We start from the raw sequence: 56,406 nt of genomic DNA on the forward strand, positions 1-56,406 counted from the left end.
AGAAGCAGACGGTGCAACGGCGAATACTCCACGTCCTTCGGTTAGCCATGTAGGTGTAACTGAGACTTGGAACCTGCTTTTGCTAGGTAGCGAATATCCGATAAACCTAAGATTTTGATCTTTAAGCACCAGTTGTCCTGCCGCCGTTCATTCAACCGCCACGATCGATAGACTACCGGTCGTGGGGCTCCACCACGTGTGCTTCTGCCAAAAGGGCCTCGGCGTAACCTTCGAGGAAATCGAAAACCTCATCTGGGATATACCCGTTGTATTGCTCGCGCCGGTTTTTTGATACGACCCCATTCTGGTCTAAGCATTGGATAATCAGCTTACTCAACAGGCTGCCGCGCACGTCGTAGTTGTCATTAACCACCCTGAGCAGTGTGTCGTACCGTTGCAGGTACTCGGTTCCTTTCCTCAGTTCGATTTCCAATGCCCGTTTGGCCATTTCCAGCGTGAAGGCCACACATTCAGTCGCGTCCCAGAAACGATAGAGGCTGGAGTCGCCGGTGAAGTGAAGCGACATCTCGTCGGCATTGATCAACCTAACGTCCCAAAATTTCCGCACCGGTTTCGAGAAGCTCTGCAGTGCCTCATGATAGCGTTGCCCCTCTCTATTCATGGCCACCGAGACAGGGAGTAACAAACCGCTCTCCAGCGCACCGCTGCAGCACAATGCCTGGTGAATCAAAAAGCGCGACAGTCGCCCATTCCCATCCATGAAAGGATGCAAGAAGACGAATCCGAATGAGGCAATGCCGGCGGCAACCAGGGGATCAAGCTCCAAAGGTGCACGGTTTGCGAAGGCCATGAATTCGCCCATCAGATCCCGGCACAGATTTGGAGGAGGGGGAATATAGGTGACCCCAGCAGCTCCTCGAAAGGAGTTGGTCAGGTGGTTTTGTTCATCCCGGAAGGCCACCGCCCATTCAAGCGGTTGGGAAAGAGCATTGTTTTGCAGAGAGACCAAGTAGTCTTCGGTAAGCGGCTGACGGTCATGTGCCTGGCGCAGCAACTGAACAAAACGCTCTGACTTCTGCTGGCTTGATGATTCCTTTTCGATCGCAAATGAGGAATCCGTTTCGCTCAGGTACGCCCAGTCGATGGCGCGATCCATCATGACCTTTGGTAAAGAGGCAACGAACTCTTTCAAGCGCCCCAGAACGTCGCACTCAAGCAGGGCCTGGATCTCAGGTGTACGTTCTACCGTCGCGCAATATTGGAGCGTCCCCAGCCCATTAAAATCTACGCGCCAACGGTTGTTTCGCACCGACGCGCCCGTGATATAGCGTTCTGGATCAAACAGCAGTACGCCCGGCCCCCTAGGCTTGTCGGTGTAGTCCAGTAAATGGTCGGAAAAGGCTTCCCAGAGGAAGCAGACTTTGCGCAGATAGCCGCTGCTGGGGGATTGGGTTATGGCCTGGACAAGGATTCGATCTTCAATGCGAGGCAGAGCCTGAGCCAAGATAGCGAGGTTAACGCCCTCATGTTTGAGTGCAAAGATGATGTGGGCTAGAAAATCCCCGGCCTCTGGGGCGACCGCCTTTGGCACTGCAAGCGCGCCGTCGAGCCGCTCAATACGGGTAACCGGGTGAACACGTGCGGGCTTCTTTACCCCGATCACCTTCAGCCCCATGGCATCGATCAAATGGGCGTACCCCACCAGATTTCCCATTATTTCCCCGGTCGCTGGCCAGATTTTTTTAACCGGGCCAAGATTTTTTTAAAACACTGGCCGATCGTGCAGAAAATCTTAACGGAAAATGGCCACGCAACCGCTATTTTTAGGTTCACCACCGATGCGGGCGCCGGGATTCTGTGTGTAGTGGTAAACGTGTACCTGTAATTCCCCCCACTGGCAGCGATGGGTCGGAGGATGCCTGCCTTGCATCGTCGCCGGCAATGTTTGCTGTCTACAAGAATTCAGCTTCGGTAGCAGGGTTCTCTTCCGAGTATAAGCACCATGGCTCTTATCAACGGTGCGAGGAGCGGCACGCTGCACCAAAACGCGCTCCCTGCATCGTTCGGTAGGTACATGCTGTCAGGTACTGCTTGATTCAGACTCAGTGACAGACATGGCTACTTTCGACTCCGACAATGATTGCTACGTCGAAGCACGAGTGGCGCTCAGGCCACCAACGAGGTAGGTAGACATACATTTTAAGCGCCGCAGGCTGGGGGAGTGACGAAGCCGGTGCCGGCCGGCTTCACCGTCATGGGCAGCGTTTACTCGATCATTTGAGACTCAGACGCCTGAGGCCATGCGCGCTTTTTCACCTCATTTTTTGTCTCGAGCCATGCGTGGTAAAGGTCGGGAAAGTCTTCCTCGACTCCCCATCGCTGGCCGCAAGGAGGGAGGTTGAATTTTTTTCTCAGGTCATTAGCAAGCAGGAACGCTTCGTATCCGAAGTAACCGACGACCTCTGCTTTATGATCACTGGACTCAGTGGGATCGAAGGCTGCGTCATGGATCGCGTGAAGATGTTGGCTCGCAAGGGCTTTCTCCGTTGTAAGCCAAACCAACGCGCTCGCGTGTTGAGAGTCCAGGAACCTCAACTCATCTTGGTTGACGTTCAATTCAGGGTATGGGCAGCTTGGCCAATTTTGGTAATCGGCGTGCGAGTTCAGTGATGCGGTGTACTCTTGGTAGTCCCTTACGTTTCTGCGTGATTCAAGAGCGTAAAGATCGAGCTTTGCGATCACCGCGATAGCGGAAAACTTCGCATCCCGGGCCCTTTCGCGAACCTTGAACCACCAGTCCTTGATCCAGCCAATCAGTGCGGCGACAACACCGCTGGCCAAGACAATCTTAAGAATATCGCTCCAACCTAAAATCGAAGCTGCTGTCTCCGCTGTTCCCACGCGCCCTCCCGATCTGCTTTCACGATGAAGAATTGCGGCGCGCATGCCCGCCGGACTAAATTCGACTGACGAATCACTGGGGTCAAATACTACCAGCACGCCTGTTCTGTCATCAGTTGCTTTCGGAAGACTCGGTACCTGACTTTGGTGTTGGTCCGAGGAGCATGCGGTGGCGAGCAACGGGACGGGCATGTAGCACCCGCCGCGAAAGATTTTCGAGGCACAACGCCGGCGCCACTGCTTTCCGCGGGTCGTTAATCCAGGGGGCGGAATGCTTCTGAAGATAGAGCTTTAAGCGCTTGCCAATCGTACAAAGTTCTGTACTATGAAATCTGGATCGTACGGCGGTGCTGCGCGATCCAAATAGAACTGTACAAACCCAAGACGGGGGCGGCAGCAACCTATTCAGCCCAAACCAGGCGGTGCTTGGTACGAGGCTTGGCCAGTGGCCAAGAAGGACTCTATTAGATGCAAGTTTTATCATTCAGCCAGGCTCGTGCCGGCTTGAAGCAAGCAATGGACGATGTATGTCGGGATCACGAGCCCGCCGTCATCACACGCCAGCGCGGCGACCATGTGGTGATCCTTTCGCTGGATGACTACAACTCCATGGCGGAAACCATGTACCTCTTGGGTACTGAGAAGAATGCCAATCGCCTGCGCAGCTCCGTAGCGAAGCACAAGGCCGGGACAGTCTCTCTCAAGGAGCTATCCCTAAATGTCTCAGAAGAAGAAACAGAAGAATAAAGAATTAGCGCGCAGCGCAGTCACAATTGGATTCGTTGACGAAGGCTGGGAAGACTACCAGCACTGGAATGACAACGATCCGGTCATTAGGGAAACGATCGATAGCCTCTTGGCTGAGATCGTCCGCACGCCTTTCACCGGCACAGGCAAACCCGAACCTTTAAAAGGCGATCTGTCCGGGTACTGGTCACGCCGAATTACGAAAGAGCACCGCCTTGTTTATTTTTATGAGGCAGGGGCGCTCACCGTAATCGCCTGCCGACACCACTACTGAATACGCAGAAATCGTCGCCGCTGGTGAATTCCCGCGGCCGTACCATCAGTCATTCATACAGGCTGATGCACTGCTGAAACTGGTTTAACTTCACAGGGGCACTCATGGTAAAGGTGTGGTCGTTCATCAAGAGCGCGGAGTTCATGGCGATTCTCGCGCTTGTGGGTTTCCTGCTCTCGATTTATCTGGGCTTTTTTTACGAGAAAAAGCCACACCTTGTCTTCACGGCGTCTCAGCCAACAAAGGTCTTTGACGTTCATCAAGCCCTGGGAGGGCTTGAAATTTCATATGCTGGTGAAAGCCTTCGTGGCGGGCAGAAAAATCTGTGGGTGATGACCGTTGTCTTGAAAAACGAAGGGAATGCGGAGGTTCGGAAGGGGGACTATGACGACCGAGACCCACTCGGCGTATCCGTTCTGAACGGACAACTGCTGGAACAACCGACATTTCAGTCCGACAGCTCTTACATCGCTAAATACATAAATCCGTCCCGTGAGGCCAACAGTGTGCATTTTGCACCTGTGATTATCGAGCCTGGTGATTCGGTAACCCTTAACCTGCTCGTGCTGGGCAGTGAAACCATCAAGCCAGAACTCGTACCGACGGGGAAAATCTCTGGATCCTCGGGGCTGGAAATGCTCAACGCTGACGATCGGACTCAAACGGGTGTGATCAAGGATCTGGTCTACTCCGAGCGTTGGTGGATTCAGGGGCTGCGCGTCCCTGTATATACCCTGATTTTTCTTATTGCCTTGGCTTTAATGATTGCCGTCCCCCAGGCTTTTGCCTTTCCGTTCAATTCGCTTAGAGAGAAAAAGGACAAAGCCTCTCGCAGGACAGAGGTAGAGCAATATCGACCCGGCCAGCCACTGTCCGCAGCGGAGAGGCTGTTCACCAAGCTTTACGCTGAACAAGGTATTCGGCCACTTCAGTACGCTTACAAAGCCCTAAGGGAGGTCAGCAGGATTCGAGCGGATCGAGAAATTCTCGAGCCATCGATTAGCCCAGAGCAAATGAACCGACTGGACCGGTATTTCGCTCTCTCCGACGACGCTAGGTATGAAGTTGGTCGACTTGAGGATCGTGGTCTGGCGAACATCCGAACGATGACATTGGAGCAGATCACACCGATCCTTCAGGACATCGAAGGGTTTGCCGCTCACCTCAAGAGCTCATTAGAGATTAAGGGCAATCACAGAATCACAATGGAGGAGGTTGTGGAATCAGAGGGAGGTGAGGTTTTGGTACGCAGGCGCAGTATCGGAGCGCAAGATCTCGAGTAGTACTGTGAGGAACATCTGATTTTGGCCTCCATACCACACGCTTACGGCACGCCTAAGGGATGATCACCGCCCGAGTGGTGTCCTAGCGTGCCCTTTGAACAGTTCCGGCCATACTTGGCGGTGGCGAGCTGAACAGACCGGAGTTCAACATAGCGCAGGCATGCTGCTTCAAAAATGTGGCAGGTCCAGCTCAGAGTCCGCCTTTAGGCATTACATCGCTCAGCCGAGTAGGATCTGTGCCAGAGCGCTATCGGAGACAGTGCCCGTGAGTCGAATAGTCATGCATACCGGCCCTGTCGCACCGAGCCATGCAGCCCATTGCCCGAATCCCTCGAATAGCGTCTAGCCCAGGCAGTATTGCTTAAAATCGCCTCATCCGGAGGAGGAGCTACCGCTTGTCAAATCAAATGACTCTGCTATACAGTTCTTGTCAAAGGATTTGTCAAATAGTGTAGAATCCCGGCCCTCATTGAGGACGGCAGGAGGATGATCATGACTGAGCGTGAAGGGGTTTTAGCAGGGGCTCCACTCATCTACGCACTCAGCGCAGTTCGATTTGCTCCCATTCTCAAGCTTCCAAAACTCATTCCTGAGATACATCAAACCATTCGTAAGAGCCTTCCAGGCTTTTTCCAAATGGTGAAAGGTATGCCTGGAGTGATGCCCGGAGTGATGCATGGTGCTGAGCCCAACACTTGGGCGTTCCTAGATAGGGATGCTACCTATGCCTGTGTGTTAGGTACCGATCATCTATTCCTGCAAAGCACGAAATATCTTCATTTCGACAATCATCTTCAACTGTTCCGGGAATGCCTAGAGGCATTGGTGGCGCAAGTCGGTGAGCTGGATATCACCGGGATTGGGATGCGCTATCTCGATAGAATCGAGCCCATGGAAGGAGAGACCTTGGTCGATTACCTGCCAGAGGCCATGCTGCCGATGAAACCTGATGGCCTAATCTACGGCAAGAGGGATCCTCAGGGACTGCTAGGGGTTTCCACCACCACCTATCATCTAGATCCTGAGTTCCTGCACATCAGATGCTGGCGTCAGACTGGGATGTGGATTCCGGACGACCTAGCAGAGCCTGCGATGGTCTTCGAAATCGCACGGCAGACAAAGCAGACATCCAAATCGGCCCAGTCCATGCACAATGCGTTTGTTCCCGTCAGTGAAAATGGCGCACTTCTTGATATCGATGCTTATTGGCCAATGCCGCTTACGGAACGACTAGAGACTGGAGATATCTGCAAAAAGCTCGATGGCCTCCATAAAACTGCTAATTTTGCATTCAGAGCAGTAGCTAAGGACCATGCTTTTGATGTTTGGAGAAAAGCCAAATGAAAACGCCAATGAATGGCCTGTGGGTTGATCAAAGTGGTGTAGCGGTTGACACGCGTGGTTCGTGGGAACGCCCTGACATTGCTCCGCGCGTTGCCACCAGTACAGCGAGCCCTGGCATAGCGCTGGTTTTTGCTGCGTTGCTCGCAATCTCCACGGCAACTGCCACAAGCGGCGGCATTGAATACACCCCTCAGTTGATCGGCTCCGGCGGTGTAAGTTTTCAGCACGTAGTCGCGGGTGCTTGGACACAAGTCGATACTGCACACCCAGCAATCACGGATGAAGTGGCTCCTTATCTTATTGAGGAGCTTAGAAGCGAGTACAAACTGTCGGATAGCACCATCGCAGAGATGTTCGATGTGTCTCGACAGACAGTGTACAATTGGCGCACTGGCAAGACGGCGACCGGCCTACCAGAGCGGCTCGGCGCTTTGACTGAAGCTCTCAGGCAAGTTAAGCCTGAGGACGCTCCATATTTGCAACGCGTTCTTTTTTACCCTACTGCAGATGGCCGCCTCATTCAGGACGCGCTTTCTAACGAGGCGTGGGAACGAGATGGGGCTGCTGGTGTTATCGGAGTGGTTGCTGAGCTAGCCGGTAAGGCGCAGCAACTGCGTGAGAGGGACCTTAAGACCATCGCCAGGTTGGACAGACCGGGTGGTTCTAACTCGGTTTGATTTATGGCAGACACACCTGAGCAACAGGTAGTACATGCGATCAGCGATGCTGGCTGGTTGCAAGGCGATATCGTCTCAGGTGACGCGCTGGTGGAACATCTTCCTCCTGGCGTGCTGAAATCCTACTTCGACGACCAAGCACCCGCCTTCTGGGTGCTTGCGTCCCACTCCTGTACGGTACATGCGCGGACTTTCGAAGACGCGCCACTGGTAGAGTGGATTGCGGTCAAGGTAAAGAAGAAACCGTTTGCCAGACATCTCAATGCAATTAACCCCAGAGTACTTCAGCTACCTGTGGCGGAGCGACAGATTCTAGAGCTGAAAATACACCGACGGGTGTGGACCAGCAGAGCCGTACTGCCAACACTTCGTCGCAATTCGGATGTAGAGCTTACCGACGAGCTTCGTGGGATATTTTCCTATTGGCTTGCCCATGCCTACGACCGCATTGCGATGCCTGACGAACTCGTGAACCGTCTAAAGGCCGAGCAGGGCGATGACGGTATGAACGGTCTTGCCGTGTTGGTAAATGAGTTTGTGGAAAGAAACAACCACATGCTAGCGAGCGCCTGGGTCTCGTTCTATCCCAACTGGGAAGTGGAAAACGTAGATGAGCCGTACGAAGTCTCGTTCCGCTTTCTAACGAAGCGTGCGCATAATCGCCAAGTCGACGAGCTGAATGAAGAGTTGCACGGATTACTTGGGGTTGGCAGAACGCTAAGCCAAGGCATAATCTTTGGCGGAGCTTTGGTTACCGTGCTCCAGGACTTCACGATGCTCGATGCTGAAGAATACGTGCGGTATAATCTATACGACTGGCTAAGTGTGGGCGACTCAGATGACGATCCAGATGAAGCCGGCGAATGCGAGTCTTAGGCTAATATTCTTCAGCCGCTCTGCATGCCACATATAGTGGCTTGCCCCTAACGAATAAGCACTCTTTATCGAACGTTACCACGTGATTTAAAAGTGCACAAATCGATACCATCTCTATTGTTGAAGGGAATGAATCCCCCCCGCGCAGTTCTGGACTGACCAGCGGCCATGATCAGGGATTGCTATCACGGTCTGGCGAGCACCTCTCAATGAACAGATGAAGCGCGCTGGCAGAAAAACTCATGCGCACGCTTCGATTACGCATAGCATTCTAAGGTGCTGTTTTTAAGTGCAATATTTCTGTAAATCCCTAGCGTAATGAGTCAGTGCGAACAGCGGATGATTGCTGGCCTGCCTGGGGGCTCAATGGCCATTAAGCCAGAGCCCTTAGCATAGATGATCTCATACCAATCCAAGCTCGTAGAATTTCTAGGATCGATCATTACGCGGTCTTGAGACGTTCCCAGAAATACACCATCACCAGGCAAGTCGAATCCGGGACAGTTAATATTCTTGTAAAAGTCCAAGGATCGAGCTAGCAAATAGGCCTTCTTATCTAAAGTTGTCGCATCCAAGCATGCCGGAATGATAAACAACCCCATCCCTCCAACCACTACTCCTGACATGGAAAAAAAGAAACCGAGCAAAGCGCGCCATCCCTTGCCTCCATAGTCAGACTTAAACATATACAATACGAAATTTACGCCACCCACAATGGTAAAAACAAAAAACATCGGCTTAAACAGAACAAAAACATTCATGAGCGTCAAAATTTTAAACGCATTTGGAAACGCAGCCTCACTTACTCCAAATGCTCTATTAAGCTGGCCTGCCGCTTCAACTGAGCTAGAGAGAAGTACAGCCGCTAGCAGTGAGGCAATGGCGATATTAATCGCAAACTCACCACCCAACACCTTCGCAACCTTTGAGTTCGTCACAAACATGATTGAATAAAGAAGCAGCAAGACCACCCCAATCATCAATGTGAGCGGAGCAAAGGATCTAATAGATGGGCTTTCTACATCCACTAGCATGGAGGTAACTATAAAGAGAAACAAGTATCCGAGAATTCCTACTCCAAGAATCCACAAATCCTTCTCAGCATTCGAATCTTGACTAGTAACTTTTGTATTATTGGCCACTCTCACCTCATTCGTTCAATCAGAAAGAATTTGTAGTGCGCCTAGCGCATCCGCTACCACACCTAGTTGTATGAACAGAACGATATCGGCGCTTATTTGAAAACCATGAGAGGCTAAGATTGGCGATCGACCAACGAGCAATACTGTGCGCTATTCCCTTGGGGCCGGATCAAACGCGATCAAGGCAGGTTGATCCGCGTTGCCAGATCCGTCGGCAAGCGTACCGAGAAACCGAGGTGCCCCTAGTGCCCCCCTCTGAGGCTCATTTTTGACAAGATTTTTGTGATCTTGGTCTCAGAAAGTAAAATGCCGGAGTTCGATCGGCGGGTGCTTGAGGTGCTGAGGGAGCCGCTGGAGTCGGGCCATATCGTGATTTCCCGCGCTCGCGATCGGGTTCGCTTCCCCGCGCGCTTCCAGCTGGTTGCCGCGATGAACCCCTGCCCGTGCGGCTATTACGGCGAACCCACCGGCCGCTGTCGTTGCTCGACCGATCAGATTCAGCGCTACCGCAACAAGCTCTCCGGCCCGCTGCTCGACCGCATCGACCTGCACCTGACCGTCGCGCGCGAAGCCACCTCGCTTAACGCCACTGCACAAGGTGGAGAAACCAGCGCCAGCGCCGCGCAGTGGGTGTCCGAAGCCCGCGAGCTTCAGCAAAAACGCCAGGGCTGCGCCAATGCCTTCCTCGACCTTCCCGCCCTGCGCCAACACTGTGTGCTGCAGGCCGAGGACGAAGCCTGGCTGGAAACCGCCTGCGAGCGGCTGAACCTGTCGCTGCGCGCCGCGCACCGCCTGTTGAAGGTGGCGCGCACCCTGGCGGATCTTGAGCGGGTGGAGGCGATATCCAGAAGTCATATCGCCGAGGCGTTGCAGTATCGGCCTTCGTCGGGTTGATAAAAATGAAACGTTGTCCGTATCTCAATTGAGATACATAGTGAGCCTTTTGGAGGAATACGCCATGGCAACTCAAAGCTCGATGCTGCACGTGAGAATCGATGATGAACTCAAGGCTCAAGCGGCAGAAACACTTGCCAAATTCGGGCTTACGGTATCCGACGCGGTGCGGATTCTCTTGACCCGGGTCGCCCGGGAAGGCGCCTTGCCTGCGGGCTTTACCAGCGATGCCGAGGCTTACGACAAATGGTTCAGGGCCAAGGTGCGCGAAGCCATGGAAGACAACAGCCCGACCCTGTCCCATGAAAGCGTGATGGCAGAGGCGACGGCGCTACTGGAAAGGAAGCGTGGTGCTGACAGTTGAATGGAGCAAGTTTGCCAAGGCCGACCTGCTGGCTATCCTGGCCTACATATCGGATAGCGATCCGGCCGCCGCATTGAGGTTGAAGGAAGAAATCGATGTGCGCATCGGGCATCTTCCCCGGCACCCGCGCCTCTACAGGGCAGGGCGTGAACCCGGCATGAGAGAAATGGTGGTGATGCCCAATTATCTGGTGATTTACACCGAAGGCGCTGGCGCGATCACCATACTTCGAGTTCTGCACGCAGCCCAACAATGGCCACCGGCTTAAGCACCGGTGGCCACCCGCAGATTACCGAAACCGATCCACTTCCTTGCGCAGATCCGCCGCCAGTGCATTGAGCTCCTGCGCGGTCACGGCCAGGTTCGACACCACTTCACGCTGTTCGCTGTTGGCCAGCGCGATGCTTTGCAAATTGGCACTGAGTAGCGTCGCAGTGTTGCTCTGCTCTTGCGTTGCCGTGGTGATCGATGCGAATTGCTCGCCGGCCGAGCGGCTCTGTTCGTCGATCTGGGCCAGGGCCGCAGCGACCTTGGCGTTGCGCGACAGGCCTTCCTGCATCAGTGCGTTGCCCTGCTCCATGGTGCTGATGGCATTGCCGGTTTCCTGCTGGATGCTGGCGATCATGCCGGAAATTTCGTCGGTGGCCTGGCGGGTGCGCGACGCCAGATTGCGCACTTCGTCGGCGACCACAGCGAAGCCACGGCCCTGCTCGCCCGCCCGCGCCGCTTCAATGGCGGCGTTGAGGGCCAGCAGATTGGTCTGCTCGGCGATAGAGGTGATCACGCTGACAATGCCGCCGATTTCCTGAGAACGCTGGCCCAGGGTGTCGATGACCGCAGCCGTGCTGCCCAACGATCCGGCGATCTGCTCAAGCGATGCAGAAGCCTCTTCCATCGAAGCGCGCCCAATACGGGTCTGCTGGGCGTTGCCCTGAGCCAGACGCTCGGTATTGCCCATGTTGTCGGCGATGGTCAGAGCAGTTGCGCTGAACTCCTCGACAGCGCCGGCCATGCTGGTGATTTCGCCGGATTGCTGCTCCATGCCCTCATACGCACCACCGGACATGCCGGACAGCGCATGGGCGCGGCCACTGACTTCCTGGGCGGCGGTGCGGATATGCGAAACCATGGTTTCCAGCGCCTGGCCCATCTTGTTGAAACTGCCCGCCAGCTGGCCGATTTCGTCGTGGCTGGCGATGTTCAGGCGCACGCTCAGGTCGCCGGCGCCCAGCGCCTCAGCCTGCTTGACCAGATCCGACAGCGGTTGCAGCTTGCTGCGCAGCAGCCAGATCGCGGCGCCGACGGCGATCAGCATCGCCAGCAGGCTGCCAATGGCCAGTTGCGTGCCGACGCTCCAGGTCACGGCGCTGATTTCGGCCTTGGGCATGACCGCCAGAATCGACCACGGCCCGCCCTTGAACGGCTCGGCGATGGTGTAGAAATCGTTGCCTGTGTCCTGCCAGAAGCGGCCTTTACCCGGGGCCTTGGCGAGCTCGGACAAGGTAATGCTGGCCTGATCCAGATCCTTCACGCCCGCAGGCGGTACCAGCCATTTGTTCTGCTCATCCAGCAGCGCCAGCGAGCCGGTCTGGCCGATGCGGAAGCTCTTGAGGTTGTCGAACTGCGCCTTTTGCGCGTCGGTGTAATCGAAGCCCACAAACAGCACGGCTATCACCTTGCCGCTGCTGTCGCGCACCGGGCTGTATTGGGTCATGTAGAGCCGATCAAACAGCGTTGCCCGCCCGACATAGCCCTGGCCACCCAAGAGTTTGTCGTAAGCCGGGTGCTTGTGATCCAGCACTGTACCAATGGCCCGCGAACCATCCTGCTTGGTCAGCGAGGTGCTGATGCGGATGAAGTCGTCGCCGCTGCGCACGAAAACGGTCGCCACACCGGCGGTCATTTTCTTGAAGTCGTCGACTTCGGTGAAGTCGTTGTTCAGTGGTGTTGCGCCCAGCAACAGCGCAGGGGTCTGCACACCTGCCACCGCGATCTGCTGGTCGTTCTGCACGCTCAAGTTGTTGAAGCGTTTTTCGAACAGTCCGCTAAGGCGCTGGGTGCTGTCGCGCAGGGTGCTGTGAAAGGTGGTGAGCTGGTCGGCCAGCAACCGCGCTTCGCTGCCCATGTGTTCTTCCCGAATGGCGAGGTTCGCCGAATCCAGTGAGCGCAGGGCGAACAGGGTACTGCCACTGATGACAACGGCCAGGACGACGGCCAGGGCGATGCCAAGCTGTGAGGCAATTCGGGCGCGGGGTGCAGGCATGAAGACTCCTTGCCGAACGACTGGATCTCCCTGATCTCAGCAAACGCATTCGGACTGTTTTAATAGAGGGGATCGATGAATCAATTGGAACTGACGTTCCGCAATTACACATTCGGCTGAAAAATCGAATACTTGAGTCCTGCGCCGGGTCTTTGGACGGAAGGTAGCAAACGTTTTCGTTTCCATATGTTTCAGCGACCTCCGACAGGCTTGGGGTGCTATTGCAGAATCGTCACATCCGGCAATTCCATCGCCTGCACTTCGCTCTGCAGAAAATCGCTCAACCTGCGCAGCCGCTCGCCGCCCGGACGGGTCTTGGGCCAGACCAGATAATAGTTCTCGCCGCTGACCACCGCCGTGCGCCACGGCAGGCTCAACCTGCCCTGGCTGACATCCTCGGCCACCATCAAAAGATCCCCCATCGACACCCCGTAGCCGCGGGCTGCGGCGATCATGCCCAGCTCCAGCGTGTCGAACACCTGGCCGCCGCGCAGGGAAATCTGTTCAGACAACCCCATGCGCTCCAGCCAGCTGCGCCAGTCGCGCCGATCCGGCGTGGGGTGCAGCAGTTCGGCGCTGGCCAGCCGTTCGGCGTCCCAGGGCGCATCGTCCAGCAGACTGGGCGAACCCACCGGAATCAGCAGTTCGGGAAATAGATAGGTCGCCTCCCAGTCCGGCGGAAAGTGCCCGCGGCTGAGCAGCACCGCGCAATCGAAGGGCTCCTGGGTGAAGTCCACCGCGTCGATGTCCATCCAGGCGCTGGTCAACTGCACCTCGTTGCCCACCTGCAGATGACGAAAGCGGCTAAGCCGCGCCAGCAGCCAGCGCATGGTCAGAGTCGATGGCGCCTTCATGCGCAAAATGCCTTCCTCGGCCATCAAGGCGCTGCACGCCCGCTCCAGCGCCGAGAAGCCTTCTCGCACGCCGGGTAAAAGTTCCCGGGCCGCTTCGGTCAGTTGCAGGTTGCGGCCGTTGCGGCGAAACAGGCGGCAGGCGAAGTGCTCTTCCAACGTATGGATATGGCGGCTCACTGCGCTCTGGGTGATCGAAAGTTCTTCAGCGGCGCGGGTGAACGAGCTGTGCCGCGCTGCGGCTTCGAATGCACGCAGCGCATACAAGGGCGGGAGACTACGAGGCATGAGGCGTTTTCCTGTTTGCGCAGCGGCGATATTCCCACTCTACTGGAAAAAACTCAGGATGAGTTTTACTCATGCCAATGATCGGATTTATCCCTTTGTGCATCGGCAGCCGAATCACGACAATGAGCCGCTCACCAATGCCTCTCTCTCCTGAGCGACACGCCCATGCAACAGCACGCCTTCAAAGAACTGTGGATCATCCTGCGCCTGGCCGGGCCGCTGATTGCATCGCAGATGGCGCATATGCTGATGGTGTTCACCGACACCGTGATGATGGGCAAACTCGGCCCCGAATCGCTCGCGGGCGGCGGGCTGGGTGCGGCCAGCTACAACTTCGTTTCGTTCTTCTGCGTAGGAGTAATGGCGGCCGTGGGCACGCTGGTGGCGATTCGCCGCGGCGCCAACGATGACCCCGGCGCCACTCGCCTGACCCAGTCCGGGCTGTGGCTGGCCTGGGGCATGGCGCTGATTGCGGCGTTGATCCTGTGGAATCTGGGGCCGATCCTGCTGCACTTCGGCCAAGACGAAGCCAACGTGCACATGGCCAGCCAGTTCCTGATCACGCTTCCCTTCGCCCTGCCGGGCCTGTTGAGCTTCATGGCCCTGCGTGGCTTCACCAGTGCACTGGGGCGCGCCACACCGGTGATGGTCATCAGCCTGGTGGGCGTGGCGCTCAATTTCGCCCTTAACTACGCCTTTATCCACGGGCTTTTCGGACTGCCGCACTGGGGGCTGATGGGCATCGGGCTGGTCACCGCTATCGTCACCAACGGCATGGCGCTGAGCCTGTTCCTGTTCATCCGCTACAACAAGGCGTACGCGGCGTATCCGATCCACAAGAACCTGATGCAACTGTCGCGCCCTGACCTCCAGGAACTGTGGCGTCTGGGCCTGCCGATTGGCGGCACCTACGCGGTGGAAGTCGGCCTGTTCACCTTCGCCGCCTTCTGCATGGGCGCGATGGGCAGCACGCAGATGGCCGCACACCAGATCGCCCTGCAATCGGTGTCGATGGCGTTCATGATTCCCGTGGGGATTTCCTACGCCGTCACCATGCGCATCGGCCTGCACTACGGCGCGGGCAATCTGCTGCTGGCGCGCACCGCCGGGCGTATGGGCATCACCTTCGGCGGCCTGCTGATGCTGACCTTCGGCATTCTGTTCTGGGTCGCGCCCCATGCGGTCATCGGGCTGTTCGTGGACCTGGCCGATCCGAAGTTCCAGGACGTGGTCGAACTGGCCGTGAAGCTGCTGGCCATCGCTGCCTGGTTCGAGATTCTCGACGGCACCCAGACCATCGCCATGGGCGCGATTCGTGGATTCAAGGATGCCAAGACCACGTTCCTGATTGGCCTGGCGAGCTACTGGGCGGTGGGCGCGCCGTTGGCTTGGGGCCTGGGTTTTCTCGCCCATCAAGGCGCGGAAGGCGTGTGGTGGGGACTGGCGACCGGACTACTGTGTTCGGCCGTGGCGCTGACCTGGGCGTTCGAGCGCAAGACCACGCGGTTGCTACGCAAGGAGGCGACGGGTGTAGTGGTGATGGGCTGAACTGAAGGACGCGAACTTGCGAGCTGCAAACCTGTGGGAGCCGGCTTGCTGGCGAATGCGGTGTGCCATTCACCGTTGTAGCGTCTGATCGGATGCATTCGCCAGCAAGCCGGCTCCCACGGCCTTCGGCCAGAACGGTGCAGCGAGAGGCCTTCACAAACCCTGAATCAACCGCCCCTTGCCCTGATCGAACGTCAGGTAATCCAGCAGCTCAGGCAGCGCCAGCGGGTGGCTGATCAGGTAACCCTGGGCCTGATCGCAATTGAAGCTGCGCAGCAACGCCAGTTGCCCTGGGGTTTCGACGCCTTCGGCCACCACTTCCAGGCTCAGGTTGTGCGCCAGGTTGATCATGGCGTGAACCAGCTTGCGGTTCTCTTCGCGCTGTTCCATTTCGCCGACAAAGCTTCTGTCGATCTTGAGCAACGTGATCGGCAGGCTGTTGAGGTGCACGAACGAAGAAAAACCGGTGCCGAAGTCGTCCAGCGAGAAGCGCACCCCCAGCCGGCCCAGCGCGTCCATGGTCTGCTTGACCAGGTCGCTGCGGCGCATGACCGCCGTTTCGGTCAGCTCGAATTCCAGCCACTGCGCATCCACGCCCCGATCGGCGATCAGGCGCCCCAGCGTGGCCAGCAATTGGTTGTCCTGGAATTGGCGGAACGACAGGTTGATCGCCATGTGCAGCTGCGGCAGGCCTTTCTCGCGCAGGGTCTGCATGTCGCGCAGGGCGCGGGAAATCACCCAGTAACCCAGTGGCACGATCAGCCCGCTTTGCTCGGCCAGCGGCACGAATTCGCTGGGTGGCAGCAGGCCGCGTTCCGCATGGCGCCAGCGCACCAGCGCCTCCAGCCCGAGAATCCGCCCGGAATTCAGGCACAGGCGCGGCTGGTAGTGCAGTTCCAGCTCGTCGCGGCGCAACGCCCGGCGCAGTTCGCTCTCCAGATCGGCGAGGCTGCGGGCATTGCGGTTGATGCGTTCGTTGAAGATGTGAAAGGTGCAGCCCTGAACGCCCTTGGCCTGCTGCATCGCGATGTGCGCGTGCCACATCAGCGGGTCGGCACCGGCGTCGGCGCGGGCATGGGCGATGCCCAGGCTGCAACCGATCAGCAGGCTCTCGCCGTCGATCCAGTAGGGTTCGGACAAGGCTTCGGTGATGCGCTCGGCCATCCACTCGGCGCGCTCAGGCGCCCGGCGGGTGTCGATCAGCAGGGCGAACTCGTCGCTGCCCAGCCGCGCGAGCTGGTCACAGGCTTCGAGCTGGCTTTTCAGGCGCGCGACCACCTGCAGGATCAACCGGTCCCCTGCCTGATGCCCCAGGGCATCGTTGGCCCGGCGGAAGTTGTCCAGGTCCAAGTGGCCCAGCGCCAGCCCGCGGCCGTCGAATTCGGCCAGACGCGCAGACAGCAGCGTCTGAAAACCTTGTCGGTTGGCGATGCCGGTCAACGGATCCTGCTCGGCCAGGCGCTGCAGGGTGTTTTCCAGCAGGCCGCGCTCGCGAATGTGCCGCAGGCAGCGCCGCAGGCTATGGGTGGTCAGCGAGTCGCGCACCAGCCAGTCGCTGACGCCCACCGGGTCGTAATCGGGTTCGGCATCGAGCAGCAGCACGGTCGGCCAGTTGCACTGTCCGGCCAGAGGCTGCAATTCGGGGGTCGTCAAAAGGATGTAGGCATGGGCGGGGTCGATCCAGCTGCCAATAGCTTCCCAGCTCGAAGCACTGTCGAGAAAAACGGCATCCCCCAGGGGCGCCAGGCACTCGCGCAACAACGCTGCCCATTGCGGTGAGTCCGCCAGCAGCAGCAAACGCAAGGGTTCGACAGGCGTAGACAAGCTAGATCCCCACACAATCCAAAGATATCGGCACCCATTCGCATGAGGGTCGCCGAACGCGTGAATCCCCGCGTGATGCGCAAATGTAACAAATCGGCGAAATATTGATAGCGTCGCGCATCACAGTGTCAGACGGTCGCTGCACAATCCCCGGACCCTGTTAAAATGCTCGCCCATTTTTACAGCGACCCCTTCTTTTACTCATGTCCCGACTCAATCCCCGGCAACAGGAAGCCGTGAACTACGTCGGCGGCCCACTATTGGTGCTCGCCGGTGCCGGCTCCGGCAAGACCAGCGTGATCACGCGCAAGATTGCCCACCTGATCCAGAACTGCGGGATTCGCGCGCAGTACATCGTCGCCATGACCTTTACCAACAAGGCGGCGCGGGAAATGAAGGAGCGGGTCGGCACCCTGCTGCGGCGCGGCGAGGGGCGCGGTCTGACCGTTTCGACCTTCCACAACCTGGGCCTGAACATCATCCGCAAGGAATACGCCCGCCTGGGTTACAAGCCTGGCTTCTCGATCTTCGACGAGACCGACGTCAAGGCCTTGATGACCGACATCATGCAGAAGGAATACTCGGGCGACGACGGCGTGGACGAGATCAAGAACATGATCGACTCCTGGAAAAACGACCTGATCCTGCCAGCCGAAGCGCTGGAAGCCTCGCGCAACCCCAAGGAGCAGACCGCCGCCATCGTCTACACCCACTACCAGCGCACGCTCAAGGCGTACAACGCGGTGGACTTCAACGACCTGATCCTGCTGCCGGTGAAGCTGTTCCAGGAACACACCGACATCCTCGAGAAATGGCAGAACAAGGTGCGCTACCTGCTGGTGGACGAATACCAGGACACCAACGCCAGCCAGTATCTGCTGGTGAAGATGCTCATCGGCACCCGCTGCCAGTTCACCGTGGTGGGCGATGACGACCAGTCGATCTACGCCTGGCGCGGCGCGCGGCCGGAAAACCTGATGCTGCTCAAGACCGACTACCCGTCGCTCAAGGTGGTCATGCTGGAGCAGAACTACCGCTCCACCAGCCGCATCCTGCGCTGCGCCAACGTGCTGATCTCCAACAACCCCCACGAGTTCGAGAAGCAGCTGTGGAGCGAGATGGGTCACGGCGACGAAATCCGCGTGATCCGCTGCAAGAACGAAGACGCCGAAGCCGAGCGCGTGGCCGTGGAAATCCTCAGCCTGCACCTGCGTACCGACCGGCCCTACAGCGATTTCGCGATCCTCTATCGCGGTAACTATCAGGCCAAGCTGATCGAACTGAAGCTGCAGCATCATTCGATCCCGTATCGCCTGTCCGGCGGCAACAGCTTCTTCGGGCGTCAGGAAGTCAAAGACCTGATGGCCTACTTCCGCCTGCTGGTGAACCCGGACGACGACAACGCCTTCCTGCGCGTGATCAACGTGCCGCGCCGGGAAATCGGCTCCACGACCCTGGAAAAACTCGGCAACTACGCCACCGAGCGGCAGATTTCGATGTACGCCGCCACCGACGAAATCGGCCTGGGTGAGCACCTGGACAGCCGCTTCACCGACCGTCTCAAGCGCTTCAAGCACTGGATGGACGGCGTGCGTCACCAATGCGCGACCCAGGAGCCGATCGCCGTGCTGCGCAGCATGGTCATGGACATCGACTACGAGAACTGGCTGCGCCAGAACAGCTCCAGCGACAAGGCCGCCGATTACCGCATGAGCAACGTGTGGTTCCTGATCGAGGCGTTGAAGAACACCCTGGAGAAGGACGAAGAAGGCGGCATGACCATCGAGGAAGCCATCGGCAAGCTGGTCCTGCGCGACATGCTCGAACGCCAGCAGGAAGAGGAAGACGGCGCCGAGGGCGTGCAGATGATGACCCTGCACGCCTCCAAGGGCCTGGAATTCCCCTACGTGTTCATCATGGGCATGGAAGAGGAAATCCTCCCGCACCGCTCCAGCATCGAGGCCGACACCATCGAGGAAGAACGCCGCCTGGCCTACGTGGGCATCACCCGCGCCCGCCAGACCCTGGCGTTCACCTTCGCCGCCAAGCGCAAGCAGTACGGCGAAATCATCGACTGCCTGCCCAGCCGCTTCCTGGACGAACTGCCACCGGACGACCTGGCCTGGGAAGGCAACGACGACACACCCACCGAAGTGAAAGCCGTTCGCGGCAATACGGCATTGGCGGACATTCGCGCCATGCTGAAAAGATAAACAACCATTTCGCGCACCGTTTGCGCACCGAGGAACTGCCGTGGAAGCACTGCACAAGAAAATTCGCGAAGAAGGCATCGTACTTTCCGAGCAGGTACTGAAGGTCGACGCGTTTCTCAACCATCAGATCGATCCGGCCCTGATGCAGCAGATCGGCGACGAATTCGCCACGCTGTTCGCCAACTCCGGCATCACCAAGATCGTCACCATCGAAGCCTCGGGCATTGCGCCGGCGGTGATGACCGGCCTGAAACTGGGCATTCCGGTGATCTTCGCGCGCAAGCATCAGTCCCTGACCCTGACGGAAAACCTGTTCTCGGCGACGGTGTATTCGTTCACCAAGCAGACCGAAAGCACCATCGCCATCTCCACGCGCCACCTGACCAGCAGCGACCGCGTGCTGATCATCGATGACTTCCTGGCCAACGGCAAAGCCTCCCAGGCGCTGATTTCGATCATCAAGCAGGCCGGCGCCAGCGTGGCGGGCCTGGGCATCGTGATCGAGAAGTCGTTTCAGGGCGGCCGCGCGGAACTGGACGCTCAGGGCTATCGTGTAGAGTCACTGGCACGGGTCAAATCGCTGGCCGATGGCAAGGTGACGTTCGTCGACTAACCATCGGACTGACGAGCCCCATCCCTGTGGGAGCCGGCTTGCTGGCGAATGCGTCACATCAGACACTGCAGCAGTGAATGACACATCGCTTTCGCCAGCAAGCCGGCTCCCACACGTAAGGTGGGCGCAGGCACGCCTTCGGCAGAAGCCGGCACGCGGCGTCAAACAACACAGGGAGAGCAGCAATGATCATCGGCGAGAACCTTGAGGTCGAAGCCTTCTTCGACCCGCAGACCTCGACCATCAGCTACCTGGTGACCGACCGCGCGACCCGCAAGGCCGCCGTGATCGACAGCGTGCTCGATTACGACCCCAAGTCCGGCCGCACCCACACCGAATCGGCCGACAAACTGATCGCGCGGATTCGTGAAACCGGCGTCGCGGTGGATTGGATTCTGGAAACCCACGTCCACGCCGACCATCTCTCAGCAGCGGCCTACCTCAAGGAACAGCTCGGCGGCACGGTCGCCATCGGCAGCCACATCACCCGGGTGCAGAAAGTCTTCGGCACGCTGTTCAACGCCAAGGGCGAATTCGCCCGCGACGGCAGCCAGTTCGACAGGCTGCTGGAGGACGATGCGCATTTTTCCATCGGCTCGCTCAAGGCCCGCGCCATGCACACGCCAGGGCACACCCCGGCCTGCATGACCTACGTGGTGGAAGTGGGCGATGAAACCATCGCGTTCGTCGGCGACACGCTGTTCATGCCCGACTACGGCACCGCCCGCTGCGACTTTCCCGGCGCCGATGCGCGCACGCTGTATCGCTCCATCGGCCGGATCCTCAGCCTGGCGCCGCAGACCCGGCTGTTCATGTGCCACGACTACCTGCCCAATGGCCGCGAGCTGATGTACATGACCACCGTGGCCGAGCAGCGCGCCAGCAACATCCACATCCGCGAAGGCATCGATGAAGACGCCTTCGTGCAGATGCGCGAGAAACGCGATGCGACGCTGGACATGCCGGTGCTGATCCTGCCTTCGGTGCAGATCAACATGCGCGCAGGGCACATGCCAGAGCCTGAAGACAATGGCGTGAGCTACCTGAAAATCCCGATCAATGCCCTATGACGACGGTCCCGTAGCAGCACGGCTTGCCGGCGGGGCGGTGGGTCAGCAAAAGAGTTTGCGTCTGACACAACGCTCCCGCCGGCAAGCCGTGCTGCTACGGATCGAGTTATCACCCGACACTCAGCACAAGCCCCAGACAACATGACTGAACACGAAATGATCGGAGCCGGCCTCGGCACAATCATTGGCGCGGTATTGGCCCTCAACGGCGCCGGCGGCGGGATTCTTGCGGTGCCGCTGCTGGTCTTCGCCCTGCACCTGAGCATGGTCGAGGCCGCGCCCGTCGGGCTGCTGGCCGTGGGCCTGGCTGCGGCGGTCGGTGCGCTGCTGGGCCTGCGCCAGGGCATCGTGCGTTATCGCGCGGCGCTGTTCATCGCCCTGATCGGCATGTGCCTGACCCCGCTGGGCCTGTGGCTGGCGCACCAGATTCCCAACGCGCCGCTGGCGCTGGCCTTCTCCGGGGTGCTGGTCTATGCCTGCGCGCGGATCTACCGCAAGGCGGCCCACGAGCTGCATCACGGCAAGCCACCGGAGCGCGCGGCGTTTCTGCCCTGCGTGCTCAACCCGCTGGAAGGCCGCCTGCGCTGGACGCTGCCCTGCGCACGCTCGCTGGCGATCACCGGCGTGGTGTCCGGCGTGCTGTCCGGGCTGCTGGGCGTGGGCGGCGGGTTCGTGATCATCCCGGCCCTGACCCGCTACACCGATCTGGACATGAAAAGCATCGTTGCCACGTCACTGGCGGTGATCGCACTAGTGTCCACCGGCAGCGTCATCAGCGCCAGTTTCAGTGGCGTGATGCATTGGGCGGTGGGTTTGCCCTTTGCGGCGGGCGCTGTGGTCGGGTTGATCGCGGGCAGACAGGCCGCGCGATTCTTGGCCGGACCCAGGTTGCAGCAGTTGTTTGCCGTGACCGGTTTTATCGCGGCGGGCCTGTTGATTCTCAAAACCCTTTCCTGACTCCCTAAACAAACCGTGGGAGTGAGCTTGCTCACGAAAAGGCTCAGCCAGCCAGTACTCATCGCCGCCTGCCAATAAACATTCGTGAGCAAGCTCACTCCCACAGATCGCGCAAATCATGGAAACCGAGTCGTGGCTTGAAGCCCTGCCAACAACAACCGCTGATACAAATCCTCCCGCAACCCCTGCGGCCGATCCAGATCCATGCGCGCCAGGTGATCGGGAAACGCCGCAGGCTCCGGGGCCTCCATCGCCGCCTTGCCCAGCTCGATGATCTCGGTGAGCTTGAACTTGCTCTTGAGCCAGTTCAACGCCCGCAACAGATCCCGCTCCACCGGCGTGAAGTCGGTGCCCAACGGGTACTCGACGAACAGCGCGGGAAACTGATCACGAATCGCCTTCAGCCGCTCTGGCGTGTTCTGCGTGAACAACGGATCGAGCCGGAAATCTTTCGGCAGCTTGCCCGCCTTCTGCGCCTGATCGATCAGCCCCGGCTGGAACCGCGAGTCGGTGATATTGAGCAAGGCTTCGATCACCGCCGCATCGGTCTTGCCGCGCAGATCGGCGATGCCGTATTCGGTGACGACGATATCGCGCAGATGCCGGGGGATCGTGGTGTGGCCGTATTCCCAGACGATATTGGAGCTGACTTCACCGCCGGACTCGCGCCAGCTGCGCAGGATCAATATCGAGCGCGCACCTTCCAGCGCGTGAGCCTGTGCGACGAAGTTGTACTGCCCACCCACGCCGCTGACCACGCGCCCGTCGGCCAGTTGATCGGACACCGCCGCACCCAGCAGCGTGACCGTGAACGAGCTGTTGATGAAGCGCGCGTCCTTGCGCTGTGCACGCTTGAGCGCTTCGTTGCCATACAGCTCGTTGATGTAGCTGATGGCAGTCATGTCGATTTGCGCCCGCTGCTCGGGCGCAAACTCGCTCAAGCGCTGATAAAAACTGCGCGGCCCGAGGAAAAACCCGCCATGGATCAGTGTTCCGTTGCGATGGATGGACTCGTCCAGCAGGCCCGCGTCTGCCAGCTTCTGCAATTCGATGTCGGGATAGACCTTGCGCCGGATGATCCCCGCATCCAGCAACACCAGAAGGCCATTGACCAGCATCTCGCTGCAGCCATAGAGCCCGGCGGCAAAGGGCATCACCCCACCCTCGGCCTCGATCAACGGCCGCCAGGTGGAAATCCCGTCCAGTTCGGCCAGGCAGGCGCGATACATCTCGTTGTTGGCCTGGCGCGCCAGCAAGGCCGCGGTCAGCGCATCGCCCATCGAGCCGATGCCGATCTGCAAGGTGCCGCCGTCGCGGACCAGCGTGCTGGCGTACAGGCCGATGAAATGGTCCTGGAAACCCACCGGCATGTTGGGCGTCGAGAACAGCGTGCTGCGTTCTTCGTGCTCGATCAGCAGGTCAAAAGTGTCGACGCTCACTTCGGCATCGCCCGGCATGTACGGCAGATCGGCATGCACATGGCCGAGCAGCAGAATGTTTTCGCCCAGCGCGCGACGCTTTTCCAGCATCGGCAGCAGGTCCAGGGTGATGTCGGGGTTGCAGCTCAGGCTCAGGGAATCCGGGCGCGCGGGATCATGGGCGACCAGTTGCGCGACCAGATTCAAACCGTTGGCGTTGATGTCCCGCGCGGCGTGGCTGTAGTTGCTGCTGACGTAATCCTGCTGCGCCGCCGGGCTGCCCAACAGGCTACCGGGCTGCATGAAGAACTGCTCGACGTGCACGTTCGCCGGCAGGCTGTTCTTGTGCAGATCGGCGAGAAAATCCAGCTCCGGGTAGTCGCCGAACACGCGCTCCAGAAAGGGTTCGAGAAAGCGCCCTTGCAAACCGTCGCCCGCCTTGGGCCGCCCCAGGCACAACGCGGTGTAGATCGTCAGTTGCCGCTCGGGCAGCGTCTTGATCCGGGCATACAGCGCGTTGGCAAACCGGTTGGGCTTGCCCAGCCCCAACGGCATGCCCAGGCGAATGTGCGCTGGCAGCTCGGCCAGTACGTGGTCGACGGCTTGCTCGATCGAGCAGGAATGCGGCATCCGGCCTCTCCTGGTGGGTCATTCGATGGAGGTTGGACCGGGGGCAGTGGCGGCAATTCCCACAACGACTCAACTCCCGTAGCAGCACGGCTTGCCGGCGGGGCGGTGGGTCAGCAAACGATGTATCGCCTGACACGAAGCACCCGCCGGCAAGCCGTGCTGCTACGGGTGCGGAGTATTACCGGGCGATAACCGGAGCGGCTTACAGCCCCGACATCTTCTTGATCGCGCCCTTGAGCTCGTCATCCGAGCAATCGGCGCAGGTGCCTTTGGGTGGCATGGAATTGATCCCGGTGATGGCCTTGGCCAGCAGGCCGTCGACACCGCCCTGCTCCTTGGCGCGCTTGCCCCAGTCGGCGCCGTCGCCGATCTTCGGCGAGCCCAGCAGCCCGGTGCCGTGGCAGGCGTTGCAGTGTTTGGCGATCACTTCGTCAGGGGTCTTCGCGCCGCCCCCGCCGCCCGCCGTGGCCGCGACGTCCATGCCCGGGCATTCCTTCCCTTGCACGCACACCTGCCCGACCGGTTCGAGTCGCTTGGCAAGATCGTCTTGAGTGGTGGCCTGGGCGGTCAGCACCCACATGGCCAGACCTGCAACTGCAGCCAGGATCTTATTGGTATGGTTCACGCTTTCACCCTCATGGTGGCTATAACGCTTGCTGCGATCACGGTCAGTCGCAGGTGACGAGATTATAGCGGGTCGCCCGTGGCCCGTAGTGTCCCTGACAAAAGCAGGGTTATTGACACGTCGACCGGAGCGCTCAGGGCTCCCCATCTGCAAGCCGATGGGGAGATGCGTGAATCAGAAGTTCGCCGGGGTGGCGGCGCTGATGAGTCGCGCCGGGGCGTCGAACGGGTTGCGGAAGCGATGGGGCCGGGTGCTTTCAAAATAGTAGCTGTCGCCCGCTTCGAGCACATAAGTGTCCAGGCCCACTACCAGTTCCAGGCGGCCTTCGACCAGAATGCCGGTCTCCTCGCCCTCGTGGACGAGCATTTCGTCGCCCGTGTCGGCGCCTGGCGGGTAGACCTCGGTGAGGAACGCGATGGCCCGGCCCGGATGGGATTTGCCGACCAGTTTCATGGTCACGGCGCCGTCCGAAATATCGATCAGCTCGCTGGCCTTGTACACCACCTGCGTCGGGTTATCCGGCGCAAGCTCCTCGGAAAAGAACTCCACCATGGACATTGGAATGCCGCCCAGCACCTTGCGCAGGGAGCTGATCGAAGGGCTGACGCTGTTCTTTTCGATCATGGAAATGGTGCTGTTGGTCACGCCCGCTCTTTTGGCGAGTTCACGTTGCGACAGACCTTTGAGTTTGCGAATGGATTGCAGTCGTTCACCGACGTCCAATGCGGGAGTCCTCTGGTAATCAAATCACGGTCAAGTGGTCGCAATGATCGCAACCGCGTTCAGTATTTACAACACTTGACCAGATTAGCAAAGGGACCCGCACCCGCCAGCCGTGGCGGGTGTTGGCCGAGCGATGGCGGCAGTAAGCCCTCAACCCTCGGAATAGAGCCGTGGCACGCGCTTGAGGTTGCAGAAGATCTGATAGGGAATGGTGCCTGCGCTGGCAGCGACGTCGCTGGCCAGTACCTGCTTGCCCCACAATTCGACGCGGCTGCCAAGGCCTGCGCCAGGAAGGTGAGTCAGGTCGACGCAAAGCATGTCCATCGAAACCCGGCCCAGCAACTGGCTGCGCTGGCCGTCGATCATCACCGGCGTGCCGGTCGGCGCCTGACGCGGATAGCCATCGGCGTATCCCATGGCCACTACACCAACGCGGGTCGGTGCTTGAGTGACGAATGCGCCGCCATAACCGACCGGCTCGCCGGCGGGCAGTTCCCGCACGCAGATGACCTTCGATTCCAGGGTCATCACCGCTTGCAGGCGATCGGCCACCGCTTGCGGCTGATCGAAAGGCGTCGCGCCGTACAGCATGATCCCGGGGCGCACCCAGTCGCTCGGCACCTTGGGCCAGCCCATCACGCCCGGCGAGTTGCGCAGGCTGATTTCGGCAGCGAGCCCTTCGCGAGCCGCCTGGAAGATCGCAACCTGCTCATCGGTGCGCACGCTGCCCAGTTCGTCGGCACGGGCAAAGTGGCTCATCAACACGACTTTCGCCACTTTGCCGCTGGCCAGCAGGCGCTGGTGGGCGGCCTGATAGTCAGCCGGATGAATGCCGACCCGGTGCATGCCCGAATCCATCTTCAGCCAGATGTTCAGCGGTTTGCCAACCGCCGTGCGCTCGATGGCGTCGAGCTGCCACAAAGAATGCACCACACACCAGAAATCGTGCTCGACGATCAGCGCCAGCTCGTCAGCCTCGAAAAAGCCTTCGAGCAGTAGCACCGGCGCACGAATGCCCGCCTGACGAAGCTCCAGCGCTTCCTCGATACACGCCACGGCAAAACCGTCGGCTTCGGCTTCCAGCGCCTGGGCCACGCGCACCGCGCCATGGCCATACGCGTCGGCCTTGATCACGGCAAGCGCCCTGGCGCCGGTGGTTTCGCGGGCCAGTTGGTAGTTGTGGCGCAGGGCCTGAAGGTCGATGAGGGCGCGGGCTGGACGCATGGTGGGGCTTCTAGGTCAGAATTTATATGGCCCTTGTAGGAGTGAGCTTGCTCACGAATGCGGCGGGGAGACAACACATCTGCGTCGTCTGTCATCACGTCTTCGCGAGCAAGCTCGCTCCCACAGGGACGGTGTTGGATCGGCAACTATGGCAACGCAGCGATCACCGACATCTCGATCAGCACATCCGGCGCGGCCATTTTCGCCTCGACGGTGGCGCGGGCAGGCGCGACGCCTTTTGGCAGCCAGGTGTCCCAGATGCCGTTCATGGTGGCGAAATGCGCACCGATGTCGTTCAGGTAAATCGTCACCGACAGCAGGCGGCTCTTGTCGGTGCCTGCCAGGTCCAGCAGGCGTTCGATGTTGCCCAGTACTTCACGGGTCTGCTGCTCGATGCTGCCCGCCATATCGTTGGCCACTTGCCCGGCAAGGTACACGGTGCCGTTGTGGACGACGATCTGGCTCATGCGATCATTGGTGAGCTGGCGCTGTACTGACATGTTTTGCGATCTCCTTTGAGCTTCCGTAGCGAGAAATATCCAGGCCTTCGGCGCTGATCTGTGGTTTTTTGCGGGCGATCAGGTCGGCCAGCAAGCGGCCGGAACCGCAAGCCATGGTCCAGCCCAATGTTCCGTGGCCGGTATTGAGGAACAGGTTGCGATATGGCGTGGCACCGACAATCGGCGTGCCGTCCGGCGTGGTCGGACGCAGGCCGGTCCAGAAACTGGCCTGGGCCAGATCGCCGCCCTGAGGATAGAGATCGTTGACGATCATCTCCAGCGTTTCGCGTCGACGCGGATTTAGCGAGAGATCAAAACCGGCGATTTCGGCCATGCCGCCGACGCGGATGCGGTTGTCGAAACGGGTGATCGCCACCTTGTAGGTTTCGTCCAGAATGGTCGAAGTCGGAGCCATGGCCGGGTTGGTGATCGGCACGGTCAGCGAGTAACCCTTGAGCGGGTACACCGGCGCCTTGATGCCCAGCGGCTTGAGCAATTGCGGCGAGTAGCTGCCCAGCGCCAGCACATAGCGGTCGGCGGTTTCCAGCTTGCCGTTGACGCGCACACCGTTGATGCGGTCGCCCGCGAAATCGATCGACTCGATGGACTGGCCGAAACGGAATTCAACGCCTAACTTCACACACATCTCGGCCAGGCGCGTGGTGAACATCTGGCAGTCGCCGGTCTGGTCGTTCGGCAGGCGCAGGGCACCGCTCAGAATGTCGCTGACACTGGCCAGCGCAGGTTCGACCCGGGCGATCCCTTCGCGATCCAGCACTTCGTAAGGCACGCCGGCCTGTTCCAGCACGGCGATGTCCTTGGCAGCGTTATCCACCTGCTCCTGGGTGCGGAACAGCTGAGTAGTACCCAAGCTGCGGCCTTCGTAGGCAATACCGGTTTCGGCGCGCAGCTCGTCCAGGCAATCGCGGCTGTACTCGGACAGGCGCACCATGCGCTCCTTGTTCACGGCGTAGCGGCTCTGCGTGCAGTTGCGCAGCATTTGCGCCATCCACAGATACTGATCGATGCTGGTGGTGGCCTTGATCGCCAGCGGGGCATGGCGCTGCAACAGCCACTTGATGGCCTTGAGCGGCACACCCGGCGCGGCCCATGGCGAGGCATAGCCAGGCGAGACTTGGCCGGCGTTGGCAAAACTGGTTTCCATGGCAGCGGCAGGCTGACGGTCGACGACCGTCACCTCGAAGCCGGCACGGGCCAGATAATAGGCACTGGTGACACCGATTACGCCACTTCCAAGGACCAGGACGCGCATGTTGATTTCCTCATCGCGGATATCCGCTGACGTTTTGAAGTTTTAAGCAAGGATGTGCGCAGTATATGCAGCGCCGAGCAGTGCATTTCACTGTATAAAATCCTATATTCAGCTTTAATTCTCGATAACGAAGGCTTTGGCACGAGGAGGTTGTTCGATGCGCACCCAACACCAGTCAAAACGTGAGCTGGACAAGATCGACCGAAACATCCTGCGCATCCTGCAGGGCGACGGCAGAATCTCCCTCACGGAGCTGGGTGAACGCGTGGGGCTGTCTACCACGCCCTGTACGGAAAGGGTCCGCAGGCTGGAGCGCGAAGGCATCATCATGGGCTACAGCGCCCGCCTCAATCCGCAGAACCTCAAGGCCAGCCTGCTGGTGTTCGTTGAGATCAGCCTGGACTACAAATCCGGCGACACCTTCGAGGAATTTCGCCGCGCCGTGCTCAAACTGCCCCACGTGCTGGAGTGCCATCTGGTCTCAGGGGACTTCGACTACCTGGTCAAGGCGCGGATTTCCGAGATGGCGTCTTACCGCAAGCTGCTGGGCGACATCCTGCTCAAGCTGCCCCACGTGCGCGAATCCAAGAGCTATATCGTGATGGAAGAGGTGAAGGAGAGTTTGAATTTGCCGATTCCGGAATGAATGCCCGCATTCGGCTACACCAACACCTGCCGCGTCGAGGCGATGAACTCATGTACCTGCTTCTCGACCCTGGGGTGGATCAACACTTCGGGGCGGCGGCCGTTGGGGCATGGCAAGGTCGGGGTGGTGCCGAACAGACGGCAGATCAGCGGGCGTTCGTCGTAAACCGTGCAGCCGTTGGGCCCCAGGTGAACGCAGTTGAATTCATTGAGCGCCGCTTCCTGCTCGGCGGCGGTCTTGCGCGGCAGGCGGGCCATTTCTTCGGATGAGGTGGTGACGGGGCCGCAGCAGTCATGGCAGCCAGGCACGCACTCGAAAGACGGAATCTGTCGCCGCAGGTCGCGGATTTTCTGGCTGTTGCAGCTCATGGCGGCAGTTTTCCCTGTGAAAGGCGTCATTGTGCCCCACAGCATTTACAGGTCAAAGCCGGCGGGCGCTCCCTGCCCGCGTCCCGACGCGCGGCATCCCTGCGTCAGTGTGCCCGGACAACCGGCCTATTCCTTCCAGAAGGGTTTGAGCCCTTCACGGCGCGCCTGCTCGTAGCTCAGGCCGATATCGCGCAGTTGATCATCCGTCAGCGTGAGCAAGGCACGGCGCGTCGCCCGGCGATGCTGAATCAGCCCCCACAGGCTCAAGCCCGCCGGTGCATTGCCCCGCACGGTCACGCCCTGCTCTTTCTCCAGTTCCTGTGCATACAGCGTCAACCTGACATCGCTTATCCCGCTCATTTGCAGACACCTCATCATGGGTAGTGGGTGAAACCATGATGCGTCTGCATGAAAAACCATTACAGATTCAAAGAATTCCTATTTTTTGCATACAGATTCAATACAACCTCAGCTGAATGCTGTATTTTCGAGCCATCTGTATTGGTCAAACGCCGAACATCGAGCGGGAGTACACCATGACCCTTTACGTCAACCTTGCCGAACTGCTTGGCACGCGGATCGAAAACGGCTTCTACCGGCCCGGCGACCGGCTGCCGTCCGTGCGTGCGCTGAGCGTCGAGCACGGCGTGAGCCTGAGCACCGTGCAGCAGGCGTATCGATTGCTGGAGGACAACGGCCTGGCCTTGCCCCGGCCAAAGTCGGGGTATTTCGTTCCCGCCGGACGCAAGTCACCGGCCCTGCCCGCAGTAGGACGCCCAGCACAAAGGCCTGTGGATATTTCCCAGTGGGATCAGGTGCTGGAGCTGGCCCGCGCCACGCCCAGCCCCGATGTCGTGCAACTGGCCCGCGGCATGCCGGACATCACCAGCCCCACGCTGCGCCCGCTGACCCAGGCGCTGGGCAAGATCAACCGGCGCCTGGACATGCCAGGCCTGTATTACGACAACATCCACGGCACTCAGGTGTTGCGCGATCAGGTCGCGCGCTTGTTGCTGGATTCGGGCACCAGCATCGCGCCGGACGATCTGGTGATCACCACCGGCGCCCAAGAGGCACTGGCGGTCAGCATTCGCTCGATCTGCGAGCCCGGCGATATCGTTGCCGTGGACTCGCCCAGCTTTCACGGCGCGATGCAGGCCCTTAAAGGGCTGGGCATGAAGGCGCTGGAAATCCCCACCGACCCGCTCACCGGCATCAGCCTCGATGCGCTGGAACTGGCCTTGGAACAATGGCCGATCAAGGCCATCCAGTTGACCCCCAACTGCAACAACCCGCTGGGCTACATCATGCCCGAGGACCGCAAGCGCGCCCTGCTGACCCTGGCCCAGCGTTTCGACGTGGCGATCATCGAGGACGACGTGTATGGCGACCTGGCCTACCACTACCCTCGCCCGCGCACCATCAAGTCCTTCGACGAAGACGGCCGAGTGCTGCTGTGCAGTTCGTTTTCCAAGACCCTTGCGCCCGGTTTGCGAGTGGGCTGGGTGGCGCCGGGGCGCTATCTGGACCGCGTTCTGCACATGAAATACATCAGCACCGGCTCCACCGCGACCCAGCCGCAACTGGCCATCGCCGAATTTCTCCAGGCCGGCTTCTACGAGCCGCACATGCGCCGCATGCGCACGCAATACCAGCGCAGCCGCGACCTGATGACCGACTGGGTGACCCGCTACTTTCCCGAAGGCACGCGGGTCAGCCGCCCGCAAGGCGGCTTCATGCTGTGGATCGAATTGCCGGAAGATTTCGACTCCCTGCGCCTGAATCGCGCGTTGGAGGGCCAGGGCGTACAGATCGCGGTAGGTAACATCTTTTCGGCGTCCGGCAAATACAGGAACTGCCTGCGCATGAACTTCGCGGCCAGGCCCACGCCACAGATCGAGGAGGCGGTGCGCCGGGTTGGCGCCACGGCAGCGCGGCTGATGGCGCAATCAGAGCAGGCATGACTAACCTTTGGCCGAAAATGCGGTCATATCGCCATGGTTGAACTCTCGGATGACCGCGTTGACACACAAATGGGCGTTGCCCCTCCTCCTGGCCTTTGCCCTGTGCGTCAGTGGCTGCGCGCATTCGCCCGTGCAACAAGACGGCCCTAGCCAAGCCATTCCCGCCACAGCCTCGGCTTTCGGGCGCTCGATTCTCGCGCAAGCCGCGCCATATGAAGGCCGCTCGGGCTTTCGCCTGCTGCCCAACAGCACCGACGCCTTCATGGCCCGGGCCGAGCTGATCCGCAACGCCAAGACCAGCCTCGATCTGCAGTACTACATCGTCCACGACGGCCTGAGCACTCGGGCGCTGGTGGACGAACTGCTCAAGGCGGCCGATCGCGGCGTGCGCGTGCGCATTCTGCTGGACGACACCACCAGCGACGGCCTGGACGAAGTCATCGCCACCCTGGCCGCGCACCCGAACATTCAGATTCGCCTGTTCAACCCGCTGAACCTGGGCCGCAGCACCGGCGCCACGCGTACCCTGGGGCGGCTGTTCAACCTGTCGCTGCAACACCGGCGCATGCACAACAAGCTGTGGCTGGCCGACAGCGCCGTGGCGATCGTCGGCGGGCGCAACCTGGGCGACGAATATTTCGACGCCGAACCCAACCTGAACTTCACCGACATCGACATGCTCAGCGTCGGGCCGGTGGCCGAACAGTTGAGCCACAGCTTCGACCAGTACTGGAACAGCACCCTGAGCAAACCGGTGGACGACTTCCTGTACTGGCCGCCCGACATGAAGGATCTGGACAAGGCCCGCGTGCGCCTGGCGGCATCGCTGGCCCAGGCCCATGTCGAGAAAAAGGCGCTGTATGAGCGACTGATGGCGTACAGAACTCAGCCGCGCCTGAAAACCTGGCTCAACGAACTGATCTGGGCCCACAACCAGGCGCTCTGGGATGCGCCGACCAAGGTGCTGTCGCGGGGCGACCCTGATCCGCACCTGCTGCTGACCAGCCAACTGGCCCCGGATCTGCGCAACGTGCATCAGGAGCTGATGATGGTGTCGGCCTATTTCGTCCCCGGCCAGCAGGGGCTGACCTACCTCACTGGCCTAGCCGACAGCGGCGTGTCGGTGAGCCTTCTGACCAACTCGCTGGAGGCCACCGACGTGCCGGCGGTGCATGGCGGCTATGCGCCCTATCGCAAGGCGCTGCTGGCCCATGGCGTGAAACTGTTCGAACTCAGGCGCCAGCCCGGCGACCCGAGCAATCGCGGCAGCGGGCCGAGATTCCTGCGCGCCGGGGCGTTCAAGGGCGGCTCCGAATCGAGCTTGCACAGCAAGGCGATGATCTTCGACCGGCGCAAGACCTTCGTCGGTTCGTTCAACTTCGACCCACGCTCGGTGCTGTGGAACACCGAAGTCGGGGTGCTGGTCGACAGCCCCGAACTGACCAATGACCTGCGTGACCTGGCGCTGCAGGGCATGGCGCCCGCCGTCAGCTACCAGGCCAAGCTTGAGAATGATCGTGTTGTCTGGGTCACCGAAGACAACGGCAAGATTCACACGCTGTACAAGGAACCCGGCGACTGGTGGCGCAGGCTAAACGCCTGGTTCGCCAGCGCCGTGGGCCTTGAACGAATGCTTTAGGCCGCCACCGGCTGCGGGCCGAAGGCTTGCGGCCGTTGCGAGAGGAACACCAGCCCCATGGCGCCGAACGCCATCAGTAGCGGCAACGCCTGGCCGCTGATCCACTGGCTGCCCGCCCCGGCGGCCAGCGGCCCGAGCAGGCAACCGATCCCCCACAGCTGCGCGACATGGGCGTTGGCGCGGACCAGCGCATCGTCGCGATAACGCTCGCCGATCAGAATCAGCGACAGCGTGAACAACCCACCCGCGCTGGCACCGAACAGCACCCACAACGGCCAGATCGCCAGCGTGTCGATAAACAGCGGGATCGCCAGGCTCGACAGCATCAGCGTCACTGCACAGCCGGAAAACAGGCCGCGACGGGAAATCCGGTCGGCCAAAGCGCCGATGGGCAGTTGCAGCAGCGCATCACCCACCACCACCGTGCTGACCATCGCCAAGGCGATCTCGGGAGTAAAACCCTGTTGCAGGCAGTAAACCGGCAACAGCGTCAGAATCATCGCTTCGAAACCGGCAAACAGCGCAATGGCCCAGGCGATGGCTGGCAGTTCGCGGCAGAAGCCGCCCAGATCACGCAAGGTGACATGGCTCGACTCAGCGCTGGGCGCACCACTGCGGCCCAGCAAAACGAACGGCGAAGTGGCGAGCAGTGCCGTGCCGATCCAGAAACCGTAATCGTGTTCGGTGCCGATCACCCCCAGCAGTACCGGGCCGCCCAGCTGGCTGAGCGCGTAGCAACTGCCGTACAGCGCCACCAGCTTGCCGCGCAGGTTTTCGGTCACCAACTGGTTGATCCAGCTTTCGCCGAGGATAAACACCATGGTCAGGATCACGCCGAGCATCAGGCGCAGCCCCAGCCAGATCCAGTAATGCGGCAGCAGCGCCAGCAGCCCGACGGAAATCGAGCCGCCCCACAGGCACAGACGCATCAGGTTCGCGGTGCCGAGCATGGCCGCCAGACGGCTGGCCAGCCCCGCGCCTAGCAACACGCCGATGGCCGGCATAGCGGCCATCACGCCGATCGCGAAGCTTCCGTAGCCCCAGGCCTCCAGGCGCAACGACACCAACGGCATGCTCACGCCCAGCGCAAGGCCGACGCTGAGCACCGACGAAAGCACCGCGAAGTACGTACCCCAACGCATCACTGCCCCCAGAGGCTTGAAGAGTAGAGACAAAACAGCCGGGTTCTAGTGGAAGCCCGGCTGTCCGAGATCGGCTTTTGATTCTGCCCGGAGGGCGTGGGAGCTCGGCTTGCCAGCGATCTGGCGCGAAGCGGCAGTAAATCCCCACAACTCGGTCTGGCTGAGCGGACCAATTCGCCTGATTCTGCTGCCGCTTCGCGCCAGATCGCTGGCAAGCCAAGCTCCCACGCCCTTCGGACAGAAGCGAGATCGCGTAAAGTGCACGATCTCGCGCTGGAGTTACAACTTGATCCAGGTCGCCTTGAGCTCGGTGTACTTGTCGAACGCATGCAGCGACTTGTCGCGGCCGTTGCCCGACTGCTTGAAGCCACCGAACGGCGCGGTCATGTCGCCACCATCGTACTGGTTGACCCACACGCTACCGGCGCGCAGCGCACGCGCAGTCAGGTGCGCCTTGGATAGGTCGGCCGTCCACACGGCAGCCGCCAGGCCATACGGCGTGTCGTTGGCGATCTGCACGGCTTCTTCAGCGGTGTCGAAGGTCAGTACCGACAATACCGGCCCGAAGATTTCCTCCTGGGCGATCTTCATGGCGTTGGTCACGCCGTCGAAAATCGTCGGTTCGACGTAGGTGCCGCCGGTTTCCTGCAGAATGCGCTTGCCGCCCACCACCAGCTTGGCGCCGTCGCTATGGCCCGCGTCGATGTACGACAGCACGGTGTTCATCTGCTGGGTGTCGACCAGTGCACCCACGGTGGTGGCCGGGTCCAGCGGGTTGCCCGGCTTCCAGGCCTTGAGCGCCTCGATCACCATCGGCAGGAATTTGTCCTTGATCGAACGCTCCACCAGCAGGCGCGAGCCTGCGGTGCAGACTTCACCCTGGTTGAAGGCGATAGCGCTGGCGGCCGATTCGGCGGCGGCCTGCAGATCCGGTGCATCGGCGAACACGATGTTCGGGCTCTTGCCGCCGGCTTCCAGCCACACGCGCTTCATGTTCGATTCGCCCGAATAAACCAGCAATTGCTTGGCAATCTTCGTCGAACCGGTGAAAACAGCGGTGTCCACATCCATGTGCAGCGCCAGCGCCTTGCCCACGGTGTGGCCGTAGCCTGGCAGCACGTTGAGCACACCGGCAGGAATGCCCGCCTCGACGGCCAACTGAGCGACACGGATGGCGGTCAGTGGCGATTTTTCCGACGGTTTGAGCACCACAGAGTTACCGCTCGACAGCGCAGGGCCGAGTTTCCAGCACGCCATCAGCAGCGGGAAGTTCCACGGCACGATGGCAGCGACGACGCCGATCGGCTCGCGCGTGACCAGCCCGAGCTGGTCGTGAGGGGTGGCGGCGACTTCGTCATACAGTTTGTCGATGGCCTCGCCACTCCAGCTCAACGCCTGCGCGGAGCCCGGAATGTCGATGCCGTAGGAGTCGCTGATCGGCTTGCCCATGTCCAGGGTTTCAAGCAGGGCCAGCTCTTCGATGTTTTCTTTGATCAGGGCCGCGAAGCGAATCATCGCCGCTTTGCGCTTGACCGGCGCCAGGCGCGACCAGACACCGGAATTGAAAGTCTTGCGAGCGCTTTCCACGGCACGCTGGGCGTCAGCGGCGTCGCAGCTGGCGACCTTGGCCAGGAAGCGGCCATCCACGGGGCTTAAGCAATCAAAGGTGCTGCCGGATGCGGCATCGGTGTACTCGCCATTGATGAAGGCACGGCCTTCGATCTTCAGATTCTGGGCGCGTTTTTCCCAGTCAGCTTGAGTCAGGGTGGTCATGAAACGTCCTCCTCTTGTGAATTGTGCGCGCCCTCGCGCTCATGAACCGTGCTGCAGGCGATCACCTGACGCGCTGCCGGATCGGCCAAAGGCATCCGTCACCCTAAACCAGCCTTGAAGGAATTTCCAATATATTGGACAAAAATCGGCAAAACAGCGATTTATCGTGCATTTTATTCAACAGACGCGCTAACAGTCCGCCGCAAAGGTCTGGCACTATCGCCCACGCGCCTCATCACACAATCGCCCAATCAGGAGCCAGGGACATGAGCATCGAAAGCGTCGTCGATTTCAGCGAAGCCAACACCGCTGCAGAACGATTCAAGCCGGCCGCCGAAAAGATCCTCAAAGGCGACCCGCAGCAAACCGTCTACAACCACTACAACAGCCCCTGCGGCCAGATGAACGCGGGCGTGTGGGAAGGCGAAGTCGGCCATTGGAAGGTGAACTACACCGAACACGAATACTGCGAGATCGTGCAGGGCGTTTCGGTGCTGCGCGACGAGCAGGGCCAGGCGAAAACTCTGCGCGCGGGCGATCGCTTCGTGATTCCGGCCGGATTCAAGGGCACCTGGGAAGTGCTGGAGGCGTGCCGCAAGATTTATGTGGTGTTCGAGCAGAAGGCCTGACGAAAAAACCATCGCCCACAAAAAAGCCCGCATCGCTGCGGGCTTTTTCGCAAGAGACAAAAATCAATTACTTGATTTTGGCTTCTTTGTAGATCACGTGCTTGCGAACAACCGGATCGTATTTCTTGATCTCGATTTTGTCCGGAGTAGTGCGCTTGTTCTTATCGGTGGTGTAGAAGTGGCCGGTGTTAGCGGTCGACACCAAACGGATCAATTCACGCATGATTTTCTCCCTTAAACCTTGGCGCCAGCGCGACGGATATCAGCCAGAACGGCCGAGATGCCACGCTTGTCGATGATGCGCATGCCTTTGGCGGATACGCGCAGACGTACGAAACGTTTTTCTTCCTCAACCCAGAAGCGATGATGCTGCAGGTTTGGCAGGAAACGACGACGGGTTTTGTTGTTTGCGTGGGAAATGTTATTCCCGGTTACCGGACCCTTACCGGTAACTTGACAGACTCTCGACATGCCTCAGCCCTCTAAAACCACATGCCCAACCCGGCATGGGTTGGCCGCTTAATCTCTCAGTCATTTGGCGCCAGGCGCCGCGTTTCTTCAGGGGTCTTACCGGCCACACCAACGGTGAAGGCAGCGGGCCCCTAGAAAAGAGCGCTGCTTTATACCAGAAACCCTCTGGAGCAACAACACAAACGACGAAATACCTGAAAGAAACTCCGGGCTTTGACCCCTCAGGGGCCAGCCTTGACCGGCGTGACGGCAAATATACCACTCGTCGCGCCGCTTCGATTGTTCTGCGCCGACGCATGGTCTAGGGTAACTACCTCTCCAGACTGCGCCGGCAGATGGGCCATTTCAGAAAGGAAACTCGCCATGCGCCTAGCTGTTTTACCCCTGTTGCTTGCGTCCCTGTCCGCCCCGCTGATGGCACAGGCCGCGACCAGCCTGAGCGTTTGCACCGAAGCCAGCCCCGAAGGCTTCGACGTGGTGCAATACAACTCGCTGACCACCACCAATGCTTCGGCCGACGTGCTGATGAACCGCCTGGTCGACTACGACGCCCAGACCCGCAAACTGGTGCCCAGCTTGGCAGAGAGCTGGAGCGTGTGGCCGGACGGCCTGACGTACGATTTCAAGCTGCGCTCCGGGGTCAAGTTCCATCACACCGACTATTTCACCCCGACGCGCGATTTCAACGCGCAAGACGTGGTGTTCAGCTTCCAGCGCATGCTTGACCCGGCCAATCCGTGGAACAAGGTCGCGGTTCAGGGCTTCCCGCACGCGCAGTCGATGCAGTGGCCGTCGCTGATCAAGAAGGTCGAGGCGCCGGACGCCAATACCGTGCGCATCACCCTGGATCACCCGGACGCGACCTTCCTCGCCACCCTGAGCATGGGTTTCGCCTCTATTTATTCGGCCGAGTACACCGCGCAACTGTTGAAGGCCGGTACGCCGGAGAAGCTCAACAGCCAGCCCATCGGGACCGGGCCGTTCATCTTCAAGCGTTTCCAGAAGGATGCGGTGGTGCGTTATGAGTCCAACCCGGATTACTTCGCAGGCAAGCCCGCGGTCGATGCACTGATCTACGCGATCACCCCCGACGCCAACGTGCGCCTGCAGCGCATTCGCCAGAATGAATGCCAGATCGCGCTGTCGCCCAAGCCTGTGGATGTCAGCGAAGCGGGCAAGGATCCGAACCTGAAAGTCGAAAAGACTGACGCATTCATGACCGCGTTCGTTGCGATCAACAGCCAGCACCCTCCGCTGGACAAGCCAGAAGTCCGACAGGCGATCAACCTGGCGTTCGACAAGGACAGCTACCTCAAGGCCGTGTTCGAAGGCTCGGCCCGCGCCGCCAACGGCCCGTACCCGCCCAACACCTGGGGTTATGCCAGCGACTTGCCGGGCTACAAGCATGATGTGGCCAAAGCCAAAGAGCTGCTGGCCAAGGCCGGCCTGAAAGACGGTTTCAAAACCACCATCTGGACCCGCCCTTCCGGTAGCCTGCTCAACCCTAACCCGAATGCCGGTGCTCAATTGCTGCAGAACGATCTGGCAGCCGTGGGCATCAAGGCCGAGATCAAGGTCATCGAATGGGGCGAGCTGATTCGTCGCGCCAAGACCGGCGAACACGACCTGCTGTTCATGGGCTGGGCGGGCGACAACGGCGACCCGGATAACTTCCTGACGCCGCAGTTCTCCTGCGCGGCAGTGAAATCCGGGACCAACTTCGCGCGCTATTGCGACGAAGGCCTGGACAAGCTGATCAGCCAGGGCAAGGCGGTGCCGGACCAGGACCAACGCAGCAAGCTCTACCATCAGGCGCAGGAACAGATTCAGAAACAGGCGTTGTGGCTGCCATTGGCGCATCCGACGGCCTACGCGCTGACCCGCAAGAATGTGGTGGGCTACGACGTCAGCCCGTTCGGACGGCAGGATTTTGCCAAGGTGATGGTGAAGTAATCACTTCTGGCCTTCTGCCGGACTCGATTTTGATTCTGGCCGAAGGCCGTGGGAGCCCTGCTTGCAGGCGATCTGGCGCGCAGCGGCAGCAAGATCAGGCGACCTGGTCGTGTCAGACATACCGCGTGCACAGGATTTGCTGCCGCTTCGCGCCAGATCGCTGGCAAGCCAAGCTCCTACAGGCTTCGGCCAGAATCAAAGCGGGCTGCTGAGCCTTCGATTACATCAACCCAAGCTCCGCCATCGACAACGGATCGCCATCGCCAATGATCACGTGGTCGATCACCGCCACATCCACCATCGCCAGCGCTTTCTTGAGACTGTGAGTCAGGTCGATATCCGCCTGGCTGGCCTCGCACACGCCGGATGGATGGTTGTGGCAGAGGATGACCCCCGCCGAGTTGTGCGCCAGCGCCCGCTTGACCACCTGCCGGGCGTGGACGTGAGCCGTGTTGATCGACCCCTGAAACAGCGCCTCGAAAGCCTGGACCCGGTTCTTGCTGTCCAGAAACAGACAGCCGAACACTTCATGGGGCTCGTGGCGTAACAGCGCCTTGAGATAGCTGCGCACCTTTGCCGGACTGGTCAGCGCCGAACCGCGCCTGAGGTTCTCTCCTAAGTGGCGTCTGGCCATTTCCATCACCGCCTGCAGTTGGGCAAATTTCGCCGGACCAAGGCCCAGTTCGCCGCTGAACGCAGCAAGATTGGCGTCCAGCAAAGCACGTAGGCTGCCGAAGCGGTTCAACAGGTGCCGAGCCAGATCCACGGCGCTTTTTCCCGAGACCCCGGTGCGCAGGAAAATGGCGAGCAGCTCGGCGTCGGAAAGGCTCCCAGCACCTCGTTCGAGCAGCTTCTCCCGGGGTCTTTCAGCGGCTGGCCAATCGCGAATACTCATAGCACCTCCCTGTCAGTGGACGCCGCTGTTCCCGTGCGGTCGCTGTGCTATCTTAGCCATCTTTTTTACGTGGCAGTCGGGCCTGGGGAGGCGACTTGATTGCCGCGTGTAACTCGACCAAAAGGCAGGCCTATGCAGCGGCTGTATCGCAAACGAATCGTTCTGGGCGTCGGCGGTGGCATCGCGGCTTATAAAAGTGCAGAGCTGGTGCGCAGGCTCAAGGACCACGGCGCCGAAGTGCGGGTGGTCATGACCCGCGGTGGCGCCGAGTTCATCACCCCGCTGACCATGCAGGCGCTGTCCGGCCATCCGGTTCATCTGGACCTGCTGGACCCCGCAGCCGAAGCGGCCATGGGCCATATCGAGCTGGCCAAATGGGCAGACATGGTCCTGATCGCCCCTGGCACCGCCGACCTGATTGCGCGCCTGGCCCAGGGCATCGCCAACGACCTGCTGACCACCGTGGTGCTGGCCACCGACGCCATCGTCGCCGTCGCCCCGGCGATGAATCAGGCCATGTGGCGCGATGCTTCGGTCCAGGCCAATCTGCAGACCCTGGAGAGCCGCGACTTCCGCATCTTCGGCCCTGCCAGCGGCAGCCAGGCCTGTGGCGACGTAGGTTACGGGCGCATGCTCGAACCCAATGATCTGGCGCAACTGTCCGCCGACTGCTTCCAGCGTCTGGCCCTCACCGGCAAACACGTGCTGATCACTGCAGGCCCGACTCAGGAAAACATCGATCCGGTGCGCTACATCACCAATCACAGCTCCGGGAAGATGGGCTTTGCCCTGGCCGAGGCGGCCGTCGAGGCAGGCGCCCGCGTCACCCTGATCACTGGCCCCGTGAACCTGCAGACGCCCGACCGGGTGTCGCGCATCGACGTGGTCAGCGCCCGCGACATGCTCGCTGCCTGCGAAGCCGCCATGCCCTGCGACCTGTTCATCGCCTCCGCAGCGGTCGCAGACTACCGCCCGGAAGTCGTCGCCCCACAGAAATTGAAGAAAGACCCTACCAAGGGCGATGGCCTGCTGCTGCAGATGGTCCGCAACCCGGACATCCTCGCCACCATCGCCCAACGCGAGGATCGTCCCTTCAGTGTCGGCTTCGCCGCCGAGACCGAGCATTTGCTCGATTACGCTGCTCGCAAGCTCAAGGACAAGAACCTTGATCTGATCATCGCCAACGACGTCGCCAACCCCAGCATTGGCTTCAACAGCGAAGAGAACGCCTGCAGCGTGATCGACCGAGCGTTGCAGGAAACGCTCTTCGCCCAGACCAGCAAGGCCAAGATTGCCCGCCAGCTGGTGACTTTTATCGCTGAACGCATGAAACAGGTTTAATCACGTATGCACGCTCTACAAGCCAAGATCCTCGACCCACGCATTGGCGGCGAATTCCCGCTTCCGGCCTACGCCACCACCGGTTCCGCCGGCCTGGACCTGCGCGCCATGCTCAAAGAGGACACGCTGCTTGAACCCGGCCAGACCCTGCTGATCCCGACAGGCCTGTCGATCTACATCGCCGACCCGAGCCTGGCGGCACTGATCCTGCCGCGCTCGGGCCTGGGCCATAAGCACGGCATCGTGCTGGGCAACCTGGTGGGCCTGATCGACTCCGATTATCAGGGCGAGCTGATGGTGTCCTGCTGGAACCGCGGGCAGACCGCCTTCACGATTTCCGTCGGCGAGCGCATCGCCCAACTGGTACTGGTGCCGGTGGTTCAGGCGCACTTCGAAGTGGTTCAGGAATTTGACGAAAGCCAGCGCGGCGCAGGCGGTTTCGGACATTCCGGCAGCCATTGAGCGTGCGGCGTTCCCAGGCAAACCTGCCGACGACGCTCTGAACGGGCCCGGCAGGGTGCAGAACATCTAAATTCGCATCCGCAAGACCGAGCAGGGAGAGTCGAGTTTGAAAGGCATCAAACGCACAGCCAAAGCGGCCAAAGGCCAGGAAACGACTGATGCAACGGTCAAGGAAGCCAATCTGAGCCTGGCCAGCCCCGGCCTTCTCCCTGCACTCATCGGCATCGTGGCCGCCAGCGTGCTGGTCTGGCTGGGGCTCATGAGTCAGCCTCAGCAGCAGGATCAGCTCGCCCAGGCCTGGGGCACCGCTCAGGCGGGCGCCATCGGCAAGGCGCTGCGCCAGATCAACGCGGGCACCCAGGCGGCGGCACAGGACCCGGCGCTGAGCCAGGCCCTGCAAGGCAGCGACCCGGCCCGGATCGACGCCCTGCAGAATCAGCTGGGCTACCGCGATGGCGTGGTGGGTGCACGCATCAATCCGGTCGGCTTCAATAACGTCGACAACCAGGGCGCCCTGCCGATCAGCTTCGCCACGCTGGACATGCTCGCCAAGGCCGCCAAAGGCGAAACGCCTGCGCCCGAAGCGCGCAAAGTGGGCGACAGCTGGGTGATTTACAGCGTCGCCCCGGTGCGCACTGCCGCCGACGCCCCCGTCACCGGCACACTGCTGCTGGGTTTCAAACTGCAAAGGCTGACCAACGCCCTGCCGGACGCCCCGCCTGAGGTGGGCCAGATCGTGCTCAGCCAGCAGTTCGGCGACGCCGCCGCGCAGAGTTTTCTGACACGCGGCCAGGCAGATGGCGGCCACCCTGTCGACTTTTCCACAGGCTTTGCCAACTGGAAGCTGACATTCACCCCGGGGCCTGCCCTGATATCGTCTCCGCCATCGCTGATGCTGCTTCTGGCGGCGCTGGTCGCCATCGGCAGCGTGCTGCTGGGCCTGTACCTGAATGAAAGCGCGCTCAAACGCCGGGTCAGCGCCGACGCCCGACAACTTGAACAACTGCTCGACGAACTCTCCGGCGGCAAGGCCGTCAAAGCGTTCAGCCTCAGCCTGGCGGCCCTCAACCAGCTGGCGCAGAGCATGGCGCGCATCTCGTTGCGCAACCCGCCGACACCGGTCGTCGTGGCCAGCAACGGTTCCGGCGCTGCGCCGTCCGGCTCGCCGGGCAACAAGGCCGTATTCACGCCGCTCGATACCGATGACAGCGAGCTGACCGATCCACTGTTTCAGGACACAGACATTCTCGACCTCGACGTCATCGATGAGGCGCAATTTCTGGAGTCGGAGCAATCCCACGCAATGAGCAGCACCGTTTCCATCGCCCCGGAATTTCCGGACACCATCTTCCGCGCCTATGACATTCGCGGCATCGTCGGCGAAACACTGAGCGGCGAGACCGCCTACTGGATCGGCCGCGCCATTGGCGCCCAGACCCAGGCACAGGGCGAACCCAACGTCAGCGTGGGCCGCGACGGCCGCCTGTCCGGCCCCGAGCTGGTGGCGCAACTGATCAAGGGCCTGTACGACAGCGGCTGCCACGTCAGCGATGTCGGCCTGGTGCCCACGCCTGCGCTGTATTACGCCGCCAACGTGCTGGCAGGCCGCACCGGCGTGATGCTCACCGGCAGCCACAATCCCAAGGACTATAACGGTTTCAAGATCGTCATTGCCGGCGACACGCTGGCCAACGAGCAGATCCAGGCGCTGCACGACCGCATCAAGCACAACAACCTGCCACCGGCCAAGGGCAGCGTCAGCAAGGTCGACATTCTCGACCTCTACAAGGGTCAGATCCTCAACGACGTGGTGCTGGCCCGGCGCATGAAGGTGGTGGTCGACTGCGGCAACGGCGCGGCGGGCGTGATCGCGCCACAACTGCTCGAGGCGCTGAACTGCGAAGTGATCCCGCTGTTCTGCGAGGTCGACGGCAACTTCCCCAACCATCACCCCGATCCGGGCAAGCTGGAAAACCTCCAGGACTTGATCGCCAAGGTCAGGGAAACCGGCGCCGATGTCGGCCTGGCCTTCGACGGCGATGGTGACCGCGTAGGTGTCGTCACCAACGCGGGCAGCGTCGTATACCCTGATCGCCTGTTGATGCTGTTCGCCCGGGATGTGGTCAAGCGCAATCCGGGGGCCGATGTCATTTTCGACGTGAAGTGCTCGCGCCGCCTGATTCCGCTGATCCAGGAATACGGCGGGCGGCCCGTGATGTGGAAAACCGGTCATTCGCTGATCAAGAAGAAGATGAAGGAAAGCGGCGCGCTGCTGGCTGGCGAGATGAGCGGCCACATCTTCTTCAAGGAGCGCTGGTTCGGTTTCGACGACGGCATCTACAGCGCGGCCCGGCTGCTGGAAATCCTCAGCCAGGAAACGCAGAGTGCCGAAGAGCTGTTCCAGACCTTCCCGAACGATCTGTCGACCCCGGAGATCAACGTCAAGGTCACCGAGACCAGCAAGTTCAGCATCATCCAGGCGCTGGAGCGTGATGCGCAGTGGGGCAACGCCAACCTGACGACCATCGACGGCGTGCGTGTCGATTATCCGAAGGGCTGGGGCCTGGTTCGGGCTTCCAATACCACGCCGGTGCTGGTATTACGCTTCGAAGCCGAGACCGAGGCCGAACTGCAACGGATCAAGGACGTGTTCCGCACCCAGTTGAACAACGTAGCACCGGACCTAGAACTTCCTTTTTGATCAAATTTCTTGAGTGGAGCCCAAATGACCCTCGAACGTGATGCCGCAGCCAACGCCGCCAAGGTCCTTTCCGAAGCGTTGCCTTACATCCGCCGTTTCGTCGGCAAGACGCTGGTGATCAAGTACGGCGGCAACGCCATGGAGAGCGAAGAGCTGAAAACCGGCTTTGCGCGCGACATCGTGCTGATGAAGGCCGTGGGCATCAACCCGGTCGTGGTTCACGGCGGCGGCCCGCAGATCGGCGACCTGCTCAAGCGCCTGTCCATCGAGAGCCACTTCATCGACGGCATGCGCGTCACTGACGCCCAGACCATGGACGTGGTGGAAATGGTACTGGGCGGCCAGGTCAACAAGGACATCGTCAACCTGATAAACCGTCACGGCGGCAACGCCATCGGCCTGACCGGTAAAGACGCGCAGCTGATCCGCGCCAAGAAGATGAACGTGACCCGTCAGACCCCGGAGATGACCAAGCCGGAAATCATCGACATCGGCCACGTGGGCGAAGTCGTCGGCATCAACACCGAACTGCTGAACATGCTGGTCAACGGCAATTTCATTCCGGTGATCGCGCCAATTGGCGTGGGCGCCGATGGCGAGTCCTACAACATCAACGCCGACCTCGTCGCTGGCAAGGTGGCCGAAGCGCTGAAAGCCGAGAAGCTGATGCTGCTGACCAACATCGCCGGCCTGATGGACAAGGAAGGCAAGGTGCTGACCGGCCTGACCACTGAACAGGTCAACGGCCTGATCGCCGACGGCACCATCTACGGCGGTATGCTGCCCAAGATCCGCTGCGCGCTGGAAGCGGTGCAAGGCGGCGTGACCACCTCGCACATCGTCGATGGCCGCGTACCGAATGCCGTGCTGCTGGAAATCTTCACCGATACCGGCGTGGGCACCCTGATCAGCAACCGCAAGCGTTCCTGATCGGTCTGTAACCAGACCTCTGTAGGAGCGAATTCATTCGCGAAAATCGTCCAGGCGATACAGATGTATCGTCCTTGCTGACCAATCGCGAATGAATTCGCCCCTACAGGTTTGAGCATGCCCGGCGCAGCATCAAAATAGCTCTACTGCGGCAATAGCTGCTGCACCCTCGCGCGATCCTGCGCAAATTCGGCTTCAGCCTGCTGCCGGGCATTCTGATAACGCTGAATGTCGACCTTCAGATTCTGCTGCTGATCGCGCACGTCGTTCATCTGGTCGATCAGGCCTTGCGACACCTGCCGCCCTGCCCGCTCCTGATCCGCCGCCTGTCCTTGCAACGCGCCTTGCTGGGTCGTCAGGCCCTGGATATTGCTCTGCGCCACGGAAATCAACGCATCCAGCTCCGCGAGCTTGCGCGTGCGAGCGCGGTCGACGTCCGCCACGCTGCTGTACAGGTGCAGCAACTGGGCGTCGGCATCGGATTGCGCCTTGGCCGCCTGCGCTGCGGCCTGGGCCTCGCGCATTTCGTCAGCCGTCGGCGCAGGCGGCACCACCTGGATGACGCGCCCGCGCTGGTTCAGCACTTCGTATCCCTTGCCGGAATACTCCGCGGGCACCTGACGATCCATGACCGTCACGCCACGGCTGTCGACGTAGCGATAGAACACGATGCCCGGACTGTCATCGGCGTGAACGCCTGCGATGCCAGCGACACTCAGCAACAACCAAAGACCTACTGCGCCCGGCTTGAGCATAAAATCCCGATCCTCTGACGGCTCAGATTCCGTACTGAGCCCGATACGCCTCAACGGCTGGCAGATGCTGCTTGAGCTGCGAATCGTCGGCCAGGAACTCGAGTACCTGATTCAACGAAACGATGCTCACTACCGGAATACCGAAGTCGCGCTCGACTTCCTGAATCGCGGAAAGCTCGCCATTGCCACGTTCCTGACGGTTCAGTGCAATCAATACGCCTGCGGCCGTCGCGCCCTGGGCCTTGATGATCTGCATCACTTCGCGAATCGCGGTGCCCGCGGTGATCACGTCGTCGATGATCAGCACGTTGCCCGCCAGCGCGGCGCCCACCAGGCTGCCGCCTTCGCCGTGATCCTTGGCTTCCTTGCGGTTGAAGCACCAAGGCGTGTCGATGTCGTGACGATCGGCCAAAGCCACGGCCGTCGTGGCCGCCAGCGGGATGCCCTTGTAGGCGGGCCCGAACAGAACGTCGAAGGAAATACCGCTTTCAACGATCGCCGCCGCATAGAACTTGCCCAGTTGCGCAAGTGCCGAACCGCTGTTGAAAAGACCGGCATTGAAGAAGTAAGGACTGGTCCGTCCGGACTTCAGAGTGAACTCACCGAAGCGCAAAACCCCGCGTTCGATGGCAAAACGAATGAAATCGCGCTGATACGCATGCATGAAAAAAGCCCCGAATACCACGGATTTAGCTAATTAGGTAGAGCTCGGGTATCATACACGCACGTGATTTTTGGGGCCATTTATGCGGATCATCAGTGTGAACGTTAATGGTATTCAGGCTGCAGTCGAGCGTGGTTTGCTCAGTTGGCTGCAAGCCCAGAATGCCGACGTGATCTGCCTTCAGGATACCCGCGCCTCCGCTTTCGAAATGGATGACCCGGCCTACCAACTGGACGGTTACTTCCTTTATGCCTGCGATGCCGAAGTCCCCGCTCAGGGTGGCGTGGCACTTTACTCGCGGTTGCAGCCGAAAGCGGTCATCAACGGTCTGGGCTTTGAAACAGCCGACCGTTACGGGCGCTACCTGCAGGCCGATTTCGACAAAGTCAGTATTGCAACTTTGCTGCTTCCCTCCGGGATGAACGGCGATGAAGACTTGAACCAGAAGTTCAAGCTCATGGACGACTTCGGCAAGTACTTGGACAAGCAGCGGCGCAAACGTCGCGAGTACATCTATTGTGGCTCGCTGTATGTTGCGCAGCAGAAGCTGGACATCAAGAACTGGCGCGACAGCCAGCAATCCCCGGGCTTCCTGGCGCCAGAGCGTGCCTGGATGGACGAGATTGTCGGCAACATGGGCTATGTCGATGCCCTGCGCGAAGTCAGCCGCGAAGGCGACCAGTACAGCTGGTGGCCGGATAACGAACAGGCCGAGATGCTCAATCTGGGCTGGCGCTTCGATTATCAGCTGCTGACCCCGGGCCTGCGCCGTTTCGTACGCAGCGCACGCCTGCCACGCCAGCCGCGGTTCTCGCAACACGCGCCGCTGATCGTGGACTACGACTGGACGTTGACCATCTGACGTCCCGTTGCCCAAAAGAAAAGCCGACGTGAAGTCGGCTTTTGTTTGTCTGCAATCTGGCGCCGCGTCCTAACCCTGTGGGAGCCGGCTTGCTGGCGAATGCTGTGCATCATTCAAAATTGCTGCGTCTGACACACCGCAATCGCCAGCAAGCCGGCTCCCACAAAAAGCAGACATGCGACACGTCCAGCTACTTGATCAACCGCCAGGTAAACGGATAGCGATACGCAACCCCGTCATTGGCCTTGATCCCGGCGATGATGGTCAGCACCAGCGCACCAACGCCCACCAGCATCAGCAGCGGGAAACCGATGACGATGACCATCAGTAGAAAACAGATCATCGCCGCGATCGCCACGGTGATCTGGAAATTGAGGGCTTCCTTGCCCTGGGCGTCGATGAAAGGATCGGCCTCTTTCTTCAACTGCCAGACAATCAACGGCCCCAGCAGGTTTCCGAACGGGAAGATCAGGCCGAAGAACGCCGCGAAGTGGCACAACATGGCCCACTGGCGGACTTCCTTGCTCGGCGCTGGCAACGACGGTTGACTGTCGATCATCGAACATTCCTTTTCAGATGGTGGTGAATCCCGCGGTCAGTCGGCCAGTGCGGCCTTCTGCAATTCGAAGATTTCGTTCATGCCCTTCTGCGCCAGCGCCAGCATCGCGTTCAGATCCTGCGGCTGGAACGGCGCGCCCTCGGCGGTGCCCTGCACTTCGATGAAGCCGCCTGCGCTGGTCATGACCACGTTCAGATCGGTCTCGGCCGCGGAGTCTTCCAGGTAGTCCAGGTCCAGTACCGGCTCGCCCTGATACATGCCCACCGAAACGGCTGCGATCATCTGCTTGAGCGGGTCACCACCCTTCAGGCCGCCGCGCTTCTTGATGGCCTTGAGCGCATCGATCAGCGCGACCATGGAGCCGGTGATGGACGCGGTGCGCGTACCACCATCGGCCTGGATCACGTCGCAGTCGACGTACAGGGTGATGTCGCCCAGCTTGGACATGTCCAGCGCCGCACGCAGCGAACGGCCGATCAGGCGCTGGATTTCCAGGGTACGGCCGCCCTGCTTGCCCTTGCTTGCTTCACGCTGGTTACGCTCGCCAGTAGAGCGCGGCAGCATGCCGTATTCGGCGGTCAGCCAGCCCTGGCCCTGCCCCTTGAGGAAGCGCGGAACGCCGTTTTCGACGCTGACGGTGCAGATCACCTTGGTGTCGCCGAACTCGACCAGCACAGACCCCTCGGCGTGTTTGGTGTAGTTGCGGGTGATGCGGATCGAGCGGAGCTGATCGGCAGCGCGACCACTTGGACGTTTCATCTGGGATACCTGTACTGAGACGGAAAACTTAAGGCGCATTATAGAGGCGCAAGCACGCGCTTGGGGCATCTAATGAACCCTCGGTGATTGCCGGCGCCAGACCATCCAGGCGCCACGGAACGCTCCGACTGCAAAACAGGAAGGATCGCAAAGCAATTGCGACATCTTCACATTTGGGCGCACGGCCCGCTCTGCGCTACAATCGTGCGCCTTTATAGCCTGTCGCGTACCGACGACATCATCCGGGCAATCCATCGCCCCGAACAGGCTACCGCCAACGCCTGACTTTATAGAGGTACTCCCCATGGTGCACAGCATGACGGCCTTCGCCCGCGCCGAACGAGCCGGCACCCAGGGCACGCTGAGCTGGGAACTGCGCTCGGTCAATCACCGTTATCTCGAACCGCACCTGCGCCTGCCCGAATCCTTCCGTGACCTGGAAGGCGCAGTGCGTGAAGCGCTGCGTCAGGGCCTGTCCCGCGGCAAGATCGAATGCACCCTGCGCTTCACCGAAGAGACCGCCGGCAAGCCGCTGCAGGTCGATCGCGAACGCGCCAGCCAACTGGTTGCAGCTGCCGAGATCGTCGCAGGCCTGATCAAGCAGCCCGCCGCGCTCAACCCGCTGGAAGTACTGGCCTGGCCCGGCGTGCTGGTGGGCGATGCCAGCGACCCGCAGGCCCTGAACAATGACGCCCTGGCGCTGTTCAACGAAGCCCTGGACGAACTCAAGGCCGGTCGCGCACGTGAGGGCGCGGACCTGGCGAAACTTCTCGACGAACGGCTGACGTCGATCAAGATCGAGGTCGCTACCCTGCGCACCCTGGTTCCGCAGATGCTCGCCGCTCAGCGCCAGAAGGTGCTCGACCGCTTCGCTGACATGAAGGCCGAACTCGATCCGCAGCGCCTGGAGCAGGAAATGGTCCTGTTGGCGCAAAAGAGCGACGTCGCCGAAGAACTCGACCGCCTGAGCACCCACGTCACCGAAGTGCGCCGCGTCCTCAAGACCGGCGGCCAGGCCGGTCGCCGGCTGGACTTCCTGATGCAGGAGCTCAACCGCGAAGCCAATACACTGGGCTCCAAAGCCTTCGACCCTCGCAGCACACAGGCTGCGGTCAACCTCAAGGTGTTGATCGAGCAGATGCGCGAACAAGTGCAGAACATTGAGTAAGGCCACCTCCGACATGACCCACAGCACCGGCACTCTTTATATCGTTTCCGCGCCTTCGGGCGCCGGCAAGACCAGTCTGGTCAAAGCCCTGATCGATGCCCAACCGCAGATCCGCGTCTCCGTTTCCCACACCACCCGCGCCATGCGCCCGGGCGAAGTGGATGGCGTGAACTACCACTTCGTCGACCGCGCCGAGTTCGTGAAAATGATCGAGCACGGCGACTTCCTCGAGCAGGCCGAAGTCTTCGGCAATCTGTACGGCACTTCACAGAGCCGCCTGCAGCAGACCCTGGACGAAGGCCACGACCTGATTCTGGAAATCGACTGGCAGGGCGCCGAGCAGGTGCGCAAACTGATGCCCCACGCCCGCTCGATCTTCATCCTGCCGCCGACACAGCAGGCCCTGCGCCAGCGCCTGACCAACCGCGGCCAGGACAGCGACGAGATCATCGAAGGGCGCATGCGCGAAGCCGTCAGCGAGATGAGCCACTATGTCGAGTACGACTACATCGTGATCAACGACGATTTCGCCACCGCGCTGGAAGACCTCAAGGCGATCTTCCGCGCCAATCTGCTGAGCCAGGAGCATCAGCAGCAGCGCCACGCTCAATTATTAGCGCAACTGTTGGCATGATTGCCTGACCTGTGGGAGTGAGCTTGCTCACGAAAGCTGACGTGCGGGCTCTACATCTGCTATGGATGTACCGGCCCCTTCGTGAGCAAGCTCACTCCCACAAAAAATTGAGCAGACCTGCAAATTCGCAGAGGCCGCAACGCCTGCAGGCCTGCGAAAACCGACCGCTCGTGGCATGCCGCTTGATGCTTTTGGCTGACCACTTGTAAACTACCGAGTCCGCTCGCCCATCCGGGCACCGCGCATACCGCATTTGCTACGAGGAATACCCATGGCCCGCGTGACCGTTGAAGACTGCTTGGAACATGTAGATAACCGCTTTGAGCTGGTCATGCTCGCCACCAAGCGTTCGCGTCAACTGGCTACCGGCGGCAAAGAGCCGAAGCTGGCCTGGGAAAACGACAAGCCTACCGTTGTTGCCCTGCGTGAAATCGCAGCGGGCCTGATGGACTACTCCGTCATTGCAGAAGCCGAAATCGTCGAAGATGAACCACTGTTCGCAGCGTTCGAGGACGAGTCCAACGAGGCCGTCTAAGCCTATGCCCGGTCGATGCAGCAAGGCGCAGGGTCACAGCCTTCGGCAAGGAGTCCTATCTTGCCGAGCATAGACGCCCTCGCCGATCGCCTCTCGACCTACCTCGGCGCCGACCAGGTCAACCTGGTTCGCCGAGCGTACTTCTACGCCGAACAAGCCCACGACGGCCAGCGCCGTCGCAGCGGCGAAGCCTACGTCACGCACCCGCTGGCGGTGGCCAATATCCTTGCCGACATGCACATGGACCATCAGAGCCTGATGGCCGCGATGCTGCATGACGTGATCGAAGACACCGGTATCGCCAAGGAAGCGCTCTGTGCGCAGTTCGGCGAAACCGTAGCCGAACTGGTCGACGGGGTCAGCAAACTGACCCAGATGAACTTCGAGACCAAGGCCGAGGCCCAGGCTGAAAACTTCCAGAAGATGGCCATGGCCATGGCGCGCGACATCCGCGTGATCCTGGTCAAGCTGGCCGACCGCCTGCACAACATGCGCACGCTGGAAGTGCTGTCCGGCGAGAAGCGCCGCCGCATCGCCAAGGAAACCCTCGAGATCTACGCCCCCATCGCCAATCGGCTGGGCATGCACAGCGTGCGTATCGAATTCGAAGACCTGGGTTTCAAAGCCATGTACCCCATGCGCTCCACGCGCATCGGCCAGGCGGTCAAACGCGCCCGTGGCAACCGCAAGGAACTGGTCAACAAGATCGAAGAGTCGCTGAGCCACTGCCTGAAGGTGGACGGCATCGAAGGCGACGTCAGCGGCCGCCAGAAACACCTGTACGGCATCTACAAGAAGATGCGCGGCAAGCGCCGGGCCTTCAACGAGATCATGGACGTCTACGCGTTCCGGATCATCGTCGACAAGGTCGACACCTGCTATCGCGTGCTGGGCGCTGTGCATAATCTGTACAAGCCTTTGCCCGGCCGCTTCAAGGATTACATCGCGATCCCCAAGGCCAACGGCTACCAGTCGTTGCACACCACGCTGTTCGGCATGCACGGGGTGCCCATCGAGATCCAGATCCGCACCCGCGAAATGGAAGAGATGGCCAACAACGGCATCGCCGCGCACTGGCTGTACAAGTCTTCCGGTGACGAGCAGCCCAAGGGCACCCACGCGCGCGCCCGGCAGTGGGTCAAGGGCGTGCTGGAAATGCAGCAACGCGCTGGCAACTCGCTGGAATTCATCGAGAGCGTGAAGATCGACCTGTTCCCGGACGAGGTCTACGTCTTCACGCCCAAAGGCCGGATCATGGAGCTACCCAAGGGCTCCACGGCGGTGGACTTCGCCTACGCGGTGCACACCGACGTCGGCAACAGCTGCATCGCCTGCCGCATCAATCGCCGCCTGGCACCGCTGTCCGAACCGCTGCAAAGCGGCTCGACCGTCGAGATCGTCAGCGCCCCCGGCGCACGCCCGAACCCGGCCTGGCTCAATTTCGTGGTCACCGGCAAGGCGCGCACCCATATTCGCCACGCCCTCAAGCTGCAGCGCCGTTCCGAGTCCATCAGCCTGGGCGAACGCCTGCTGAACAAGGTGCTCAACGGTTTCGACAGCAGCCTGGACAAGATCCCCCGCGAGCGCCTGCAGGCGATCCTCGCCGAGTACCGGGTCGAGGTTATCGAAGACCTGCTCGAAGATGTCGGCCTGGGCAATCGCATGGCCTACGTCGTGGCGCGCCGCCTGCTGGCCAGCGAAGGCGAGGAACTGCCGAGCGCCGAAGGGCCGCTGGCGATTCGCGGCACCGAAGGCCTGGTACTCAGCTACGCCAAGTGCTGCACGCCGATTCCGGGCGACCCGATCGTCGGGCATCTGTCGGCGGGCAAGGGCATGGTTGTGCACCTGGACAACTGCCGCAACATCAGTGAAATCCGCCACAACCCGGAAAAATGCATCCAGCTGTCCTGGGCCAAGGACGTCACTGGCGAATTCAATGTCGAGCTGCGGGTCGAGCTGGAACACCAGCGCGGGCTCATTGCCCTGCTGGCCAGTAGCGTCAACGCAGCGGACGGCAACATCGAAAAAATCAGCATGGACGAGCGCGATGGCCGCATCAGCGTGGTTCAACTGGTGGTCAGCGTGCACGACCGCGTGCACCTGGCCCGCGTGATCAAGAAACTGCGCGCGCTGACCGGGGTGATCCGCATCACCCGCATGCGCGCGTAGCCAACCGCCAACAGGAGTTTTTCATGAGCAAGACCGTCATCTCCAGCGACAAAGCCCCTGCCGCCATCGGCACTTACTCGCAGGCGATCAAGGCTGGCAACACTGTCTACATGTCCGGCCAGATCCCGTTGGACCCGAAAACCATGGAACTGGTCGAAGGCTTCGAAGCCCAGACCGTTCAGGTGTTCGAAAACCTGAAGGCCGTGGCCGAAGCGGCCGGCGGTTCGTTCAAGGACATCGTCAAGCTGAACATCTTCCTGACTGACCTGAGCCACTTCGCCAAGGTCAACGAAGTCATGGGCAAATACTTCGAACAGCCTTACCCGGCCCGCGCCGCCATCGGCGTTGCCGCGCTGCCACGTGGCGCCCAGGTTGAAATGGACGCCGTGCTGGTCCTGGAGTAATTCCCTCGCGGAGCGCATCCACGCTCCGCTACCCCCGAGCAAAGAAAGGACTCCGCATATGCGTATCGCATTTGCCCTCTCGCTGCTGGCCGCGCTGTTGAGCGGTTGCGCCAGCCATTCCAACAAGACGCCCGACGGTGTGTGGATCAACCAGGCCGCCATCGACGCTGCCGTTGAAGGCGGCAACCTGCGCCAGTCGCTGCTGGCCTACGGCCCGACGCTGGAGTGGGACATCAATGTTGCAGCCGGCCAGGCCACGTTCTACAACGGCTTCGAGCTGGCCGAGGGCAAGGTCACCCAGGATCCTGACGGCTCCTGGAAGGTGAATTTCTACGGCAGCGCGTCCGACGAGCTCAAGCTCAAGGGTGACGAACTGATCAAGAGCGCCAACGACTCAGGCCCCGAGCAGCATTTCCGCCAGCCCAAGCAGCCAGCACCAGCGGGCGCGCAACCCGGCACGAGTTTCGAAAACGCCCTGTATGGCGCTTATCTGGGCGGCAAATGGACCATCACCGAGGGTGACGGCCAGGGCAGCGTGGTCGAATTCCAGCCGGACGGCAGCGTCAGCGGCATGCCCGGCAACGATCGCTATGCACTGTGTCTGGCCGGCGACTGCGCCTCGATGAGTGGCGAGTACGACAGCATGTGGCTGGAGAAGAACGAGCGTGGCAATCCGTGGATTTTCGTACGCCAGGGCAAGCAGCTGGAGATTTTCCAGGCGGTGAACACGGCACAGCCCAGCGATATGCCGGAGCTGCGTCCGGGTGAGCGGCGCTGGGTGTTGCAGAAGAACTGAAGCATCCATTGCGGCGAACATCCGCCATATCCGCCGAAATGGAAACCGGCCCGTAGCAGCACGGCTTGCCGGCGGGAGCGATCTTGAGGGCGCTCCCGCCGGCAAGCCGTGCTGCTACGGGAGCCGAATCACCTCTCTACTGCTGCGCCAACATCGCCTCATACCCTTCCTTGTAACTGGCATAACGCGGCGCCCAGCCCAGTGCTCGCGCCCGGGCATTGCTGCAGCGCTTGCTGCCCGCACGACGCACGCTGTTTTCCTCCGACCACTGGGTCACGCCCAATCGCGCTCGCATCCAGTCCACCACCTCGGCCAGCGGCACCGGCGCGTCATCGACGCCCAGATAGCAATCGTCCAGCGCCACGCCGCGCGCATCGGCCTGCAGCAGGAACGCCAGCAATCCGGCCGCGTCGTCGGCATGAATCCGGTTGCCATATAAAGGAGGCTCGACGGCGACGCTGTAGCCCTGACGCACGCGATTCATCAGGTCACTGCGGCCAGGCCCGTAGATGCCGGTCAGCCTGACGATACTCGCCGGTATCCCGGACTGCAGCGCCACCTGCTCGGCCTCGCGCATCACTTGCCCGGAAAAGCCGCTGCCTTCGGCGGGCGACGTCTCGTCGATCCACTCCCCGTCCTGCTGGCCATACACGCTGCTGCTGGAGACGAACAGGATGCGCCGGGGCTTTTGCCCGCTGCGCTCGGTCCAGGCCAGCACATGACGCAAGCCCTGAACGTAGGCGGCGCGATAGCCGGCCTCGTCGCGCTGGGTGGGCGTTGCGCTGTACACCAGATAGTCGATGCGCCCTTCCGGCCATTGCTCGGGCATGCGTGCATCGAACAGGTCGCAACTGACCCCGCGCACGCCGCGGGGCAGCCTGGCGACGCTCCTGCGCAGACCGTAGACCGTCCACCCCAGGGGCAAGAGTTCAGCCGCCACGCGAGCGCCGATATCCCCGCAACCCGCAATCAAAACCGATGGCGCCGCCATGACCATTCTCCACATCAAAAGTAGGTTCTAACCCGTAAAACAAGGCTGAAAAGCGACCATCGGGACGCGTTCGTGTTAAAAAAAGATACTCTATTACTTTTGTTAACAAGAATTACTTGCAATAATATCGGCCCTTTGTTCTTCACCGCTCGCCTTGTGCCAGCGCGTCGCATTCAGAACGAAACACCTTTTTCATATCAGGTCGGGCCAGCATGACACTTAATCAATCCCCCGCTTCGTCGATCACGTCTTCGGCTCTGCCACGTGCAGGTCGCGCGATTGCCGCCGTATTGTTCAGCCTCATGCTGGCGCCTGTCGCGCTCGCCGACTCCAGTGCTCCGGCGCAAGCTCCGGCCACCCAATCTGCAGCGCCGGCCCCTGCCGCCACTCCGGTTGACACCACCGCAGCCCCTGCCGTTCAGGACCCGGCCGCGAACGCGGCGGACGAATCCGCCGAGCCTGCCGTTGCCGACACCACCTTCGGCATGTCCCACGACCTGTCGCCATGGGGCATGTACAAGAACGCCGACATCATCGTCAAGGCGGTCATGATCGGCCTGGCCATCGCTTCGATCATCACCTGGACCATTTGGATCGCCAAGGGCCTTGAGCTGCTGGGCGCCAAACGTCGTCTGAAAACCGAAATCGCCGCCCTCAAGCGCGCGCGCACGCTGGACGAAGCCAGCGCTGGCGCCAAGAAGGAAGGCACTCTG

General features: G+C 60.6%; 54 protein-coding genes and 2 pseudogenes (1 of these 56 only partly in view). 31 read left to right on the plus strand and 25 right to left on the minus strand.

Annotated features, from left to right (window positions below; genetic code table 11):
- Window positions 1–172: 172 nt before the first annotated feature.
- Together AC1MEK_RS16090 and AC1MEK_RS16095 are read right to left on the minus strand one after the other, a co-directional pair.
- Window positions 173–1,675, minus strand: a complete 1,503-nt coding sequence (locus AC1MEK_RS16090) for a Fic family protein (RefSeq protein WP_480397284.1) — start codon at window positions 1,673–1,675, stop codon at window positions 173–175.
- A 551-nt stretch (window positions 1,676–2,226) separates the two neighbouring features.
- Complete coding sequence (locus AC1MEK_RS16095) at window positions 2,227–3,054, minus strand: hypothetical protein (RefSeq protein WP_480397285.1); 828 nt, start codon at window positions 3,052–3,054, stop codon at window positions 2,227–2,229.
- Window positions 3,055–3,330: 276 nt separating this feature from the next.
- On the opposite strand from AC1MEK_RS16095, the gene AC1MEK_RS16100 reads away from it, so the two are divergent.
- From AC1MEK_RS16100 to AC1MEK_RS16125, 6 genes are all read left to right on the plus strand, one after another.
- Window positions 3,331–3,609 carry a type II toxin-antitoxin system Phd/YefM family antitoxin gene (locus tag AC1MEK_RS16100; protein WP_480397286.1) on the plus strand — a complete coding sequence of 93 codons (279 nt, stop codon included), beginning with the start codon at window positions 3,331–3,333 and terminating at the stop codon, window positions 3,607–3,609.
- Window positions 3,581–3,883, plus strand: a complete 303-nt coding sequence (locus AC1MEK_RS16105) for a Txe/YoeB family addiction module toxin (protein ID WP_480397287.1) — start codon at window positions 3,581–3,583, stop codon at window positions 3,881–3,883. The genes AC1MEK_RS16100 and AC1MEK_RS16105 overlap by 29 nt, the downstream gene beginning before the upstream one ends.
- A gap of 104 nt (window positions 3,884–3,987) precedes the next feature.
- Window positions 3,988–5,166, plus strand: coding sequence for a hypothetical protein (locus AC1MEK_RS16110; RefSeq protein ID WP_480397288.1), 1,179 nt, complete (start codon window positions 3,988–3,990; stop codon window positions 5,164–5,166).
- Window positions 5,167–5,658: 492 nt separating this feature from the next.
- A complete protein-coding gene (locus AC1MEK_RS16115; protein WP_480397289.1) occupies window positions 5,659–6,510 on the plus strand; it encodes a TIGR04255 family protein in 852 nt (283 codons plus the stop codon).
- On the plus strand, window positions 6,507–7,187 hold the full coding sequence (locus AC1MEK_RS16120; protein WP_480397290.1) for a transcriptional regulator: 681 nt from the start codon (window positions 6,507–6,509) through the stop codon (window positions 7,185–7,187). Before AC1MEK_RS16115 ends, AC1MEK_RS16120 begins: the two co-directional genes overlap by 4 nt.
- Window positions 7,188–7,190: 3 nt before the next feature.
- Complete coding sequence (locus AC1MEK_RS16125; protein WP_480397291.1) at window positions 7,191–8,063, plus strand: hypothetical protein; 873 nt, start codon at window positions 7,191–7,193, stop codon at window positions 8,061–8,063.
- 323 nt (window positions 8,064–8,386) lie between these two features.
- On the opposite strand, the gene AC1MEK_RS16130 is transcribed toward AC1MEK_RS16125, so the two are convergent.
- The gene (locus AC1MEK_RS16130) at window positions 8,387–9,205 is read right to left on the minus strand and encodes a hypothetical protein (protein ID WP_480397292.1); all 819 of its coding nucleotides are present in this window, start codon (window positions 9,203–9,205) and stop codon (window positions 8,387–8,389) included.
- A gap of 303 nt (window positions 9,206–9,508) precedes the next feature.
- On the opposite strand from AC1MEK_RS16130, the pseudogene AC1MEK_RS16135 reads away from it, so the two are divergent.
- The 3 genes and pseudogenes from AC1MEK_RS16135 to AC1MEK_RS16145 form a co-directional block, all read left to right on the plus strand.
- Window positions 9,509–10,099 (plus strand): annotated as a pseudogene (locus AC1MEK_RS16135) (ATP-binding protein); the annotation flags it as partial.
- Between the two features lie 82 nt (window positions 10,100–10,181).
- A complete protein-coding gene (relB, locus tag AC1MEK_RS16140) occupies window positions 10,182–10,463 on the plus strand; it encodes a type II toxin-antitoxin system RelB family antitoxin (RefSeq protein WP_480397489.1) in 282 nt (93 codons plus the stop codon).
- Complete coding sequence (locus AC1MEK_RS16145) at window positions 10,450–10,731, plus strand: type II toxin-antitoxin system RelE/ParE family toxin (RefSeq protein ID WP_480397293.1); 282 nt, start codon at window positions 10,450–10,452, stop codon at window positions 10,729–10,731. Before relB ends, AC1MEK_RS16145 begins: the two co-directional genes overlap by 14 nt.
- A gap of 21 nt (window positions 10,732–10,752) precedes the next feature.
- Here AC1MEK_RS16145 and AC1MEK_RS16150 read toward each other — a convergent pair whose 3' ends face one another.
- The 3 genes and pseudogenes from AC1MEK_RS16150 to AC1MEK_RS16160 all read right to left on the minus strand — a co-directional run bounded on the left by AC1MEK_RS16150 (window position 10,753) and on the right by AC1MEK_RS16160 (window position 13,865).
- Complete coding sequence (locus tag AC1MEK_RS16150) at window positions 10,753–11,613, minus strand: methyl-accepting chemotaxis protein (protein ID WP_480397490.1); 861 nt, start codon at window positions 11,611–11,613, stop codon at window positions 10,753–10,755.
- A pseudogene (locus tag AC1MEK_RS16155) lies at window positions 11,608–12,726 on the minus strand (Cache 3/Cache 2 fusion domain-containing protein); the annotation flags it as partial. The pseudogene AC1MEK_RS16155 and the gene AC1MEK_RS16150, both read right to left, overlap by 6 nt.
- Window positions 12,727–12,944: 218 nt before the next feature.
- Window positions 12,945–13,865: a LysR substrate-binding domain-containing protein gene (locus AC1MEK_RS16160; RefSeq protein WP_480397294.1), complete on the minus strand. Its 921-nt coding sequence runs from the start codon at window positions 13,863–13,865 to the stop codon at window positions 12,945–12,947.
- Window positions 13,866–14,030: 165 nt separating this feature from the next.
- On the opposite strand from AC1MEK_RS16160, the gene AC1MEK_RS16165 reads away from it, so the two are divergent.
- Window positions 14,031–15,413: a NorM family multidrug efflux MATE transporter gene (locus AC1MEK_RS16165; protein ID WP_480397295.1), complete on the plus strand. Its 1,383-nt coding sequence runs from the start codon at window positions 14,031–14,033 to the stop codon at window positions 15,411–15,413.
- 153 nt (window positions 15,414–15,566) lie between these two features.
- On the opposite strand, the gene AC1MEK_RS16170 is transcribed toward AC1MEK_RS16165, so the two are convergent.
- Entirely contained in the window at window positions 15,567–17,237 is a 1,671-nt protein-coding gene (locus tag AC1MEK_RS16170; RefSeq protein WP_480397296.1) for a putative bifunctional diguanylate cyclase/phosphodiesterase, read from the minus strand.
- A gap of 203 nt (window positions 17,238–17,440) precedes the next feature.
- On the opposite strand from AC1MEK_RS16170, the gene rep reads away from it, so the two are divergent.
- From rep to AC1MEK_RS16190, 4 genes are all read left to right on the plus strand, one after another.
- Entirely contained in the window at window positions 17,441–19,450 is a 2,010-nt protein-coding gene (gene rep, locus AC1MEK_RS16175) for a DNA helicase Rep (RefSeq protein ID WP_480397297.1), read from the plus strand.
- Between the two features lie 40 nt (window positions 19,451–19,490).
- A complete protein-coding gene (locus tag AC1MEK_RS16180; RefSeq protein ID WP_480397298.1) occupies window positions 19,491–20,063 on the plus strand; it encodes a xanthine phosphoribosyltransferase in 573 nt (190 codons plus the stop codon).
- 185 nt (window positions 20,064–20,248) lie between these two features.
- Entirely contained in the window at window positions 20,249–21,133 is an 885-nt protein-coding gene (locus AC1MEK_RS16185; RefSeq protein ID WP_480397299.1) for an MBL fold metallo-hydrolase, read from the plus strand.
- Window positions 21,134–21,274: 141 nt separating this feature from the next.
- Complete coding sequence (locus tag AC1MEK_RS16190) at window positions 21,275–22,090, plus strand: sulfite exporter TauE/SafE family protein (RefSeq protein ID WP_480397300.1); 816 nt, start codon at window positions 21,275–21,277, stop codon at window positions 22,088–22,090.
- A 116-nt stretch (window positions 22,091–22,206) separates the two neighbouring features.
- On the opposite strand, the gene AC1MEK_RS16195 is transcribed toward AC1MEK_RS16190, so the two are convergent.
- From AC1MEK_RS16195 to dadA, 6 genes are all read right to left on the minus strand, one after another.
- Window positions 22,207–24,138, minus strand: coding sequence for an acetyl-CoA hydrolase/transferase C-terminal domain-containing protein (locus AC1MEK_RS16195; protein WP_480397301.1), 1,932 nt, complete (start codon window positions 24,136–24,138; stop codon window positions 22,207–22,209).
- Window positions 24,139–24,340: 202 nt separating this feature from the next.
- Window positions 24,341–24,718, minus strand: a complete 378-nt coding sequence (locus AC1MEK_RS16200) for a c-type cytochrome (protein WP_480397491.1) — start codon at window positions 24,716–24,718, stop codon at window positions 24,341–24,343.
- A gap of 219 nt (window positions 24,719–24,937) precedes the next feature.
- On the minus strand, window positions 24,938–25,486 hold the full coding sequence (locus AC1MEK_RS16205) for a cupin domain-containing protein (RefSeq protein WP_480397302.1): 549 nt from the start codon (window positions 25,484–25,486) through the stop codon (window positions 24,938–24,940).
- Between the two features lie 150 nt (window positions 25,487–25,636).
- Entirely contained in the window at window positions 25,637–26,710 is a 1,074-nt protein-coding gene (alr, locus tag AC1MEK_RS16210) for an alanine racemase (protein ID WP_480397303.1), read from the minus strand.
- 146 nt (window positions 26,711–26,856) lie between these two features.
- Entirely contained in the window at window positions 26,857–27,210 is a 354-nt protein-coding gene (locus AC1MEK_RS16215) for a RidA family protein (RefSeq protein ID WP_480397304.1), read from the minus strand.
- Window positions 27,182–28,483, minus strand: coding sequence for a D-amino acid dehydrogenase (gene dadA, locus AC1MEK_RS16220; RefSeq protein WP_480397305.1), 1,302 nt, complete (start codon window positions 28,481–28,483; stop codon window positions 27,182–27,184). The genes AC1MEK_RS16215 and dadA overlap by 29 nt, the downstream gene beginning before the upstream one ends.
- Before the next feature lie 157 nt (window positions 28,484–28,640).
- Here dadA and AC1MEK_RS16225 point away from each other — a divergent pair, with 157 nt between their 5' ends.
- Window positions 28,641–29,129: an Lrp/AsnC ligand binding domain-containing protein gene (locus tag AC1MEK_RS16225; RefSeq protein WP_480397306.1), complete on the plus strand. Its 489-nt coding sequence runs from the start codon at window positions 28,641–28,643 to the stop codon at window positions 29,127–29,129.
- Window positions 29,130–29,143: 14 nt separating this feature from the next.
- Here the strand turns inward: AC1MEK_RS16225 and AC1MEK_RS16230 are convergent, their stop codons facing one another.
- Both AC1MEK_RS16230 and AC1MEK_RS16235 read right to left on the minus strand, forming a co-directional pair.
- On the minus strand, window positions 29,144–29,497 hold the full coding sequence (locus tag AC1MEK_RS16230) for a YkgJ family cysteine cluster protein (RefSeq protein WP_480397307.1): 354 nt from the start codon (window positions 29,495–29,497) through the stop codon (window positions 29,144–29,146).
- A gap of 126 nt (window positions 29,498–29,623) precedes the next feature.
- Complete coding sequence (locus AC1MEK_RS16235) at window positions 29,624–29,857, minus strand: DUF1127 domain-containing protein (RefSeq protein WP_480397308.1); 234 nt, start codon at window positions 29,855–29,857, stop codon at window positions 29,624–29,626.
- 176 nt (window positions 29,858–30,033) lie between these two features.
- Here AC1MEK_RS16235 and AC1MEK_RS16240 point away from each other — a divergent pair, with 176 nt between their 5' ends.
- Both AC1MEK_RS16240 and AC1MEK_RS16245 read left to right on the plus strand, forming a co-directional pair.
- Window positions 30,034–31,461, plus strand: coding sequence for an aminotransferase-like domain-containing protein (locus tag AC1MEK_RS16240; RefSeq protein ID WP_480397309.1), 1,428 nt, complete (start codon window positions 30,034–30,036; stop codon window positions 31,459–31,461).
- A gap of 58 nt (window positions 31,462–31,519) precedes the next feature.
- Window positions 31,520–33,100, plus strand: coding sequence for a phospholipase D family protein (locus AC1MEK_RS16245; protein WP_480397492.1), 1,581 nt, complete (start codon window positions 31,520–31,522; stop codon window positions 33,098–33,100).
- On the opposite strand, the gene AC1MEK_RS16250 is transcribed toward AC1MEK_RS16245, so the two are convergent.
- Together AC1MEK_RS16250 and AC1MEK_RS16255 are read right to left on the minus strand one after the other, a co-directional pair.
- The gene (locus tag AC1MEK_RS16250) at window positions 33,097–34,242 is read right to left on the minus strand and encodes an MFS transporter (protein ID WP_480397310.1); all 1,146 of its coding nucleotides are present in this window, start codon (window positions 34,240–34,242) and stop codon (window positions 33,097–33,099) included. The genes AC1MEK_RS16245 and AC1MEK_RS16250 overlap by 4 nt on opposite strands.
- A gap of 279 nt (window positions 34,243–34,521) precedes the next feature.
- Window positions 34,522–36,015, minus strand: a complete 1,494-nt coding sequence (locus AC1MEK_RS16255; protein WP_480397311.1) for an aldehyde dehydrogenase — start codon at window positions 36,013–36,015, stop codon at window positions 34,522–34,524.
- A 266-nt stretch (window positions 36,016–36,281) separates the two neighbouring features.
- Here AC1MEK_RS16255 and AC1MEK_RS16260 point away from each other — a divergent pair, with 266 nt between their 5' ends.
- Window positions 36,282–36,644, plus strand: coding sequence for a cupin domain-containing protein (locus AC1MEK_RS16260; protein ID WP_480397312.1), 363 nt, complete (start codon window positions 36,282–36,284; stop codon window positions 36,642–36,644).
- A 67-nt stretch (window positions 36,645–36,711) separates the two neighbouring features.
- On the opposite strand, the gene rpmG is transcribed toward AC1MEK_RS16260, so the two are convergent.
- Window positions 36,712–36,867 (minus strand): 50S ribosomal protein L33, encoded by a 156-nt coding sequence (rpmG, locus tag AC1MEK_RS16265; RefSeq protein ID WP_296266881.1) that lies wholly within the window; start codon window positions 36,865–36,867, stop codon window positions 36,712–36,714.
- Window positions 36,868–36,878: 11 nt separating this feature from the next.
- Window positions 36,879–37,115 (minus strand): 50S ribosomal protein L28, encoded by a 237-nt coding sequence (gene rpmB, locus AC1MEK_RS16270; protein WP_480397313.1) that lies wholly within the window; start codon window positions 37,113–37,115, stop codon window positions 36,879–36,881.
- 363 nt (window positions 37,116–37,478) lie between these two features.
- Here rpmB and AC1MEK_RS16275 point away from each other — a divergent pair, with 363 nt between their 5' ends.
- The gene (locus AC1MEK_RS16275; RefSeq protein ID WP_480397314.1) at window positions 37,479–39,068 is read left to right on the plus strand and encodes an ABC transporter substrate-binding protein; all 1,590 of its coding nucleotides are present in this window, start codon (window positions 37,479–37,481) and stop codon (window positions 39,066–39,068) included.
- Between the two features lie 220 nt (window positions 39,069–39,288).
- On the opposite strand, the gene radC is transcribed toward AC1MEK_RS16275, so the two are convergent.
- On the minus strand, window positions 39,289–39,963 hold the full coding sequence (radC, locus tag AC1MEK_RS16280; RefSeq protein ID WP_480397315.1) for a RadC family protein: 675 nt from the start codon (window positions 39,961–39,963) through the stop codon (window positions 39,289–39,291).
- A gap of 132 nt (window positions 39,964–40,095) precedes the next feature.
- Between radC and coaBC the strand changes: the two genes are divergently transcribed.
- The 4 genes from coaBC (at window position 40,096) to argB (ending at window position 45,397) form a co-directional block, all read left to right on the plus strand.
- The gene (gene coaBC, locus AC1MEK_RS16285) at window positions 40,096–41,304 is read left to right on the plus strand and encodes a bifunctional phosphopantothenoylcysteine decarboxylase/phosphopantothenate--cysteine ligase CoaBC (protein ID WP_480397316.1); all 1,209 of its coding nucleotides are present in this window, start codon (window positions 40,096–40,098) and stop codon (window positions 41,302–41,304) included.
- Between the two features lie 6 nt (window positions 41,305–41,310).
- A complete protein-coding gene (gene dut / locus AC1MEK_RS16290) occupies window positions 41,311–41,766 on the plus strand; it encodes a dUTP diphosphatase (protein ID WP_480397317.1) in 456 nt (151 codons plus the stop codon).
- Window positions 41,767–41,872: 106 nt separating this feature from the next.
- Window positions 41,873–44,467 (plus strand): phosphomannomutase/phosphoglucomutase, encoded by a 2,595-nt coding sequence (locus tag AC1MEK_RS16295; RefSeq protein ID WP_480397318.1) that lies wholly within the window; start codon window positions 41,873–41,875, stop codon window positions 44,465–44,467.
- 24 nt (window positions 44,468–44,491) lie between these two features.
- Window positions 44,492–45,397: an acetylglutamate kinase gene (gene argB / locus AC1MEK_RS16300; RefSeq protein ID WP_480397319.1), complete on the plus strand. Its 906-nt coding sequence runs from the start codon at window positions 44,492–44,494 to the stop codon at window positions 45,395–45,397.
- Between the two features lie 143 nt (window positions 45,398–45,540).
- Here the strand turns inward: argB and AC1MEK_RS16305 are convergent, their stop codons facing one another.
- Window positions 45,541–46,152 (minus strand): DUF4124 domain-containing protein, encoded by a 612-nt coding sequence (locus tag AC1MEK_RS16305; protein WP_480397320.1) that lies wholly within the window; start codon window positions 46,150–46,152, stop codon window positions 45,541–45,543.
- Window positions 46,153–46,174: 22 nt separating this feature from the next.
- Entirely contained in the window at window positions 46,175–46,816 is a 642-nt protein-coding gene (gene pyrE / locus AC1MEK_RS16310; RefSeq protein WP_480397321.1) for an orotate phosphoribosyltransferase, read from the minus strand.
- A gap of 82 nt (window positions 46,817–46,898) precedes the next feature.
- On the opposite strand from pyrE, the gene AC1MEK_RS16315 reads away from it, so the two are divergent.
- Complete coding sequence (locus tag AC1MEK_RS16315; protein WP_480397322.1) at window positions 46,899–47,678, plus strand: exodeoxyribonuclease III; 780 nt, start codon at window positions 46,899–46,901, stop codon at window positions 47,676–47,678.
- 190 nt (window positions 47,679–47,868) lie between these two features.
- On the opposite strand, the gene AC1MEK_RS16320 is transcribed toward AC1MEK_RS16315, so the two are convergent.
- Window positions 47,869–48,237 carry a DUF4870 domain-containing protein gene (locus AC1MEK_RS16320; RefSeq protein ID WP_480397323.1) on the minus strand — a complete coding sequence of 123 codons (369 nt, stop codon included), beginning with the start codon at window positions 48,235–48,237 and terminating at the stop codon, window positions 47,869–47,871.
- Window positions 48,238–48,273: 36 nt separating this feature from the next.
- Window positions 48,274–48,996, minus strand: coding sequence for a ribonuclease PH (rph, locus tag AC1MEK_RS16325; protein ID WP_480397324.1), 723 nt, complete (start codon window positions 48,994–48,996; stop codon window positions 48,274–48,276).
- A gap of 304 nt (window positions 48,997–49,300) precedes the next feature.
- Here rph and AC1MEK_RS16330 point away from each other — a divergent pair, with 304 nt between their 5' ends.
- The 6 genes from AC1MEK_RS16330 (at window position 49,301) to AC1MEK_RS16355 (ending at window position 54,702) form a co-directional block, all read left to right on the plus strand.
- Complete coding sequence (locus tag AC1MEK_RS16330) at window positions 49,301–50,164, plus strand: YicC/YloC family endoribonuclease (RefSeq protein ID WP_480397325.1); 864 nt, start codon at window positions 49,301–49,303, stop codon at window positions 50,162–50,164.
- Between the two features lie 13 nt (window positions 50,165–50,177).
- A complete protein-coding gene (gene gmk, locus AC1MEK_RS16335; RefSeq protein ID WP_480397493.1) occupies window positions 50,178–50,798 on the plus strand; it encodes a guanylate kinase in 621 nt (206 codons plus the stop codon).
- A gap of 271 nt (window positions 50,799–51,069) precedes the next feature.
- Window positions 51,070–51,333, plus strand: a complete 264-nt coding sequence (rpoZ, locus tag AC1MEK_RS16340; protein ID WP_108236206.1) for a DNA-directed RNA polymerase subunit omega — start codon at window positions 51,070–51,072, stop codon at window positions 51,331–51,333.
- A 60-nt stretch (window positions 51,334–51,393) separates the two neighbouring features.
- On the plus strand, window positions 51,394–53,502 hold the full coding sequence (spoT, locus tag AC1MEK_RS16345) for a bifunctional GTP diphosphokinase/guanosine-3',5'-bis pyrophosphate 3'-pyrophosphohydrolase (protein WP_480397326.1): 2,109 nt from the start codon (window positions 51,394–51,396) through the stop codon (window positions 53,500–53,502).
- Between the two features lie 23 nt (window positions 53,503–53,525).
- On the plus strand, window positions 53,526–53,906 hold the full coding sequence (locus AC1MEK_RS16350; protein ID WP_480397327.1) for a RidA family protein: 381 nt from the start codon (window positions 53,526–53,528) through the stop codon (window positions 53,904–53,906).
- A 58-nt stretch (window positions 53,907–53,964) separates the two neighbouring features.
- Window positions 53,965–54,702 (plus strand): hypothetical protein, encoded by a 738-nt coding sequence (locus tag AC1MEK_RS16355; RefSeq protein ID WP_480397328.1) that lies wholly within the window; start codon window positions 53,965–53,967, stop codon window positions 54,700–54,702.
- Between the two features lie 136 nt (window positions 54,703–54,838).
- Here the strand turns inward: AC1MEK_RS16355 and AC1MEK_RS16360 are convergent, their stop codons facing one another.
- Complete coding sequence (locus AC1MEK_RS16360; protein ID WP_480397329.1) at window positions 54,839–55,693, minus strand: SDR family oxidoreductase; 855 nt, start codon at window positions 55,691–55,693, stop codon at window positions 54,839–54,841.
- Window positions 55,694–55,905: 212 nt separating this feature from the next.
- Between AC1MEK_RS16360 and exbB the strand changes: the two genes are divergently transcribed.
- A protein-coding gene (gene exbB, locus AC1MEK_RS16365) for a tonB-system energizer ExbB (protein ID WP_480397330.1) crosses the window boundary here: on the plus strand, window positions 55,906–56,406 show its 5' portion. The gene runs 480 nt beyond the window's last position; only the first 501 of its 981 coding nucleotides appear in the window; its start codon is at window positions 55,906–55,908; the stop codon falls past the right edge of the window.

It is taken from the genome of Pseudomonas sp. 2 (genome assembly GCF_056627435.1).

Coding starts and splice junctions, on each gene's coding strand:
- AC1MEK_RS16090 (WP_480397284.1), bottom strand. CDS start 1,675: ATGGGAAATCTGGTGGGGTACGCCCATTTGATCGATGCCATGGGGCTG.
- AC1MEK_RS16095 (WP_480397285.1), bottom strand. CDS start 3,054: ATGCCCGTCCCGTTGCTCGCCACCGCATGCTCCTCGGACCAACACCAA.
- AC1MEK_RS16100 (WP_480397286.1), top strand. CDS start 3,331: ATGCAAGTTTTATCATTCAGCCAGGCTCGTGCCGGCTTGAAGCAAGCA.
- AC1MEK_RS16105 (WP_480397287.1), top strand. CDS start 3,581: ATGTCTCAGAAGAAGAAACAGAAGAATAAAGAATTAGCGCGCAGCGCA.
- AC1MEK_RS16110 (WP_480397288.1), top strand. CDS start 3,988: ATGGTAAAGGTGTGGTCGTTCATCAAGAGCGCGGAGTTCATGGCGATT.
- AC1MEK_RS16115 (WP_480397289.1), top strand. CDS start 5,659: ATGACTGAGCGTGAAGGGGTTTTAGCAGGGGCTCCACTCATCTACGCA.
- AC1MEK_RS16120 (WP_480397290.1), top strand. CDS start 6,507: ATGAAAACGCCAATGAATGGCCTGTGGGTTGATCAAAGTGGTGTAGCG.
- AC1MEK_RS16125 (WP_480397291.1), top strand. CDS start 7,191: ATGGCAGACACACCTGAGCAACAGGTAGTACATGCGATCAGCGATGCT.
- relB (WP_480397489.1), top strand. CDS start 10,182: ATGCTGCACGTGAGAATCGATGATGAACTCAAGGCTCAAGCGGCAGAA.
- AC1MEK_RS16150 (WP_480397490.1), bottom strand. CDS start 11,613: ATGGGCCAGGCGCTGGAAACCATGGTTTCGCATATCCGCACCGCCGCC.
- AC1MEK_RS16160 (WP_480397294.1), bottom strand. CDS start 13,865: ATGCCTCGTAGTCTCCCGCCCTTGTATGCGCTGCGTGCATTCGAAGCC.
- AC1MEK_RS16165 (WP_480397295.1), top strand. CDS start 14,031: ATGCAACAGCACGCCTTCAAAGAACTGTGGATCATCCTGCGCCTGGCC.
- rep (WP_480397297.1), top strand. CDS start 17,441: ATGTCCCGACTCAATCCCCGGCAACAGGAAGCCGTGAACTACGTCGGC.
- AC1MEK_RS16185 (WP_480397299.1), top strand. CDS start 20,249: ATGATCATCGGCGAGAACCTTGAGGTCGAAGCCTTCTTCGACCCGCAG.
- AC1MEK_RS16190 (WP_480397300.1), top strand. CDS start 21,275: ATGACTGAACACGAAATGATCGGAGCCGGCCTCGGCACAATCATTGGC.
- AC1MEK_RS16195 (WP_480397301.1), bottom strand. CDS start 24,138: ATGCCGCATTCCTGCTCGATCGAGCAAGCCGTCGACCACGTACTGGCC.
- AC1MEK_RS16200 (WP_480397491.1), bottom strand. CDS start 24,718: ATGTGGGTGCTGACCGCCCAGGCCACCACTCAAGACGATCTTGCCAAG.
- alr (WP_480397303.1), bottom strand. CDS start 26,710: ATGCGTCCAGCCCGCGCCCTCATCGACCTTCAGGCCCTGCGCCACAAC.
- AC1MEK_RS16215 (WP_480397304.1), bottom strand. CDS start 27,210: ATGTCAGTACAGCGCCAGCTCACCAATGATCGCATGAGCCAGATCGTC.
- dadA (WP_480397305.1), bottom strand. CDS start 28,483: ATGCGCGTCCTGGTCCTTGGAAGTGGCGTAATCGGTGTCACCAGTGCC.
- AC1MEK_RS16225 (WP_480397306.1), top strand. CDS start 28,641: ATGCGCACCCAACACCAGTCAAAACGTGAGCTGGACAAGATCGACCGA.
- AC1MEK_RS16230 (WP_480397307.1), bottom strand. CDS start 29,497: ATGAGCTGCAACAGCCAGAAAATCCGCGACCTGCGGCGACAGATTCCG.
- AC1MEK_RS16235 (WP_480397308.1), bottom strand. CDS start 29,857: ATGAGCGGGATAAGCGATGTCAGGTTGACGCTGTATGCACAGGAACTG.
- AC1MEK_RS16240 (WP_480397309.1), top strand. CDS start 30,034: ATGACCCTTTACGTCAACCTTGCCGAACTGCTTGGCACGCGGATCGAA.
- AC1MEK_RS16250 (WP_480397310.1), bottom strand. CDS start 34,242: ATGCGTTGGGGTACGTACTTCGCGGTGCTTTCGTCGGTGCTCAGCGTC.
- AC1MEK_RS16255 (WP_480397311.1), bottom strand. CDS start 36,015: ATGACCACCCTGACTCAAGCTGACTGGGAAAAACGCGCCCAGAATCTG.
- AC1MEK_RS16260 (WP_480397312.1), top strand. CDS start 36,282: ATGAGCATCGAAAGCGTCGTCGATTTCAGCGAAGCCAACACCGCTGCA.
- rpmG (WP_296266881.1), bottom strand. CDS start 36,867: ATGCGTGAATTGATCCGTTTGGTGTCGACCGCTAACACCGGCCACTTC.
- rpmB (WP_480397313.1), bottom strand. CDS start 37,115: ATGTCGAGAGTCTGTCAAGTTACCGGTAAGGGTCCGGTAACCGGGAAT.
- AC1MEK_RS16275 (WP_480397314.1), top strand. CDS start 37,479: ATGCGCCTAGCTGTTTTACCCCTGTTGCTTGCGTCCCTGTCCGCCCCG.
- radC (WP_480397315.1), bottom strand. CDS start 39,963: ATGAGTATTCGCGATTGGCCAGCCGCTGAAAGACCCCGGGAGAAGCTG.
- coaBC (WP_480397316.1), top strand. CDS start 40,096: ATGCAGCGGCTGTATCGCAAACGAATCGTTCTGGGCGTCGGCGGTGGC.
- dut (WP_480397317.1), top strand. CDS start 41,311: ATGCACGCTCTACAAGCCAAGATCCTCGACCCACGCATTGGCGGCGAA.
- argB (WP_480397319.1), top strand. CDS start 44,492: ATGACCCTCGAACGTGATGCCGCAGCCAACGCCGCCAAGGTCCTTTCC.
- AC1MEK_RS16305 (WP_480397320.1), bottom strand. CDS start 46,152: ATGCTCAAGCCGGGCGCAGTAGGTCTTTGGTTGTTGCTGAGTGTCGCT.
- pyrE (WP_480397321.1), bottom strand. CDS start 46,816: ATGCATGCGTATCAGCGCGATTTCATTCGTTTTGCCATCGAACGCGGG.
- AC1MEK_RS16315 (WP_480397322.1), top strand. CDS start 46,899: ATGCGGATCATCAGTGTGAACGTTAATGGTATTCAGGCTGCAGTCGAG.
- AC1MEK_RS16320 (WP_480397323.1), bottom strand. CDS start 48,237: ATGATCGACAGTCAACCGTCGTTGCCAGCGCCGAGCAAGGAAGTCCGC.
- rph (WP_480397324.1), bottom strand. CDS start 48,996: ATGAAACGTCCAAGTGGTCGCGCTGCCGATCAGCTCCGCTCGATCCGC.
- AC1MEK_RS16330 (WP_480397325.1), top strand. CDS start 49,301: ATGGTGCACAGCATGACGGCCTTCGCCCGCGCCGAACGAGCCGGCACC.
- gmk (WP_480397493.1), top strand. CDS start 50,178: ATGACCCACAGCACCGGCACTCTTTATATCGTTTCCGCGCCTTCGGGC.
- rpoZ (WP_108236206.1), top strand. CDS start 51,070: ATGGCCCGCGTGACCGTTGAAGACTGCTTGGAACATGTAGATAACCGC.
- AC1MEK_RS16350 (WP_480397327.1), top strand. CDS start 53,526: ATGAGCAAGACCGTCATCTCCAGCGACAAAGCCCCTGCCGCCATCGGC.
- AC1MEK_RS16355 (WP_480397328.1), top strand. CDS start 53,965: ATGCGTATCGCATTTGCCCTCTCGCTGCTGGCCGCGCTGTTGAGCGGT.
- AC1MEK_RS16360 (WP_480397329.1), bottom strand. CDS start 55,693: ATGGCGGCGCCATCGGTTTTGATTGCGGGTTGCGGGGATATCGGCGCT.